The sequence below is a fragment of the uncultured Nocardioides sp. genome (assembly GCF_947489365.1).
In the GTDB taxonomy this organism is placed as follows: Bacteria; Actinomycetota; Actinomycetes; order Propionibacteriales; family Nocardioidaceae; genus Nocardioides.
Genome location: NZ_CANLDB010000003.1, coordinates 222,806 through 278,164 on the forward strand (window position 1 = coordinate 222,806; position 55,359 = coordinate 278,164).

The window sequence follows — 55,359 nt, forward strand, 5'->3', positions numbered from 1 at the left end:
GACAGCCCGCTGCTGCGCTGCGCGGCCTCGACCCGGGTCGGCACGAGCATCACCAACGACCCGAGGGCCGACCAGCCGTCCTTCTGGGGCTCGGTGAGCCACGGGTCGTCGGTCATGGACAGAGATTACTTCACAGATGAAGCGATCGGGTGTAGCGTTCATTTCATGAGTGAAATAACCACGTACGACGTCCCCGGCCTCCCCGTCACGGGCCTCTACCACCAGGTGTCGGTCGCGACCGGCTCCCGCCTCGTCTCCCTGGCCGGCCAGGTCTCCCAGGACGCCGACGGCACGCCCGTCGGCGTCGGCGACCTGGCCGCCCAGATCGAGCAGTGCTACGCCAACGTCGCCACCGCCCTCGCCGGGGCGGGCGGCTCGATCGAGGACGTCGTCGACCTCACGGCGTACGTCGTGGACTGGTCGGCCGACAAGGTGCCGGCGCTGGTCGAGGGCATGGCCCGGGGCGCGGCGCGGGTGGGCACCACCCACACCCCGCCCGCGACGCTGATCGGCGTCGCGAGCCTCTTCACCCCGGAGCAGCTCGTCGAGCTCAAGGTCACCGCCGTGCTGGCCTGAGCCCTCCCTCGCCGAGCGCCGCGACCTCGACCCACTCGCCGGCCGGGTCGTCGTCCTCGTCCGGCCACACCGGCCGCAGGCGCACCCGGTCGTCGTGGACCTCCAGGAGCAGGACGTCGGTCGGCTCGCCGCCGTCGCGGACGAGCAGCCACGGCTCCGCGAGCACGGCCATCCCGCGCTCGCGGAGCACGGCCTCGGCGGTCTCGTCGTCGCTCGGACCCGACAGCGCTGCGCCGAACGTCGTCGTCGGCACCCAGCCCTGCGGCGTCGGGACCACGCGACCCAGCAGCTCGCCGTCCTCGTCGCGGACGACGTCGCGCGGACCGGCGTCCTCGCCGGGGTCGACCATGACGCCCTTCGCCCGCAGGCCCGCGACGATGCGGGTGGTCATGGCGGCCAGCCAGTCCAGGCCGCGGGTCTCCTCCGCGGAGCCGGCGAGCCCGGAGGCGTCCACGCGCTGACCGGCCACCCAGGTCGCCACGACCCTCCCGGAGTCGGTGACGTCCCGGGTGGGGTCGCCCTCGACGAGCAGCAGGTCGGCGCGCAGCCCGGGGGCGACCCGGCCACGGTCGGCCAGGCCGAACACCTCGGCCGCGGCCGACGTGGCGCCTACCAGCGCCTCGAGCGGCGTCAGCCCGGCGTCGACGAGCCGGGCGAGCTCGCGGTGCAGGCTCAGGCCCGGCACGAGCCCCGGGTTGGGGCTGTCCGTGCCCGCCAGCACCGGCAGGCCCGCGCGGTGCAGGGCGAGCACGTTCGCCGTGCGCTCGGTGTCGTCGGGCGGACCGGGTGGCATCCACCGCGTCGCCTGCGCGCGCAGCAGGTCGCGCCAGGCCGGGGTGAGCAGGCCCCCGAGGACGGGGTCGGCCGCCAGCGGCAGGGGCCCCGCGGGCGTCGGCCAGGCGTCGAACAGCGACAGCGTCGCCACCACGCCGCGCAGCCGCTGCGCCAGCTCGCCGACCTGGTCGGGCGCCAACCGGTCGTACGGCGCGTGCGCGAGCACGTCCGCGCCGCACCGCGCCACGAGGACGGCGTCGGCGGCGGACGAGACGTGCGCGGCCACCACGAGGCCGCGGGCGTGGGCGGCGTCGCAGAGGGCGCGCAGGGTCGCCTCGTCGAGCGCGGGCAGGCCGTGGCGGCCCTCGAGGAGCACCTTGAGGTGGTGTGCCCCCTCCGCGACGCGGGCGGCGACGAACGCGTCGGCGTCCGCCGGTCCCGCGACCGTCGGGAACGGCCCGTAGGCCAGCGTGGGATGACCGCCGGGCGCGGTCGCGCCGACGCCGGAGGTCCGCAGGCTCGCGCGTCCCGGTCCGAGGTCGGCGCCCGCCAGGTCGTCGGGGCGGCTGAACATGTCGAGCACCGTGGTCACGCCGTACGCCGCCGACATGCGCAGCGAGCCCGGCACGAGGTGGACGTGGCAGTCGATCAGTCCTGGCAGGAGGGTCCGGCCGGCGCCCGGGACGGCCTCGCCCTCCGGCGGGCGGGCGCCGGGGGCGGTCACGTCCAGCACCTCCCCACCGTCGACGTGGACGTCGACGGCCGCCTGCCGTCGCACGCCGTCGAGCAGCCGGACGCCGGTGAACGTGATCCTGGTCATGGCGTCCACGCTGACGGCCCGCAGCGCCGGGGTCCACCGAGTTTCAGCAGGTCACGGGGCGGGCGGCGGTGGTCAGGGATTCACGGACCTCTCGGCCCGGCCCGTAGTCTGGACCCACGGCCCGCACCCGGGCTCCGGACACACGGCGTCTCGCCGGTCCGTCGAGCCTCGGTCCCGACGCGGGCACCACACCCACGACGGAAGCGATACCCCGTGTCCTCAGACTTCACCCAGCTCGGCGTGCCCGAGACCCTCTCCGCCGTGCTCGCCGAGCGCGGCATCACCAGCCCCACCCCGATCCAGGCCGCGACGCTGCCGGACTCCCTGGCCGGGCGCGACGTCCTCGGTCGCGGCCGCACCGGCTCCGGCAAGACCTACGCCTTCCTGCTGCCCCTCGTGGCGCGGCTGAGCGCCGAGAGCCGCCGGACCAAGCCGGGCCGGCCCCGCGCGCTGATCCTGGCCCCGACGCGCGAGCTCGTCGGCCAGATCAAGGAGGCCCTCGACCCGCTGGCGAGGACCGCCGGCCTCACCACGCAGACCGTCTTCGGCGGCGTGGGCCAGGGCCCGCAGGTCACCGGCCTGAAGCGCGGCGCGGACGTCGTCCTCGCCTGCCCCGGTCGCCTCGAGGACCTGATGAAGCAGGGCCACGTCTCGCTCGCCGACGTCTCCATCACCGTGCTCGACGAGGCGGACCACATGGCCGACCTCGGGTTCCTGCCCGCCGTGCGTCGCCTCCTGACGGCCACCGCCCGCGACGGCCAGCGCCTGCTGTTCTCCGCGACGCTCGACAACGCCATCGACGTGCTGGTGCAGAAGTTCCTGCGCAAGCCCGTCACCCACGAGGCCGACTCCGTGCAGGCCCCGGTCAGCCAGATGAGCCACCACGTGCTCCACCTCGGCAGCCGGGACTCCCGTGTCGACGTGCTGGCCGACCTCACCTCCGCCCCCGGGCGCACCGTGGTCTTCACCCGCACCAAGCACGGCGCCAAGGGCCTGGCCAAGCAGCTCAACAAGCGCGGCGTCCCCGCCGTCGAGCTGCACGGCAACCTGTCGCAGGGCGCCCGCACCCGCAACATGGATGCCTTCCACTCCGGCAAGGCCCAGACGCTCGTCGCGACCGACATCGCCGCCCGCGGCATCCACGTCGACGACGTCGCGCTGGTCATCCACGCCGACCCGCCGGTCGAGCACAAGGCGTACCTCCACCGCTCCGGCCGTACGGCGCGCGCCGGCGCCGCGGGCACCGTCATCACGCTGATGCTCGACGAGCAGGTCCGCGACGTCCGCGCGCTGACCCGCGCGGCCGGCATCACGCCGACCACGACCAAGGTCAACGACGCCCGCCACCCGGTGCTGGCCCAGCTCGCCCCCGGCGCGCGCGAGCTCGTCCACGGCGGCATCACCATCGAGGCCCCGGCGCAGCAGCGCCGCTCGAACGGCGAGGGCCCCGGCTCCTCCGGTGGCGGCGGCCGCAACCGTCGCCGTGGCGGCGGTGGCACCGGCTCCGGCGGGTCCTCCTCCGGTGGTGGGCGCAAGCCCGCCGGCCAGGGCTCGGGCGGCGGTCGCTCCGGCGGTCCCCGTCGTCGCTCCGGCGGCGGCGGCTCCGCCTCGGGCGGCTCGCACAGCCCCGCGTCCTTCAGCTCCGGGCGCCGCTGACGTTCCGCACTGCGCCTGCCCGGGCCTGATACTGACCCCGTGAGGGGCTGGCTGACCGGGCTCGTGGGCTGGTGCGCGGTGTTCGCCGTGCCGCACCTGTACTGGGCGGCCGGCGGTCGCGCGGGCCTCGGCGCGAGCGCCGCGGACGCCGACGCGGCGTTCGCCACGCCGTGGTTCGCGGCGTACAACGCCGCCACCGTCGTGCTCTGCCTCGCCGGGATCGGCCTCGGCGTCGTTGACTTGTCGGGCCTGTCCGGCCGCACCCGCCTCGCGGTGCGGTTCCGGCGCGTCCTGCTGGTCCTCGGCGTCCTGCTCGCCCTCCGCGGCGCGGTCGGCGTCACCGGCCTCGCCCTCGAGGCCGCCACGACCGGCGGCGTCTCCTCCCCGCCCGTGCTCGTCGCCGTCGAGGGCTGGTTCCTCCTCGGCGCCGTCGTCCTGCTCGGCCTGGCCCGGGCGGGGCGTCGGCCGCTGTAACGCGGTGTTACTGCCACTCCAGTTGGCCTGGGCGGGCTGTTGCGCGCCGTACGACCGCGGAAGTGCCAGGAGGCCGCGGTAGACGGGCTCGGCCGACTCAGCCGGCCAGCCGGCGCGGCGTCGTACGACGGATGCGCGCGGCCTGCTCGGCCAGGTGCGCGGGCAGCGTCTCCCCGAAGCGGGCGACGGTGACGGCGTGCTCGGCCGCGATCTGCTCCTTCGCCCGCTCACGGGCGCGGCCGCGGAGGTCGTCGGGCATCACGCGCGACATGCCCAGTCCCACGGAGCAGATGGCCGCCTGCCGCCGGCGCTCGTCGCGCAGGACGGACCGGGTGGGACGGTCGGCCAGGCCGCCGGCGGCGCGGCCGACGTACTTCGCCAGGCCGTCGACCTCGACGAGGTGGCAGCCGACGCGGAGGTCGACCCAGAAGACGTGACCACCGACGGCGACGGGCCAGCCGACGTCGATGTCGGTGAACCCCATCTCGACCAGCAGCAGCCGACCGAGGGACTCGGCCACGCTCTCGGCGCGGGGATCGCTCAGGGCGAGGGCGTGGCGCACGGTGTGCACGTGCGGCCACGACGACATCAGGTCGAGCTGGCCGGTCAGCGCCTCCATCGTCACCCCGCGGGACCGGACGTGGTCGACCGCGACCACGCCGGCGTCCAGGCCGTGCTCGCGGGCGACGTCGAGGGCGGTCCGCGCCGGCGACGTCAGCCGCAGCGGCCGCGCGGAGCGGACGTCGGTCAGGGCCGCGAGGCCCGAGTGGTGCTTGATGCCCGCCTCCGTTCGGGTGCCGCGCAGGCCGTCCCGGGTCAGGTGCGGCTGCGTGGCGTCGCCCGCGAGCAGCGGGACGGAGAGCCCGCGGGCGGCGGAGTCGTGGCTCATCACGTGGGGGACCCGGACCACGAGGTGTGCGGCGACGTCCCCGAGCACGAGCCGGTCGGGCCCGCTCGACGCCTCCCACAGCACGCGCTCGACGTACACCCCGGCGCGCACGACCACCCATGCTCCCCGCGGCCGGGTCAGCTGCCTCAGCTCGCTGTCGCGGTAGCCCGCGTCGTGGCACTGGCGGCGGGTGACCAGGCCGCGCTGGGTCGCGGCGAGGGCGCGGAGCTCGGGCTTCATGGCGGAGGTCCTGCCCGGGCGCGGGCCCGGTCACGCCACCGATCCCGGACCCTGTGGACAACTGCCGCGGTCCCCTGGCACTACCGCGGTCGTACGGCGTCAAACGGCCCGCCCACGCCTACTGGAGTGGCAGTAACACCGCGTTACATCGAGCGGGGGCCGGGCCGGGCGGTCGTCACAGCGAGGTACGGCGTGCCGAGGCCGCGAGGGCCACGACGGCGAGGACGCAGACGACGAGGAGGTCGGAGGTCCCGTCGCCGAGCCCCAGCCAGGGGTCGCGGATCGAGTCGGTGACCAGGGACAGCGGCGTCCACTCGCTGATGCTCGACAGGGTCTCGCTCATCGCCTCCGGCGGGGGACCGCCGCCGCCCAGCAGGAACGACGGCACGAACAGCATCAGCCCGACCGCCTGGGCCGCCCGCGCCGAGGGGAGCAGCGAGCCGAGCAGGGTGCCGAGCGCGAGGAAGAGCAGCATGCCGGCGCCGACCCCGGCCAGGGTCCGGGGCAGGTCCTCGACCGCGGGGACGCCGTACACCGGCTCCGCGACGAGCAGCAGCGCGCCGATGCCGAGCAGGCAGGTCACCGCGCCGACCACCAGCTGCGCGGCAGCGAAGGACCAGCGCGGGAACCCGGCGGCGGCGAAGCGCCGCAGCACCCCGCGCTCCCGGTACGCCGCGAGGTGCACCGGCACCATGACGAGGCCGGTGCTGCCGATGACGGTCGCGAGGTAGGCCGCGACGTACCACTGGCTCGGGTTCACCGGGAACACCTCGTCGGGCTCGGTGCCGAACGCCCCGCCGATGATCAGCATCGTCACCACGGGGAAGACGAACACGAACGTCAGCGTCATCGGCTCGCGCAGCAGCAGCCGCAGCTCGGTGACGACGAGGCGTCGGGTGACCGAGGGGACCCGGGTGGCGGCGGTGCTCATGGGGCGACTCCGGTCAGGGTGGGCGGGTCGGGCGCCGGGTCCGGGGACTCGAGCAGGCTGAGCAGCGCCGACTCGAGGTCGGGCACGTCGACGGTGAGGTCGGCGGGGACGCCGCCGGCCTCGGGGGCGCGGGCCACGAGCCAGGCGCCGACGTGGGCGATGCTGGCGCGGTCGCCCTCCACGCGGACCAACCCGTCGGCGGCGGTGGCACGGCGTACGCCGGGCAGGGTGCGCAGGACGTCGACCGCACCGGGTGGCCCGGTGAAGGTGGTCGTGGCGCCGGAGGCGTGGCGGGCGACGAGCGCTGCGGGCGACCCCGCGTCGAGCACGCGTCCGTCGCGCATCGCGACGACGTGGTCGCAGAGCGCCTCCGCCTCCGCCAGCTCGTGGGTGACGAGGAGGACGGTGGTGCCCTCCTCGCGCAGCTGCGCCACCGAGGCCCACACCTCGCGGCGGGCCGCGGGGTCCAGGCCCTGGGTCAGCTCGTCGAGGATCACGAGCCGGGGCCGGTTCAGCAGGGCCAGGACGAGGAACAGTCGTTGCTGCTCGCCGCCGCTCATGCCGGCGAAGGGGGTGCGCCGCTTGCCGGCGAGCCCGAACCGCTCGAGCAGCTCGTCGGGGTCCCGGGCGCCGGTCTCGGCGAAGAGTCGCACGGCCTCGCCCACGCGGAGCCGGTCGGGCAGCGCGGAGGACTGGAGCTGGCTGCCGACCACCCTCCGCAGCGCCTGGGCGTCACGACGGGGGTCGAGGCCGAGGACACGGATCTCGCCGGCGTCCGGACGCCGCAGGCCCTGGAGGCACTCGACGGTGGTGGTCTTGCCGGCGCCGTTGGCGCCGATCAGCCCGACGACCCGGCCCGCGGGGACGTCGAGGTCGAGGTCGTCGACGACCACGCGGTCGCCGTACGACTTGCGGAGGCCGCGGACGGTCACCGCCATCTCGGGCGCCGGCTCGTGCGCGGGGTGCGAGGTCATGGGTCCAGCCTGACCCCGGCCCGGGCACCTGGGCCGAGCGGTGCCGGGCCGGCTCAGTCGTCCTGGTCGTGCGGCTGCACGACCTGCAGCACCTGGAAGGTCCGCCGGTGCGCGCCGTCGGTGGCGCCGCGGGTCCGCTCGGCGTACCGCTCGACGACGGCGATCACCTCGCTCGCGAGCGCCCGCGCCTCGTCCTCGGTGAGGCGGACGGCGGCGTCCGAGACCGTGACCCCGCGCCGCTCGGACTCGTGCCTCCGCACGGCCCGTGCCACGGACTCGGTCAGCGTCGCCCCCAGCTGCCGTCGGTAGACGTCGCCCGCCGCCCGCCCCTCGGGGGTCCGCTCGAGGCGGGTCAGGTCGAGGTGGAGGCCCTCGTACGCCGCCGGCTTCCACACCCGGTCCCGCCCGTCGCGGGCCGCCTCCGGTGCCTCGACGACGAGCCCGTACTTCGCGAGCTGACGCAGGTGGAAGCTCGCCTGGTTGGCGGGGATGTCGAGGGCCTGCGCGACGTCGGCGGCGCGCAGCGGCCCGGCGGCGTGGAGCTCCGCGAGGACCCGGTTGCGCACCGGGTGCGAGACCGCGCGCAGGACGGCGGGGTCGACGACGGGCTGCTCGGGCACGGGGCGAGAGTAACGCACGTGTTGTTGCGCAAGACTGCTTGCGCAACAACACGTGCGGATCTACGGTGGAGGCCTCAGCCAGTCCACGAGGAGCCGCCATGACCCACCTGCCCGAGGAGCTCGCCCGAGCCCGTCGTGCCGTCCTGCTCGAGGCGGGCCGCGAGGCCCGTCGTACGCGGCGGGCCCGGTCGCGCCCGTCCCGCGGTGGTCGCGCGAGGCCCGGTCAGGACCAGGCGCTGTAGTCCACGACGGGACGCACCTCGACCGTGCCGTACAGCGGCACCGACGCCGCGACCGCCCGGGCGGCGTCCGCGTCGGCGACCTCGACGACGTAGTAGCCGCTCACGACCGGCCCGTCCGCGGTCGGGGCCGGCACGTCACGGTCGGCGGCGAGGTCGGGGCGCACGTGGCGATCGCCGGCCGGGGGCTCGAGGTCGCCGGAGTCGACGTACGTGCCGTCGGCCTTCAGGCGCGCCTCGAACTCGGTCCAGGCCCGGTAGTCGGCCTCGGTGCCGAGCCCCTCGGCGTACTGCCCGCCCTCGGGCACCGGCTCTGTCCAGAAGAGCAGCAGGAACTTCATGCCGTCCGAGGGTGTCAGTGGTTGCGCAGGGCGTCCACGAGGTCGTCCTTCGTCATCGACGACCGGCCCTCGACGTCGAGCTCGGCCGCACGCTCGCGCAGCTCGTCGACGGTCCACTCCTCGTACGACGGGTGCTTGCCGCCCCGCTTGCTCGGGTCGGGGCCGTCGCCCGCGTCGGAGCGGGCCTTCGCGTTGGAGATGCGGGCGGCCTTCTCCTTGCTGTTGCCCTGGTCCCGGAGCTCCTCGTACAGCTCGGGGTCCTTCAGCGAGGGGTTGTCGCGGTTCTCCTTCGACGCCTTCTTCTCAGCCATGCCGGGACGGTACCCAGCGGCCCTCCGCTCGACGGAGCCGCGCTGCTGGTCGTCCATCGCGGCCTGGTAGGCGTGGCCGAGCGCCGCCACCGACAGCGGGCGCAGCCGCTCGACGACCTGGCGCAGCATCTCCGGCGGCGCGCCCGAGTGCCGGTACGCCGGCCACACCTGGCGCCGGAACACCTCGTGCAGCTCCGCGGCGACCGCGCGCCCGTGCTCGACGTACACCTGGGCCGCCGCGCGGGCCGCCTCGGGCGGGAAGCCCAGCTCGAGCAGGTCCACGCCGATCGCGAGCTGGGACAGCGAGACCCGGTAGCCCTCGGTGTCGCCCTCGACCGGGTCGAGGATGCCGAGGGAGACGAGGACCTCGAGGTCCTCCGCGCTCAGCGGGCGCCCGGCGCGCTCCGTGATCTCGGCGCGCGTCAGGACGCCCGGCCCGGGGGTGACCCACGGCGCGAGCATCGTGCGCTGCAGGGCCAGCTCGTCGACGCTCGCCTCGGCGGGCACGCGGGCGAGGTAGTCCTCGATCGCGGCGAGGGTGAAGCCGTACTCCTGGAGGTCCGCGATCAGGCCCAGCCGGGCGACGTGCTGCGGGGTGTAGAAGCCCGACCGGCCCCGCCGGATCGGGGGCGGGACCAGCCCGCGGGTCGTGTAGAAGCGCACGGTCCGGACGCTCATCCCGACCCGTGCGGTGAGGTCGGCGAGGGTCAGGAGGGGGGCGCCGGGGAGGTCCGGACGGTCGGCGTCGGCCGGCCCGGCGTCGTACGGCGTGGTGCTGCTCACCTTTCAATCGTGACAGCACTGGTGTCATGATCGCGACATGACCCGCCCCACTCCCGGCTCGGGCGTGCCCGACGCCTTCGTCTACGACCACCTCCGCACCCCGCGCGGCAAGGGCAAGGCCTCCGGTGCGCTGCACGAGGTCAAGCCGATCGACCTCGTCGTCGGCCTGCTCGACGAGACCCGGAAGCGCAACCCCGGCCTCGACCCCGCCCTCGTCGACGACGTCGTCCTCGGCGTCGTGACCCCGGTCGGCGACCAGGGCAGCGACATCGCCAAGACCGCCGCGCTGGCCGCGGGCTACCCCGAGACCGTCGCGGGCGTGCAGCTCAACCGCTTCTGCGCCTCCGGCCTCGAGGCCGTCAACCAGGCCGCGCAGCGCATCCGCAGCGGCTTCGAGGACCTGATCCTCGCCGGCGGAGTGGAGTCCATGAGCCGCGTGCCGATGGCCTCCGACGGCGGCGCCTGGGCGATGGACCCGGCCACCGCGCTGACCACCGGCTTCGTGCCGCAGGGCATCGGCGCCGACCTCATCGCCACCCTCGGCGGCTGGTCGCGCGACGACGTCGACGCCTACGCCACCGAGTCCCACGCCCGCGCCGCCAAGGCGTGGGCCGACGGCCGCTTCTCGCGCTCCGTCGTCCCGGTCGCGGACCGCAACGGGCTGACCGTGCTCGACCACGACGAGCTCGTCCGCCCCGACACCACGCCGGAGACGCTGGCCGGGCTGCGCCCGAGCTTCGCGAAGATCGGCGCCGAGGCCGGCTTCGACGACGTGGCGCTCGAGAAGTACCACTGGGTCGAGCGCATCGACCACGTCCACCACGCCGGCAACTCGTCGGGCATCGTCGACGGCGCCGCGCTCATGCTCATCGGCTCCGAGTACGCCGGCGAGCAGGCCGGCCTGACCCCGCGCGCCCGGGTGCTCGCCACCGCCGTCTCCGGCGCGGACCCGACGATCATGCTCACCGGCCCCGCCCCCGCGGCCCGCAAGGCGCTCTCGCGCGCCGGCCTCGACGTCGCGGACATCGACCTGTGGGAGATCAACGAGGCGTTCGCCGCGGTCGCCATGCGGTTCATGGCCGACATGGGGATCAGCCACGAGATCACCAACGTCAACGGCGGCGCCATCGCCATGGGCCACCCCCTCGGCGCCACCGGCGCGATGATCCTCGGCACCCTCGTCGACGAGCTCGAGCGTCGCGACCTGCGGCGCGGCCTCGCCACGCTCTGCGTGGGTGGAGGCATGGGCATCGCCACCGTGGTCGAAAGAGTCTGATCGAGGAACGAGATCAGGCTCTTTCATCGGTGGTCGAGCAGCGACCGCGGCTGAGGAACGAAGCCGCGACGAGCGTGTCGAGACCCGGTGAGACGACAAGCAGCCGCCCCCACCGCCGCAACCACGACCGGTGGGACAACAAGCGAGAGCGCGGCGACGCGCCGTACGAGGAGAACCCATGACCACCGAAACAGCTCAGGAGACCGCGGTCCGCTACGACCGTGACTCCGAGGGCATCGTGACCCTCACGCTGGACGACCCGCACGCCAGCGCGAACACCATGAACGACCTGTACCGCAGCTCGATGACCGCGGCGGTCGACCGGCTGCACGCCGAGGTCGACGACGTCACGGGCGTCGTGATCGCGAGCGCGAAGAAGACCTTCTTCGCCGGCGGCAACCTCGGCCAGATGCAGGCCACCACCCCCGAGGACGCGCCGCAGCTGTTCGCGACCGTCGAGGAGGTCAAGGCCGCGCTGCGCCGCCTGGAGACCCTCGGCAAGCCCGTGGTGGCCGCGATCAACGGCGCCGCCCTCGGTGGCGGCCTCGAGATCGCGCTCGCCGCGCACCACCGCATCGCGTGGGACGACCCGAGCGTGCAGCTGGGCCTGCCCGAGGCGACCCTCGGCCTGCTGCCCGGCGGCGGTGGCGTCACCCGCCTCGTCCGGATGCTCGGCCTGCAGTCCGCCCTGATGGACGTGCTGCTGCCCGGCACCCGCTTCCGCCCGGCGCAGGCCCAGGAGAAGGGCCTGGTCGACGAGCTGGTCGCGTCCAAGGACGACCTGGTCCCCGCCGCGAAGGGGTGGATCCTCGACCACCGCTCGGACCCCGAGGCGGCGAGCAAGCCCTGGGACCGCGGCGGCTACCGCATGCCGGGCGGGACGCCGTCCACGCCGAAGCTCGCGCAGTTCCTGCCCGCGTTCCCGGCGCTGCTGCGCCAGCAGAGCAAGGGCGCGGTCTACCGCGCGCAGCGGGCGATCCTGTCCGCCGCCGTCGAGGGGGCGCAGGTCGACGTCGACACCGCGAGCCGCATCGAGTCGCGCTACCTGACCTCGCTCATCACCGGCCAGCAGTCGAAGAACATGATCCAGGCGTTCTTCTTCGACCTCCAGGCCATCAACGCGGGCTCGCTGCGCCCCGACGGCCACGAGCGGTTCCGGCCCACCAAGGTCGGCGTCCTCGGCGCCGGGATGATGGGCGCGGGCATCGCCTACGTGTGCGCGAAGGCCGGGATGCCCGTCGTCCTCAAGGACGTCGAGCAGGCCAACGCCGAGCGCGGCAAGGCCTACTCGGAGTCGATCCTCGACAAGGCCATCTCGCGCGGCCGGTCGACGGAGGACAAGAAGGCGGCGCTGCTCGACCTCATCACCCCCACCGCCGACCCCGCCGACCTCGCCGGCTGCGACCTCGTCATCGAGGCCGTCTTCGAGGACCCGGCGCTCAAGGCGAAGGTGTTCGCCGAGGTCGAGCCGCACCTCGCCGACGGCGCGGTGCTCTGCTCGAACACCTCGACGCTGCCGATCACCGAGCTCGCCGCCGGCGTCTCCCGCCCGGCGGACTTCATCGGCCTGCACTTCTTCAGCCCGGTCGACAAGATGCCGCTGGTCGAGATCATCCGCGGCAAGGAGACCTCGGACGCCGCCCTCGCCGCGGCGTACGACGTCGTCCAGGCCATCAAGAAGACCCCGATCGTCGTCAACGACTCCCGCGGCTTCTACACCAGCCGCGTGATCGGCACGATGGTCAACGAGGGCCTCGCGATGCTCGCCGAGGGCGTCATGCCGATGTCGATCGAGCGCGCCGCGATGCAGGCGGGCTACCCCGTCGGCCCGCTGCAGCTCTCCGACGAGCTCAACATGGAGCTGATGAAGAAGATCCGCGCAGCCACCGCCGCCGCGGCCGAGCGGGACGGGACGCCGTACGCCGCCCACGCGGGCGACGCGGTCGTGGACCGCATGCTGGAGCTCGAGCGGCCCTCGCGACTGAAGGGCGCCGGGTTCTACGAGTACGCCGACGGCAAGCGGTCCAACCTCTGGCCGGGCCTGGCCGACACGTTCGGCTCGCGGCTCGATGCCGTCCCGTTCACCGACGTGAAGGAGCGGATGCTCTTCGCCGAGGCGATCGAGACCGCGAAGTGCTTCGAGGAGGGCGTCGTCACCTCCGCGGCGGCCGCCAACATCGGCTCCATCATGGGCATCGGCTTCCCCGCCAACACCGGCGGCGCGGCGCAGTTCATGACCGGCTACGAGTCCGTGTCCGGCGAACGTGGCCTCGCCGCCTTCGTGACGCGGGCGGACGAGCTCGCCGCGGCGTACGGCGACCGGTTCCGCCCGACCGACCGGCTGCGGGAGATGGCTGCGGCCGGGGAGTCGTTCCCGGCGTAGCCCGCGTTCCGGGCACCTTCCCGGATTCCGGCCCACAAAGGGGCGCTCGCCGGGTCTACTGGACCGGTGAGCGCCCCGCCTGCCTCCCCGCCTGCCGTGGAGGTCCGTGACCTCGTCGTCCGCTTCGGGCCCGTGGTGGCCGTCGACGGGGTCCACCTGACGGCCGGGGCGGGGGCCAGCACCGCCCTGCTCGGCCGCAACGGTGCCGGCAAGTCCACGACGATGCGGGTCCTGGCCGGCGTGGTGCCGCCGACGTCCGGGACGGTCCGTGTCGCCGGCCTCGACGTCGTCGCCGACCCGCTCGCGGTGAAGCGCGCCATCGGCTACTGCCCCGACGTCGGCGGCCTGGTGCCGCGCGCGACGCCGTGGGAGCACCTGCAGCTCGCCGCCCGGCTGCGCCGGATGCGCGACTGGGAGCCCCGCGCCCGGGAGCTGCTGGAGCGCTTCGAGCTCGGCGCCGAGGCGCACCGCGTCACCGCGGGCTTCTCCCACGGCATGAGCCGGCGCCTGTCGGTGCTGCTCGCCGCCTTCCACGACCCGTCGGTGCTGCTGCTCGACGAGCCCTTCGACGGCGTCGACCCGGTCGGCGTCGAGGCGACCATGGACGTCGTCGCCGACGCCCGCGCCCGCGGGGCCGCCGTCCTGCTGTCGACCCACCTGCGCGAGCTCGCGGTCCAGGCCTGCGCCGAGGCCGTCGTCCTCCGTGGCGGGGCGCAGGTCGCGGTCATGGACGCCGCCGCGATGTCCGGCGAGGAGGGCGCCCGTGTCTACCGCGGTCTCCTCGACTGAGGTCTCCCGGCCGGGCCGCGGCCGGCGCCTCGACCGGCTCCCCGGCGGCTCGCACGTCGCCGACGTCGGCTCCCTGCTCGCGATGCGCGGCGGTCTCGCCCATGGCCGGGCGGCCCGCCGGCTGGGCCCGGTGCTGGTCGTCCTGACCGTCGCGGTCGTCGTCGTCCCCGCCTTCGTGGGGCCCGGGCTCGGGCAGGGGCGCGCGTTCGACGTCCTGCTCCTGCTCCCCAGCGGGTACGCCGCGTTCGGCGGCCTCGCCCTCGCCTCCGCGATCGCGTCCGGCGGCGGCCGCGAGCTGCTGCCGCGCGAGCAGGCGACGCCGTACCCGGTCAGTGCCGCCACCGACCACCTCGGCGCGCTGGTGCTGGCGCCGCTCAACATCGCCTGGATCCTGCAGGCCTGGCTGCTGCTCGGCGGCACGTCGTACGCCGTGGGGCCGGCCCACCTCGTCGCCGCGCAGAGCGTCGTCGTGGCCTGGCTGCTCGCCGCGACCGCCGTCGTCCAGGTCCTCGCGTGGCTCCTCGAGGCGCTGCGCCGGCGTCCGTACGGCGTCTGGGTCGTCCGTGCGCTCGGCCTGGTGCTCGTCGCGACGGTGGCCGCGCTCCAGGTCACCGGGACCACCCAGCAGGCGCTCGACGCGCTGCCGACCGAGGTCCTCGTCCGCGCGGGCGTGGCCGGGCCGGCGGGCTTCAGCGGTCTCTGGGTGGCCACGGTGGCGACGCTCCTCGTCGTCACCGTCCTGGCCGTGGTCGCCGGCGCGTGGGCCGCCGGAGTGGCCGCCCGTCGGGCGCCGCGGGAGGAGGTCCGCGCCGAGACCGGCAGCCGGACGCCGCGCCGGGCGCCCCGCACCGACGTGGGAGCCCTGCTGCGCCTCGACCGCGCCTCGGTGTGGCGCGCGGTGCCGATGCGCCGCGGCCTCGTCGTGCTCGCCGTGATGCCCGGGCTGATCGCCGTCCTCGGCGCGCTGCCCTGGGAGAGCGCGATCATCCTGCCCGGCCTGGTGGCCTCGGGCGGCGCGCTGCTCTTCGGGGTCAACGCGTGGTGCCTCGACGGGCGCGGAGGGCTGTGGCGCGAGTCGCTGCCGGTGGCACCGGGCCTGGTGTTCGGTGCGCGCGCCCTGGTCCTCGCCGAGGCGCTCCTGCTCGCCTCCGGCGGCACGCTCGTCATGGCCGCCCTGCGGGCCGGGGCCCCCACCTCCGCCGAGCTGGCCGCCGTGCTCGCCGTGTGGGTGGTGGTCGTCGCGCAGGCGGTGTCGGCGTCGATGACCTGGTCGGCGCGGTCGCCGTACGCCGTCGACCTGCGCAGCGCCCGCGCCACCCCCGCCCCGCCCGCGGTGATGGTCGTCTACTCGGCGAAGCTCGCGCTCACCACCACGCTGACCGGGCTGGTGTTCGCGGTGACGGCGCGCGCCCCGGACCCGACCGTGCCCCTGGTGACCGCCGGGGTGTTCCTGCTGTGGTCGGCGGTGCGGCTGCTGCGCGCGCGTGACGTGTGGGTCGACCCCGTCCGCCGTGCCGGGGTGGTCACGACCGTGGCGGCCTGACGGCCCACCCCCGCCGCGCGGGGAGCCTCAGCCGCGGGCCTGCTGGAGGCAGCGCTGCTCCTGCTGCTCCAGGCGGGTCACCGGCTGCGCGTCGCCCTGCCCGCGCAGGCGCTGGGTGATCGCGTCCTCGCGCAGGTCGTCGGAGATCTCGCGCAGGCAGTCGGCGTAGTCGTCGCGGGTCTCCGCGGACGCGTCGGGCAGGGCGGCCCGCACGTCGGTCGAGGCGGCGTCGTAGTCGAGGCAGGACACCCGCGCCTCGGCGTACGCCCGGGCCACCGGCTCGGACACCGACCGCTCGCCGTCGGCGGTCGCGCGGACGTTGCCGACGTTCGCGGTGTCGCCCTCGACGAGGCCGTCCTTGCGGAGCGCCTCGAGACCGGCCTCCCCGACCCACCGCTCGGCCGTGCAGTCGGCGAGGTCCTGGGCGTCGGTGTCGTCGTCCCCGTTCGACAGGGCCGTACGGACCTCGTCGGCGACGGTCTGCTCCGCCTCGTCGAGCCCGCAGCCGGCGAGCAGGAGGCAGGCGAGGAGGGGAGCCACCCCGAGGACAGCGCGGCGCCGACGGGACGACTTCACTGGACGCTCCAAGGGGATCTCGTGGCGATCTCGAGGGGGGGTGGGGACAGGGTCGCAGAGACCCGGTCGTGGTGGCTGCCGGGGTCGAGGCAAAGAATCCCCGGTTCGCCGACGGGGGAGGGCCCCCTCCCACGATGATGTGGCCATGGGCGTGATCCTCCTCGTGAAGCACGCCCAGGCGTCGCACGAGGGCCTCGCCGAGGGTGGACTGACCGCCCTGGGCCGCCAGCAGGCACGGCGCCTGGGCGGTGCCATGTCGGCCAACGGCGTCGACCCCGACATCGTCGCCACGGGCACGCTGCCGCGGCACCGCGAGACCGTGGACGCGATGACGTCCGGGGCCGTCGACACCCTCGAGGACGAGGGTTGGAACGGCGTCGACACCCTCCACGTGCTGTCCCGGTGCGAACCCGCGTTCGGCCGGGCCGACCCCACCCGCGAGGAGTTCCAGGCCTGGACCGAGCAGGCGTTCCTGCGGTGGGCCTCCGGCGCGCACGACGCGGACTACGACGAGTCGTTCGGCGACTTCGCCCGCCGGGTGGCGCACGCCAAGCTCGGCCTGATCGCCCGCATGGCCCCGGACGCCACCGCGGTCGTCGTCACCTGCGGCGGGCCCGTCAGCTGGGTGACCACGGCGCTGTGGGCCGGCTGGGGCCCCGAGCAGGGCTCCACCCACCTCGCCGCCGCCTGGAGCCGTCTGGCCGCGGTCGTCGTCGACTCGTCGGTCACCAAGGTGGCCCTCGCCCCCCGCGGCCTCAGCCTGGTCTCGTTCAACGACCACTCCCACCTCGAGCGCGCCTCCCTCACCTCCCCCTGACCGCGAGTCGGCCCGAACGCACGCTTCTCGAGGCGCGAGTCGGCTCGAACGCACGTCGTGAGAGGCGCGAGTCGGCCCGAACGCCCCCGCTCGCTCAGACCATGCGGCGCAGTACGCGCAGAGGGGCGTGGCGCATCACGACGGAGAGCGGTGCCCACGGCAGGCCGGGGACGTACGCCGACGCGCGGCGGGCCTCCATCGCCCGCACCATCGAGGCCACGCCGCGGCGGGTCGACGCCATCAGCGGCCCCGAGCCGCGTCCATCGGAACGGTCGTTCATCTCCGAGGCGATGTAGCCCGGGTAGAGCACGGTGACGTCGATGGGGGAGTCGAGCAGCTCGAGGCGGAGCCCCTCGGCGAGGTGCGCGATGCCGGCCTTCGTGGCGGCGTACGTCGTCATCGTGCGCGGCAGCCCGCGCAGCGCCGACATCGACGAGACCACCACCAGGTGGCCGCTGCCCTGGTCGCGGAAGACCTCCATCGCGGCCTCGACCTGCGCGAGCCCGGCGACGAAGTTGGTAACGGCGGTCTCGCGGTTGACGTCGTACCGACCGGTCCCGAGCGGCGCGCCCTTGCCGAGGCCCGCGTTGACCACGACCCGGTCCAGCGTGCCGAGCTCGTCGCGGAACGCCCGGACGACGGCGAACACGGCCTCGTCGTCGGTCACGTCCAACGCACGCACGGCGACCCGTCGGTCGGGGTGCCGCGCGAGGATCTCCTCGCGCAGCACCTCGAGCCGGTCGAGTCGCCGTGCGCACAACGCCAGGTCGTGGCCGCGGGCGGCCAGCTGTCGGGCGGTCTCGGCGCCGAGCCCTGAGCTGGCGCCGGTGATCAGGGTGGTCGTCACCCGATCGAGGATGTCAGCAGCGGGTCAGCCCTGCTTCGGCTGGTCGAGGACGACGGTGCTCAGGATCTTGTCGGCGAACGTCTGACGCTTCTGGTCCCACAGCGGCCAGAGGAAGCCGAGGTAGCAGGGGAGCGAGTCGAGGATGTGCGCGAGCTGGCGCACGAACGCCATGCCGCCGCCGATGGGCTGGCCCGTCTGCTCGGAGACGAGCTTGATGCCGAGCACGCCCTTGCCGACCGAGTAGCCGGTCTTGCCCTGCTTGAGGCAGGTGTTCCAGATGAAGATGCCGAGCATCGCGACCAGGCCGACGAGGTAGAGGATCAGGCCGACGGCGACCGCGCCGCCGCTGACGTTGCCCTGGGCGTCGGTCGAGGCGCCGGCGATCGCGGCGCCGATGAGGATCGGGATGTAGCCGAGGAAGATCAGCAGCGAGTCGATGAGGTAGGCGCCGACGCGCTTGCCCCAGTGGGCGTAGGCGCCCTGCGGGGCGCCGTACCCCTGGCCGTAGCCGCCGTAACCGCCGCCGTAGGGCTGCTGGCCGTAGCCCTGCTGGCCGTACTGGTCGGGCTGCTGGCCGCCGTACGCGCCCTGCTGGCCGTAGCCCTGCTGGCCGTACTGGTCGGGCTGCTGGCCGTACTGCCCGGGCTGCCCGGGCTGCTGCCCGTACTGGCCCGGCTGCTGGCCGTAGCCACCCTGCTGCTGGCCGTAGGGGTCGCCGGACTTGCCGTATCCCGGGTCCTGGGGGTCGTTGCCGTACTGCGACATGCGTGGGTCCTCTCGGGTGTGGTGCGGTGGACGAAGACTAGGTGCGATCGCGCGCATCGGGCATCCGTTCGCGGATGTCCTCGCTCATGCGCGTGATGGCGAGGAAGAGCTCGAGCGTCATGCGGACGAAGCAGAGGTAGACCACGAAGCCGATCGGACCGGCGACGAGGGCGAACACGATGAACAGCGGCGAGCCGGTCGCGATCGCGCTGGCGAGCCACCCGAGCAGGCCCAGCGCCAGCCCGACGATCGCGAGGACGTAGACGACCTTGACGATCCTGCCGGTGACGAACGTGGAGAAGGAGAAGTCGAGCAGGGCCCCCACCAGGCCCTTCGCCTCCGCGGCCGCCGCGCCGCCGCCGGACGACGAGGTGCTCCACGGACCGGCCTGGCCCGCCGACCGCTCGTAGCCCTGCTGGTACGGCTGCGCATAGCCCTGGTCGTACGACGCCTGCTGCGGGCCGTCCCACCCCTGCTGCTGCGGGGGCTGCTGCTGGTAGGGCTGCTGGTACGACGGCTGGGCCGGCTGCTGGTACGACGGTTCCTGGGCGGGCTGCTGCTGGGTCGTCTGCGGCGCCGGCTGGTCCCACGGGTCGGGCTCGGACGGGCCCCGCGTCGGCCGCTCCCAGGCAGGGGCGGGCTCGCCGGACGGCGTGCCGCCGCCCGGGACGCGGGTGCGGTCGCCATCGCCGGGCTGGCCGGGCTGGCCGGGCTCGCCGGACGGGGGAGGGGCGCCGTACTGGGACATCGGGACCTCGGGATCGGGGTGCGGGGTCAGGGCGGGCCGAGTCTCTCAGCCGCGGTCCGTCTCCTGCCCCCTCCCACGCGGCCCAAACCCGCGGGTTCGGGGTCGGCGGGGCAGCGGCTGGCGTGGGCGGACAGTCCGTGACGTTCTGCACCCTCCCGCGGCCCGGGGAGGTGCAGGACGTCACGGACTACCCGGATGGGCCGGGCCGTCAGATAAAGACAGTCTTGACTGTTTGTGCGGTCGGCAGTGACGATGCGGGGGTGTCCACGACCACCCGCACCCCCCAGGCGGAGCGCACCCGCGCCATGCGGCAGCGCCTGATGGAGGCGACGGTGGAGTGCCTCGTGGAGCGCGGCTGGTCCGGCACCTCGACGACGCTGGTCTCGCAGCGTGCCGGGGTCAGCCGCGGGGCCCAGCTGCACCACTTCCCGTCCAAGGCGGCCCTCGTCCTGGCCGCGGTGGAGCACGTCGCGAGCCTGCGCGGCGAGGAGCTCGCCGCGGCGGCGGAGTCGATGCCGTCGGGGAGCGGGCGGACCCGTGCGGTCCTCGGCATGCTCGCCGACCACGTCACCGGGCCGGTCTTCACCGCGGCGCTCGAGCTGTGGGTCGCCGCCCGTACCGATCCCACCCTGCTCGAGGCCGTCGCCCCTCTGGAGCAGCGGATGGGCCGCCAGCTGCACCGGACGACGGTGGAGCTGCTCGGCGCCGACGACGCCGACCCCGCGCAGCGCGAGCTCGTGCAGGCGACCCTCGACCTCGCCCGTGGCCTGGGCCTCGCGACCACCATCACCGACGACAGCGCACGCCGGGAGCGGGTGCTCGACCGCTGGGCGACCGTCCTCGACGCCGCGCTGCACCGACGCCAGGAGACGCCATGAGCGTGCTGGAGGAGGTCCTCGCCGACCTCGCCGCCGAGTCCGACGCCCTCGACGCGCGCGTGCACCGGCTCGCCGACGACGCCTCCGGCTGGCGCCGTACGACGCCCGCCGCGGGCTGGACCGTCGCCCACCAGGTCGCCCACCTGGCGTGGACCGACGAGGTCGCCACCCTCGCGGCGCGGGCCGCGACCGGCGAGAAGGACCCCTGGGACGAGGTCGTCCTCGGCGCCATGAACGACCCCGACGGCTTCGTCGACGCCGCCGCGGCCGACGGCGCCGCCGTGACCGCCGACGACCTCCGGGCCCGCTGGCTCGCTGCCCGCGAGGGCCTGGCGACGGCGCTGCGGGACCTCCCCGACGGCACCCGCATGCCCTGGTTCGGCCCCCCGATGTCGCCCACCTCGATGGCGACCGCGCGGTTCATGGAGACCTGGACGCACGCCCAGGACGTCCACGAGGCACTCGGCGCGCCGGTCGCCCCGACCGACCGGATCCGTCACGTCGCGCACCTCGGGGTCCGCACCCGCCGCTTCGCGTACGCCGCCCACGGGCTCGACGCCCCGGAGGCCGAGGTCCGCGTCGAGCTCGTCGCGCCGTCCGGGGAGGTCTGGACGTGGGGCCCCGAGGACGCCACGCAGCGCGTCACCGGCCCGGCGTACGACTTCTGCCTGCGGGTGACCCAGCGCCGTCCCCGCTCGGCGCTCGCCCTCGTCGCCGAGGGCCCGGACGCCGAGCGGTGGCTCGACGTCGCCCAGTGCTTCGCCGGTCCTCCGGGCGCCGGCAGCGGGGCCCGCCCGTGAGCGCGCCGGACCCGGGCGCGCTGGTCGTCGGCAACTGCTCCGGCTTCTACGGCGACCGCCTGTCGGCGATGCGGGAGATGCTCACCGGGGACCCGCGACCCGACGTCCTCACCGGCGACTACCTCGCCGAGCTCACCATGCTCATTCTCGGCCGCGACCAGCTGCGGGACGCGGGCCTCGGCTACGCCCGCACGTTCCTGCGTCAGGCCGAGGACTGCCTCGGCCTCCTCGTCGAGGGCGGAACCCGCCTCGTCGTCAACGCCGGCGGGCTCAACCCCGCCGGGCTGGCCGAGAAGGTCCGCGAGGCGGCGCGGGGGCTCGGCCTCGACGTCCCCGTCGCCCACGTCGAGGGCGACGACGTCCGCTCGCTCGGCGTCTCCGGCCACCCCTGGCCCGAGGGAGCGCTCACCGCCAACGCCTACCTCGGCGCCGCCCCGATCACCGCCGCCCTCGCCGGCGGCGCGCAGGTCGTCGTCACCGGTCGCTGCGCGGACGCCTCCCTCGTCGTCGGGCCCGCCGCGTGGCACCACGGCTGGGCGTACGACGACCCGGCCGCCCTCGACGCCCTCGCCGGCGCGACCGTCGCCGGGCACGTGCTCGAGTGCGGCACCCACGCCACCGGCGGCAACTTCTCCGGCTTCCTCGACCTGCCCCGCGACGCGACCCCGCTCGGCTTCCCGCTCGCCGAGGTCGCCGCCGACGGCTCCTGCGTGGTCACCAAGCAGGCCGGCACCGGCGGGGCCGTCACCGTCGACACCGTCACCGCGCAGCTCGTCTACGAGGTGCAGACCGAGCGCTACCTCACCCCCGACGTCACCGTCCGGCTCGACACGGTCGCGCTCGAGGCCGACGGGCCGGACCGGGTCCGGGTCTCCGGCACCGTCGGCGAGGCGCCGCCCGAGACCCTGAAGGTGTCCGTCTCCGTGCTCGGCGGGATGCGCAACCACGTCGACCTCGTCCTGACCGGGCTCGACCTGGACGCCAAGGAAGCCTGGGTCCGCGCGCAGCTCGAGCCCCGGCTGAGCGCCGCGTCGGTGACCTGGACCCGCTCCGCGGCCCCCGACCCCGACGCCGACACCCAGCAGGGCGCCTCGCGCACCCTGCGCTGCACCGTCCGGGACGCCGACAAGGGACCCGTCGACCGTGCCTTCACCGCCGCCGTGGTCGACCTGGCGCTCGGCTCGTACCCCGGCTTCGCGCCCGTCGCCCCTCCCGCGCCCGCCACGCCGTACGGCGTCCACCGCGCGGCGTACGTCGCACGCGGCGAGGTCGAGGCCGTGGTGGTGCACGACGACGGGGCGCGGGAGGTGGTGGTCGACGGAGGTGCTCGTCCCACCGGGTCTCGTGGCTCGGGCCCGGGGGGCCCTCGCACCTCGACCTCCGACGAGCCCGGAGGTCGAGGCGCGACGAGCCCTGGCGAGGAGCCACGAGACCCCGTGAGCGTCACCAAGGCCCCGCTCGGGACGTTCGTGCACGCCCGCTCCGGCGACAAGGGCGGCGACGCGAACCTCGGGCTGTGGGTGCGCCACGACGACCACCCGGCGTACGACGACCGCGTGGCGTGGCTGCTCGACGTGGCGACCCCGGCCTGGGTCACCGCGCTGCTGCCGGAGGCCGAGGGCCTCGCCGTCGAGGTCCACCCGCTGCCGAACCTCGGCGGCGTGAACGTCCTGCTGCCCGGCCTGCTCGGCGACGGCGTCGCCGCCTCCGCGCGCTTCGACCCGCAGGCCAAGGGCCTCGGCGAGTGGGCGCGCGGCCGTTCCGTCGACCTCCCGGAAGGACTCCTGTGACCGACCTGCACGCGATGGCCGCCGAGTTCACGCGGCGCGAGGTCGCGCCCCACCTCGACGACTGGGAGGCCGCCGGCCTCGTCCCGCGCGAGCTCCACGCCGCCGCGGCGAAGCAGGGCCTGCTCGGCATCTCGTTCGCCGAGGCTGTCGGCGGCCAGGGCGGCGACCTCGCCGACGTCGTCGCCGCGACCGAGGGGATGCTCGCCGAGGGCGCCTCCAGCGGCCTCCTGGCGGCGCTGTTCACCGGCGGGATCGCGCTGCCCCACCTCGCCGCGCACGGTTCCGCCGACCTCGTCGACCGCTTCGTCCGTCCCACCCTCGCCGGCGAGACGATCGGGTCGCTGGCGATCACCGAGCCGGACGGCGGCTCCGACGTCGCGCACCTCCGCACCCGGGCGGTCAGGGAGGGCGACGAGTACGTCGTCGACGGCGCGAAGACCTACATCACCAGCGCCGTCCGCGCCGACTTCCTCACCGTCGCGGTCCGCACCGGGCAGCCGGGGGCCGGCGGTGTCTCGCTGCTCGTCGTCGAGACCGACCGGCCCGGCGTCACGGTCACCGGCCCGCTGCCCAAGATGGGGTGGCACTGCTCGGACACCGGCGAGATCGCCTTCGAGTCGGTCCGCGTGCCCGTCGACCACCTCGTCGGTGCGGAGGGCAGCGGCTTCGCCCAGATCGCCGAGCAGTTCGTGACCGAGCGGATCGTCCTCGCCGTCCACGGCTACGGCGTCGCCGCACGCGCACTGGCCCTCACCGCCGCGTGGTGCCGCGACCGCGAGACGTTCGGGCGCCCGCTGAACGGCCGCCAGGTCGTGCGCCACCGGCTCGTGGAGATGCACCGCCAGGTCGAGGTCGCCCGCACCTACGTCCACCACGTCGTCGCGCGTCACCTGCAGGGCGACGACGTCGTCGCCGAGGCCTGCCTGGCCAAGCAGACGGCGGTGGAGTGCGCGGCGTACGTGACGGACGCCGCGGTCCAGCTGCACGGCGGCGCGGGCTACGTCCGCGGCGAGGTGGAGCGGCACTACCGCGACGCCCGCCTGCTCGGGATCGGCGGCGGGTCCACCGAGGTGCTGACCGACCTCGCAGCGGGCCTGCTCGGCTACGGAGGAGCGCGATGACCACCATGCAGGAGCAGCTCGAGGCCCTGGGGGCCGAGCACGCGAAGGCGGTCGCCGGCGGCGGGGAGAAGTACGTCGCCCGCCACCGCGCCCGCGGCAAGCTCACCGCCCGTGAGCGCATCGAGCTGCTCGTCGACGAGGGCTCGGCGTTCCTCGAGCTGTCGCCGCTCGCCGGGTGGGGCAGCGACTACACCGTCGGCGCCAGCGTCGTCACCGGCGTCGGCGTCGTCGAGGGCACCGAGGTGCTCGTCGTCGCCAACGACCCGACCGTCAAGGGCGGCGCGACCAACCCGTACACGCTGAAGAAGCTGCTCCGCGCCCACCAGGTCGCCGAGCGGAACGGGCTGCCGACCATCTCGCTGGTCGAGTCCGCGGGTGCCGACCTGCCGACCCAGAAGGACATCTTCGTCCCCGGCGGCCAGATCTTCCGCGACCTCACCCGCGCCAGTGCCCGCCGCGAGCCGACCGTCGCCGTGGTGTTCGGCAACGCCACCGCCGGCGGCGCCTACGTGCCCGGCATGAGCGACCACACGGTGATGGTCAAGGGCGCCGCGCAGGTCTTCCTCGGCGGGCCGCCGCTGGTGAAGATGGCCACCGGCGAGGAGGCCGCGGAGGAGTCGCTGGGCGGCGCCGAGATGCACGCCCGCACCTCCGGACTCGCCGACCACCTCGCCGCCGACGAGCACGACGCGATCCGGATCGCGCGCCGAATCGTCGCCCGCTGGGGCCGCCGCAAGCCGGTGGCGCCGCCGTCGTACGCCTGGGCCGAGCCGGACGCCGACGCCGAGGAGCTGCTCGACCTCGCCCCCACCGACCTCACCGAGCCGTTCGACCCCCGCGACGTCGTCGCCCGCGTCTGCGACGGCGTCAGCGCCGAGAACCCGGTCGTCTTCGACGAGTTCAAGCCCCTGTACGGCGCCTCGCTCGTCTGCGGGTGGGCGCGCCTGCACGGCCGGCCGGTCGGGATCCTCGCCAACGCGCAGGGCGTGCTGTTCAGCGAGGAGGCGCAGAAGGCGACGCAGTTCGTGCAGCTCGCGAACGCCTCCGGCACGCCGCTGCTGTTCTGGCACCACACCACCGGCTTCATGGTCGGCACCGACTACGAGCAGGGCGGGATCGTCAAGCACGGCGCGATGATGATCAACGCCATCTCCAACTCGACGGTGCCGCACCTGACCGTGCTCATGGGGGCGTCGTACGGCGCGGGCAACTACGCTATGAACGGTCGCGCCTACGACCCCCGCTTCCTCTTCGCGTGGCCCAACGCGAAGTCCGCGGTGATGGGCCCCAAGCAGCTCGCCGGGGTGCTGTCGATCGTGTCCCGCGCCGCCGCCGAGGCCAAGGGCGCGCCGTACGACGAGGAGGGCGACGCCGGCATGCGCGCGATGGTCGAGCAGATGGTGGAGGAGCAGAGCCTGCCCTTCGTCCTCTCAGGGCTGCTGTACGACGACGGGGTGATCGACCCGCGCGACACCCGCACGGTGCTCGGCATCGCGCTGTCGGTTGTCGAGAACCGCGCCTGGACCGGCGCCACGACGTACGGGGTGTTCAGGCCGTGACCGGACGCATGATCACACGACTCCTGGTGGCCAACCGCGGTGAGATCGCCTCGCGGGTCTTCCGCACCTGCCGCGAGCGCGGCATCGGCACCGTCGCCGTGTTCTCCGACGCCGACGCCGACCTGGCGTACGTCGCCGAGGCCGACGCCGCTGTCCGCCTCCCGGGCACGACACCGGCCGAGACCTACCTGCGCGCCGACCTCCTCGTCGACGCGGCCCGTCGTACGGGGGCGGACGCGGTGCACCCCGGCTACGGGTTCCTCGCCGAGAACGCCACCTTCGCCCGGGCCGTCGAGGCCGCCGGGCTGACGTGGGTGGGCCCGCCGCCGGAGGCGATCGACCTCATGGGCTCGAAGGTCGCGGCGAAGGAGCACGCCGCCTCCGTCGGCGTCCCGGTGCTGAGCGTCGAGGACCCGACCGAGGCCGACCTGCCGCTCCTCGTGAAGGCCAGCGCCGGCGGCGGCGGCCGCGGGATGCGCGTCGTCCGCGACCTCGCCTCCCTCGACGCCGAGCTGGCCGCCGCCCGCGAGGAGGCCGCCTCGGCGTTCGGGGACGGCACCGTCTTCGTCGAGCCGTACGTCGAGCACGGCCGCCACGTCGAGGTCCAGGTGTGGGCCGACGCGCAGGGAGGTGTGTCGGTCCTGGGCGACCGCGACTGCTCCCTGCAGCGCCGCCACCAGAAGGTCGTCGAGGAGGCCCCCGCCCCCGGCCTGCGCCCCGAGACGCGCGACGCGATGCACGCCGCCGCCCGGGCGCTGGTGGAGCCGCTCGGCTACCGCGGCGCGGGCACCGTCGAGCTGCTGATGGACGCCACCACCCAGCGCTTCTGGTTCCTCGAGATGAACACCCGCCTCCAGGTCGAGCACCCCGTCACTGAGGAGGTCACCGGCCTCGACCTCGTCGGGCTGCAGCTCGACGCCTGCGAGCAGGACGGCCCCGTCGAGATCCGCGTCGGCGAGCGTGGCCACGCGATCGAGGTGCGGCTGTACGCCGAGGACGACCGTCACCAGCCGACGGCGGGTCGGCTGACGGCCTTCGACCTCCCGGAGGGCGTGCGGGCCGAGACGACGTACGCCGCGGGCGACGAGGTCACGCCGTACTACGACGGGATGCTCGCGAAGGTCGTCGCGCACGCCGCCACCCGCGACCAGGCCGCGCGCCGGCTCGCCGGCGCACTGGCGCGGGCCCGGGTCCACGGCGTGACGACGAACCGCGACCAGCTCGTGCGGCTGCTGCGCGAGCCCGACTTCCTGGCCGGGCGCGTCGACACCGCGTTCCTGCCCGAGCACCCGGCCACCGCCGCGGCCGAGGACCGGGACGCCGTGGTGGCCGCGGCTCTCGCGGTCGTCGCGTCGACCCGGGCGCGGTCGACGGTGCAGACCGGGGTCCCCGCGGGGTGGCGCAGCGTGACGAGCGCCGCGCAGACGGTCGCCTTCGACGGCCACGACGCCGTCGAGTGGTGGGGCACCCGCGGCGGTGTCGAGGTCGCGGACTTCGCCGTGGTCGCGTCCTCACCGACGGCGGTGACGCTCGAGCGGGACGGCGTGCGGACGACGTACACGACGACGGTGCGGGGACTGCCCGGCGCCGAGACGGTGGACGTCGACGCGCCCACCGGGCACCTTCACCTCGTCCGGACACCGCGCTTCACCGACCCCGCCCTCGCGCAGGCGGCGGGGTCGCTGACCGCACCGATGCCGGGCACCGTCGTCCGGCTCGTGGCGGAGCAGGGGTCGCGGGTGAGCGCGGGGGAGACGATCCTGGTGCTCGAGGCGATGAAGATGCAGCACACCGTGACCGCGCCGGCCGACGGCGTGGTCACCGAGGTCGCGGTCGCGGCCGGTCAGCAGGTCGCCGCCGGGGAGGTCCTGGCGGTTGTGGGAACCGACGCGGAGGTCGTGGCATGAGCACGTTCGAGGAGACCGAGGAGCGCCGCGAGCTGAGGAAGGCCGTCGCGGGGCTGGCGTCCCGCTACGGCCGGGAGTGGTTCACCGAGAAGGCCCGCAGCGGCGAGAAGACGACCGAGCTGTGGCTCGACGTCGCCAAGCACGGTTACCTCGGCGTCAACGTCGGCGAGGAGTACGGCGGGGGCGGCGGCGGGATCGGCGACATCGCCGCGGTCTGCGAGGAGCTTGCCGCGGCGGGCTGCCCGCTGCTGCTCATGGTGGTCTCGCCGGCGATCTGCGGCACCGTCATCGAGCGGTTCGGCACGGCGGAGCAGAAGCAGCGCTGGCTGCCCGGCATCGCCGACGGCACCGGCACGATGGCGTTCGCGATCACCGAGCCCGACGCCGGCACCAACACCCACGCGATCACGACCTCGGCGACGAAGGACGGGGACTCCTACGTCCTGAACGGCCGCAAGGTCTGGATCTCCGGCGTCGACGAGGCCGAGAACGTGCTCGTCGTGGCCCGCATGAAGGACTCCGCGACGGGCCGGCTCAAGCCGGTGCTGTTCGTCGTCCCCACCGACGCGCCGGGCTTCGAGGCGACCGTGATCCCGATGGAGATCGTCAGCCCGGAGAAGCAGTTCAGCGTCTTCCTGGACGACGTCCGCCTCGGCGCCGACGCCGTCGTCGGGAGCGAGGACGGCGGCCTGCTCCAGCTCTTCGCCGGGCTCAACCCGGAGCGGATCATGGCCGCGGCGTACTCCCTCGGCCTCGCCCGCCACGCCCTCGACCGGGCCGTCGCCTACGCCAAGGACCGCTCGGTCTTCGGGGTCCCGATCGGCACCCACCAGGCGATCCAGCACCCGCTGGCCGAGTCCTACATGGAGATCGAGTCGGCCCGGCTGATGAACCAGAAGGCCGCCGCGCTGTGCGACGCCGGCGAGGACGAGAAGGCCGGGGAGGCGGCGAACATCGCGAAGTACTGTGCCGCCGAGGCCGCTTGCCGCGCCGTCGACCGGGCCGTCCAGACCCACGGCGGCGCCGGCATCTCGTCCGAGCACGGCATCGCCGGGCTCCTCGTCGCCACCCGCGCCTCGCGGATCGCCCCCGTGACACGCGAGATGGTCCTCAACTACGTCGCGATGCACTCGCTGGGGCTGCCGAAGTCCTACTGAGCCCCGCTCCGCTGGTCGAGCAGCACGCGAGCGCAGCGAGCGCGCGTCGTCGAGACCCCTGGTGGGTCGGCGCCAGTGTGTCGTTCCTGATCCGTCCTGTGCGTCAGGAACGACACAGAGGCCTCAGCCGACCGGCTCGACCAAGCTGTCGGCGGAGTAGAACCCGCGGTAGTCGCCCCGCGGCACGTCGTACCCGAGGAGGTCGCCGTCCCGGGTGACCGGCCGCGCCCGGACCTCGGCGACCGCCTCCTCGTCGCACCCGACGACCATGGCGGTCCCGGGGTCGCCGCGGCGGCCCGTGGGGTCCGCGCCGACCGGGTCCAACTCCTCCCCGGCGACGCGGAGGCGGGCGTGGCAGTCGCCCTCGAGCGCGACGGGCGCCTCCGCGGCGCAGCCCGTCACGACCAGGGCGGCCGTGACGAGGAGCGATGCGGAGGCGTGGCGCACGACGGTGGGACGCACGCCCGGTGCGGTCGGTTCCGTCAGGGCGTGCGCTCGTCACTGGACACGTCCGACGGCGCCACGCCGTACGCCGCCAGACCGAGTCGCACGCCGGCCGCGACGAGACCCACCTGCAGCAGCACGAGGCCGGGGACGGACGTCACCAGGCCCAGCACGAGGAAGATCGTGGCGTTGTTGTCGCCGGACGTCTGATCGGCCCCCGCGAGGTACGCCAGGCCGAGGAGCACCGCACCCAGGGCGAGGAGCGCGCCGCCCCACCCGAGCATCCCCCGGTGTCGGGAGTCGGCCGCCTCGTGGGGTGTCGTCGTCGCCATGCCGGGAGGGTAGCCCCGCGCACCGTTCGGAAGAACGAGATCGGAGCCCGGATGGGCCCGGATTCGCGCTGTCCCGGCCCTTCGGTCTCGTTCTTCCCTACGGGCCGGCGCTCAGTCCCGCCCGGGCTTGCCCATCGAGGCGAGCCGGGCGGCGTTGCGCTCGGTGTCGTACATGACGATCTCGCGGTGCGACTGCACGAAGTCGCTGAAGGTCGAGAAGCCGATGGCGCGCTCGCTGAAGTCGGGCGCGAGGCGCAGCATCAGCGTCTTGACCATCGACAGGGGCACCCAGTCGTCGGTCCGCTGCTCGTGCCCGAGCTTGAGCGCGCGCAGCAGGAGCTTGCGGGCGGTGCGGGCCGGGTCGTCGGCGCGTCGGCCGCGGGCCGAGCCCTGGGCGGGGGTGTCCTCGGTGGGCGGCTCCTCCGCGACGGCCTTCTTCGCGCCGCGGCGACGCTTGGTGACCTCGGGCTTGGCGGGCTCCGCCGACTCCGAGGCGGCCTGCTCGGCCTCGGTCCCGACCTCGGGCTCGGCGGCGGTCCCGGTGTCCTCCACGTCGTCGTCCTCGTCGTCGTCGAGGGTGACGAGGGCGTCGTACTGGCGGAACTCGTCGCAGGCCAGCTCCCAGTAGCGGCCCACCGACCCGGCCACGCCCACCCCGATGACGCGACGGTCGAGGCGACGGGCCTTCTGCGCGAGCGGGACGTAGTCCGAGTCGCCCGCCGCGACGAGGAGGTGGGTGAGGTACGGGAACCGCTCGAGGTCCTCCAGCGCGTCGACGGCGAGCCGGATGTCGGCGCCGTTCTTGGACCCGGACATCGGGAACATCTGCACCAGGTCGACGGAGCGGCGGGTCAGGGCGCGGCCGTACGCCGCGAACGCGGGCACGGTCCAGTCGCAGTAGGCGCGGCAGATGGTCACGACGCCCATGGACGCCGCGTAGTCGATGATCGCGTCGAGGTCGAGGCGCGCCGACTCCAGCTTGTCGACGATCGCGGGGGTGGCGCGCTTGCGGGCGTCGTCCTTGCGCCACGCGCCCTCGCCGTGGGTGGCGTCGTACAGGCTGATGACCAGGTTCTCGAAGTCCACGTACACCGCGACGCGGCCGGGCAGCTCCTCGCTCGCAGTGCTCATGCCGTCGAGTCTCGCAGAGGCAGCGCGCCGGCCCGGGCGGGCGGCCGTCAGTCGAGGAACAGGCGCTTGGTGCCGAGGAACGGGAACGGCTGGCGGACCCTGCCGTCGCGGCGGGCGTCGTCGGCGTAGGTCAGGACGAACGGCTCGACCACGCCGAGGCTCAGTGCGCCGGTGCGGACCCATCGCGGCCGGCCGAGGCACTGCCGGGGGATCGAGACCGTGATCCGGTCCGCGGCAGGGAGGACGGCGCCCCGCAGGGACGGGCACGGGACCACGGCGTCGCGCTCCGGCTCGATCAGCTCGACCGTCTTCGTGCCGTCCTCGCTGCGCTGGACGAACGCGAGGAAGCCCCGCCCGTCGGACGTGCCGACGCTGACGTTCGTGCCGACCGCGGAGGTGGTGTCGAGGTCGGCGAGGACGACCTGCAGCGCGACGACGCCGTCGGCGTGCCGGCTGCGCAGCTGCAGGACGTCGGCCGACGGCCGCGGGGCCTGTCGTCCCTCGATCTCCGAGACGTCGCCGCGGGGGTCGGCCTTCACCTCGGTGTCGGCAGCGGCGGGACCGGCGGCGGCCACCGGGAGGACCAGGGCCGCCGAGCAGGCGACGGCGGCGAGCGCGCGGGCGAGGGGGCTGGGCATGGGCGTCTCCTGGGAGGTGGCCGGACGCGCCCGAGGCGTGCGGTGGACGACGCCCAGCATGCTGCGACGGGACGGGGTTGTCACCCGTCGTCCTGGGCGACGGGCCACCGGCGCGTGCCCGCCGTGGTTTGGGACGTCTCCTGTGACGGAAGAGGTGCCCGTGACCGCCGTCACCGGGCGTCGGCAGACAGCGCAGGAGAACCGTCATGAGCACCAGGTCCACCCGATCACTCCTCGCCGGCGTCGCCGTCGGCCTTCTCGGCAGCGGGCTCGCCGCCACCGCCCCGGCGGCGACGGCGGCCGCCGACGACGCGGCGCGCGACGCGTCCCGGCTGCCCACGCTCGGCGAGGTCGCCGAGCTGTATCCCTACCTCGAGCGGGACGGTCGTCGCGTGGTCCAGGACGGACCGCGCCAGGGCGCCGTGGTCTCGCCGAACCCGGTCGACGTCGTCGAGGGGGGCGGCGACGGCTGCACCTTCGACGGGGTCTCGGGACGGGCGGAGTCCGGCCGGCGCGCGACGTACGCCGGCGACCCGTCCTCCGCGTACGCCTCCCCGTCGGTGCTGGCGCAGCGCTTCGACTCGGACGCCGACGCGCGCGAGGCCTTCGGGCGGCTCGCCCGGCGGGTCCGGGTCTGCGAGGGCACGTGGGAGGGGCGCGACGAGACCAGCCGTGTGACGCGGCGCGAGGTGGCGACGCCCCGCTTCGGGGAGGCGCGGATCGGCTACCGCGAGCTCCACGAGGGTGACGCCCGGCTGCGGGTCGTCGTCCTGCGGGGCGACCTCCTGCTCAGCACCGAGCGTCGACGCCGTGGAGCGGACGTGCAGGTCCCGCAACGCCCGCTCGAGAAGCTGACCTGGCTCGCGCTGCGGACCCTCTGAGCTCTCGGGCGCGACCTCGGCGAGGAGGACGATGTGGTGCACGGGTTTAACGGGACCGTCGTGACGGAAGGGATCCGAGTGACCGGGGTCACCCGACCCCGGCGTCACACCACGGGGGTTCCACCATGTCCAGACGTCCGTTGCTCGCCGGCCTCGCCGCCGGCCTGATGATGACCGGGGCGGCACTCGCCGCCCCGGCCTCCGCCGAGGAGCCGACCGCCGAGGCGGCCTCGCGACTGCCGTTCCAGAAGGAGGTCGCGCAGGTCTTCTCCGAGGCCGCCGGCGGCGATCGGGTCTCGCAGCCGGGGACCGGCATCCGCGGCCCGAGCAGCGGCACCGCCTCGGTCTACTCCGAACCCTGCCTCGGTGAGGAGGTCCGGGCCGAGGGCGACGCGGGCCGGGCCGCGCAGTACCGACCCGGTCCCGAGGCCGAGCCGCGGCCGGTGACCCCGGTCGTCCAGGAACGCACCTTCGCCTCGCCCGCCGCGGCCCGCGCCGCGCTGGGCGAGCTGAGGGCGGCGGTCCGCGAGTGCCGTGGAGAGACGGCCCGGACCCGCACGGAGACGTACACCTGGTTTCAGCGCTCCGTGCCCCTGTACGGCGAGGACCGCCTGGGCTGGAGCCTCCGGTCGACGTACTCGGGTGGGGGCAAGGTGTTCGACCTGCACTACCTCGTCCTGCGGGGCGACACCGTGGTGCACGTCGTGACGACGAAGCGGGGCGAGCTGCCCGACGCGACGCGGACCCAGCGGCTGACCCGTCTGGCGCTCGACACGCTGTGAGGGCGGGTCACCGGTAGTCCCTGACGTTCCGACCCGGATATCGCGCGAATCCGGGTCCGAACGTCAGGGAGTACCTCGCCGGCCCCGACGAGGGCTCAGAAGTCCCGCACCCGCGGCAGGGTGTGGTCGCCGCCGGGGCGGACCATGAGGATCTGGTCAACGCCCATGCGCCCGTCGCGGAAGGCCATCCGGCCGCCGACGAGGTAGAGGCGCCACACGCGGACGACCTCCTCGCCGACGAGTTCGGTCAGGCGGGCGGCGTTCTTCTCGAACGTCTCGAGCCAGCCGTCGACGGTCCACACGTAGTGCTCGCGCATCGCGTGCACGTCGCGGACCTCGAGGCCGCCCTCCTCCAGCAGCGCGACGGTCTCGCCGACCGGGCGCATGTGCATGTCGGGGGCGATGAACGACTCGATGAACGGGCCGCCGCCGGGGTGGCCTTTGCGGCCGCCGGCCCGGGACATCTGCTGCACCAGCACGCGCCCGCCGGGCTTGACGGCGTCCCGCAGCACCCGGGCGTACGTCGGGTAGTTGCCCTGCCCGACGTGCTCGCCCATCTCGATGCTGGCGGCGGCGTCGAAGTGGCCGACGGCACCCTGGACCTCGGGGATCTCGCGGTAGTCCTGCAGCCGGATCTCGACGCGGTCACCGAGGCCGCGCTCGGCGATCCGGGCGTCGATGAACTTCTTCTGCTCCGCCGCGATCGTCACGCCGACGACCTTCGCGCCGAAGTGCTCGGCCGCGTGCAGCGACAGCGAGCCCCAGCCGCAGCCGACGTCGAGGAAGCGCATGCCCGGCTCGAGGCCGATCTTGCGGCAGACGAGGTCGAGCTTGTCGCGCTGGGCGTCCTCGAGCGAGTACGACGGGTCGTCGCCGGGCTTGGTGAAGTAGCCCGAGGAGTACGCCATCTGCGGCTCGAGGATCAGCGAGTAGAACTCGTTCGACAGGTCGTAGTGGTGGCTGATCGCGCGGCGGTCCCGCAGCCGGGAGTGCAGGCGGCCGGTGATCTGCGCCTGCGAGGCGGGGGCGACCGGGGGCCGGCCCAGCACGCCGAGGTCGCGGGCGGTGCGCGCCGCGTGGAGCAGGGTGGACGGCGAGGGCCGGACGCCGGACAGGCCGCGCTCGGCGGCGACCGCCCACACGTGGGTCAGCGCGTCGTCGAGGTCGTGGTGCACCTCGATCTCCCCGGTGACGTAGGCCTGCGCGGCGCCGAGCTCACCCGGGTGCCACAGCAGCCGCCGCAGCGCGTCGGGGGTGCGGATCTCCACCAGCGGGGCACCCACGGGGCCGGTCTCACTGCCGTCCCAGGCGCGCAGCCGGACGGGGAGCTCGCCGCCGACGAACGGCGTGAGGGCCTCCGCGAGGCGGTCGGCGACCGGTCGTGTCGTCTCGTCGGTCATGCGACGTCCTCCCGGGTGAAGACCAGCTGGTTGACGTCGATGTATCCCGAGGCGAAGCCCGCCCGGGAGTACTCGAGGTAGAAGTGCCACATCCGCCGGAACGTCTCGTCGAAGCCGAGCTCGGCGAACCGCTCGGCGGCGTCCGCGCTGGCGAGGTCCCACTGCCGCAGGGTCTCGGCGTAGTGCTGTCCCATCGACAGCCGGCCGGTCATCCGCAGCGAGGTGTCGGCGCGGGTGATCTCGTCGAGCACCTGCACGGACGGCAGGAAGCCGCCGGGGAAGATGTACTTGTTGATCCACGTGTAGGTGCGCTTCGTGGCGAGCATCCGGTCGTGCGGCATCGTGATGGCCTGGATCCCGACCCTGCCCCCGGGCGCAAGCACGCGGTCGATGGTCCGGAAGTACGTCGACCAGTACTCGTGGCCGACCGCCTCGATCATCTCGACGCTCACGACGGCGTCGTACGTGCCCTGAACGGCGCGGTAGTCGCACAGCTCGACGGTGACCGCCTCGGAGTGGCCCGCGTCGTCGATGCGTCGCTGCGCGAGGGCCTGCTGCTCGCTCGACAGCGTGACGGAGTGGACGGTCGCACCGCGCGCCGCGGCGCGGATCGCGAGCTCGCCCCAGCCGGTGCCGATCTCCAGCACCCGGGTGCCCGGGCCGACGCCGGTGACGTCGAGGAGCCGCTCGATCTTGCGGACCTGGCCGGCCTCGAGGTCGTCACCGGGCTGCGGCGCGGCCGCTCGCTCGAGGCTCCCCACGTGGTCGCGGGCCGCCTCGAGGTCGGCGTCGAACAGCGCGGACGAGTAGCTGAGCGTCGGGTCGAGGAACGCCGCGAACAGGTCGTTCGACAGGTCGTAGTGGTGCGCGATGTTGCCGCGGGTCTGCCGCTCGGTGTTGCGGTGCAGCGCCGGCGGGCGTCGTACGACGGCGGCACGGGCACGCTGCAGGGGCTCGGGGACCAGGCGCGGCAGGTCCGCCGAGAGGACGGACAGGAAGCCGCCCAGGTCGCCGGCGGGGCCCTCGTCCCACGCCCCGGTCAGGTACGCCTCGCCGAAGCCGATGAGCGCGTCGCGGCCGAACCGGGCGAAGAACTCGTCGGGGCGGTGGATCGTCATCTCCGGCCCGCCGCGGCCGAGGGTCGAGCCCGGACCGTCGGCGCCGCGGACGGTGACGTCCAGCCGCGAGACCGCCGAGACGAACAGACGCTTCGCGATCACGGCGGAGACCCTCGTGCGGACCCCGCTCGGCGTCCGGTCCAGGCCCGGCCACGTGGCGGGGTCGGGACGGGGGACGGGGTGCGTGGACGAGTGGGGGTGCGGTGTCATCTCGGTGGTCACGAGACGCCCTCCTGGCGGGGGTGGTCGGGGCGGGGGCGGACCGGCAGGCGACGCAGCCACAGGGCGATGCCGTGCACCCGGATCAGCACGGAGTGTCGCAGCGTGACGCCGGCGACGCGCCACGGGGCGACGGGCTCGGCGGTGCCGGTGAGGGTCGCGGAGAAGTCCTCACCCTCGGGGGAGGTGAGGGAGACCGCGACGTGCAGGTCGGTCTCGGTCGGGGTGGGCACGGCGATCTCGTAGCGACCGGTCGTCCCGTGGAACGGCGAGACGTACAGCTGCTTGTCGGTGCTGGCGCGACCCTGTGCGTCCGGGTGGACGAGGTAGGCGTGGCGCTCGCCGTACGTGTTGTGGACCTCGACGACGACGGCGCGCTGGTCGCCGTCCGGGCCGAAGCACCAGAACACCGAGATCGGGTTGAAGCAGTAGCCGAACGCCCGCGGGTTGGCGGCCATGACGATCCGCCCGCCGGTCACGTCCACGCCCTGCTGGGCGCAGAAGGCCTCGACGTTCTCGCGGATGCCCCGCTCGGGGTGCGCCGGGTCGTTCAGGTGGTCGCGGGCCTCGAAGGTCCCGAGCACGGGGCCGAGGACGCCGCGGCGCGGCAGGTGGTCGAGGTCGACCACCCAGGTGTGGGAGCGGTGGGCGAACGACCGGCGCCACGGGGTGCGACGGGTGTGCCGGATGGTCGTGGAGTAGGTGCGCGGTGACGTCGACGGCGTCGCGGGCCGGGGGCGGGTCGCGGAGCGCTCCCACGGCACGCCGAGCCGGGCGGCGGCCTCGACGCCGGAGCGTGCGCCGTCCTCGTGGAAGCCCCAGCCGTGGTACGCGCCGGCGAAGACGAGCCGGTCGGAGTCGCACTCGTCGAGGCGGGCCTGGGCGGCCACCGACTCGGGCGTGTACAGCGGGTGCTCGTACTCCATCGTGTCGATGACCGTGGCCGGGTCGACGAGGTCGGAGCCGCCGAGGGTGACCAGGAAGCGGCGGTCGGTGACGCCGTACGCCTCGTCGAGGCGCATGAGCCGGGTCAGGTCGTAGGTCACGGTGACCGCGTCGCCGCCGGTGGCGCCGCCGGTCTCGGGGCGGCGCAGGTAGTTCCAGGACGCCCGGGCGCGCGGGAGGCGCGGCAGCAGGGAGTCGTCGGTGTGCAGCTGCGCGGTGTTCGACGAGTAGGTGATCGCCCCGAGCAGCTCGCGCTGCGCGGGCGTCGGGGTGTCGAGCATCGCGAGGGCCTGGTGGGGGTGGGTCGCGACGACCACGGCGTCGTACGTCGTCCGCTCGCCGTTGCCGTCGGTGACCTGCACGCCGTCGGCGGTCTCGGCGACGCCGGTGACCTTCACGCCGGTGCGGACCTCGTCGAGGTGCTCGGCCACCGCGGCGACGTACGTCGCGGAGCCGCCGACCACGGTGCGCCACGGCGGCGAGCCGAAGACCTGCAGCATCCCGTGGTGGGCGAGGAAGCGGAACAGGTAGCGGGCGGGGTACTCCAGCGCGTGGGAGTCATCGGTGGACCAGACGGCGGCGACCAGGGGCTCCATGAAGAGCGCGCGGAAGTGCTCGTCGAAGCCGCCGTCGTCGAGGAACTCCTCGAGGGTGCGGAGGTCGGCGTCCGCGTCGGAGGTGGCGCGCAGCAGCGCACGGGCCTGGCGGTGAAACCGCGGGATCTGCACGAGCATCCGCAGGAACGCCGGGTCCAGCGCGTTGCGCCAGGTGGCGAACACGCCGCCCAGACCGAGGGCGCCGGCCCACTCGACCTTCCGCGGCTCGTCGCGGATGGACATCGACATCTCCGACAGGCGCGTCGTGATCCCGAGCTCGCCGTACAGGCGGAGCAGGTTCGGGTAGGTGCGCTCGTTGTGGACGATGAAGCCGGTGTCGACCGGCACCGTGACGGTGGTGCCGTCGGGGCGTCGTACGTCGACGGGGTGCGTGTCGGCGTGACCGCCGAGGCGGCTGTCGGCCTCGAGGAGGGTGACGTGGCAGGTCCGCGACAGCACGTAGGCCGCGGTCAGGCCGGCCACCCCGCTGCCGACGACGGCGACGCGCCGCCCCTGCGCGGGGTGGACTGCGTTCACGCGGCCGGCCCGAAGTCGAACTCGGCGATCGGCTCCGACGTCGGCTGCTCCGACCCGCCCTCGGGCTCGACGGTGATGCCGACGCCGTCGGCGCCCCGGGCCTCGCCGTCCAGGCGGACGGTCTGGTCCTCGGCGACCGGCATCAGGCCGGCGGAGACGTACTCGCCGCCCCGCTCGAACCAGAGCTGGTAGACGGAGCCGTCCTCCGGGGGAGGCATGTTCTCGGTCTGGATCACCGCGGAGTTCACGGAGTCGGAGTGGACGACCCTCGCGCTGATGTCCTTGCCCAGGTCGACCGAGGTCGAGCGGGCGTCGTCGGCCTGCAGCACCTGCTGCGAGGGGCTGAGGTCCTCGGCGGCCCACGGCTGGGCGACACCGAGCCCGACGGCGAGCAGCACGGCCGCGGCGGCGCTGGCGATCGTCGCCCAGCGGCGGCGACCGCGGCGGGCGGCGAGCTCGTCGACCGCGGGCTCGTCCTCGTCGGCCGCGACCGTCTGCACGGGCAGCGGGGGCAGGGGCCGGACGTTGCTGATCTGCGACAGCACGTTGCGGCGCAGGCCGGCGGGGGGAGTGGTGGCGGAGGTCGCGGCGAGCATGCTCGCGGCCTCGCGGAGGGTGGCGACCTCGTCCTGGCAGTCCGGGCAGGCCGCCAGGTGCCGCTCGAACAGGTCCCGCTCGGGCTCGTCGAGGGCGTCGACGGCGTACGCACCGACGAGGGCGTGGCTGAGCTCGGTCGTACCGGCGAGGTCGTGGGCCTGATCGCCGTGGTTCTCGGTCACTGGCCGACTCCCATCGCGTCTCGTAGGCGGATCAGGCCGTCCCTGATCCGGGTCTTGGCGGTGCCCAACGGCAGGTGGAGCAGCTGGGCGACCTCGGTGTGGGTGTAGCCGCCGAGGTAGGCGAGCTCGACCGCCTCTCGCTGCACGTCGGTCAGTGTCGCGAGGGCCGAGCGCACCCGGTGGGCCTCGAGCGAGGCGTGGGCGGCTTCGGCGGTGCTGTCGTGCTCGGTGGTGCTGTTGCGGTGGTGGTAGGTGAGGTCGCGGCGGGTGCTGGCCTCCGCGGCCCGGACCCGGTCCACCGCCTTGCGGTGCACGATCGTCATGAGCCACGACAGCGCGCTGCCCTTGGCCGGGTCGTAGCGGCTCGCGGTGCGCCAGGTGTCCAGGAAGGCCTCCTGGGTGACCTCCTGGGCCTGGGCCGGGTCGCGCACCACCCGCAGCGCGAGTCCGTGGACCCGCGCTGCGGTGGCGTCGTACAGCTCGGCGAAGGCCTGCTCGTCACCCCGGCTGGAGCGCTGCAGGAGCTCGGCGAGCGCCTCCGGCCCACCCGGTGCGGGTGAGCCGGAGGACACGGGTTCGATGGACCTCACGGTCGCATCATCCCTGACGTGGTGTCGTCGTGTGTCGGTTCGGGCCTGGATCAGCCGTTGCCGCCGCCGTTGCCGGACATCTCCGGCATCAGCACGCTGTCGATCACGTAGACGTTGGCGTTGGCGGTCTGCACGTTGCCGCAGACCACGTTCGCCTCCTCGCCACCGTTGGCGGCGGGGATGGTGAAGTCCTCGCCCTCGCCCTCGATGGTCACGGTGTCCTCGGCGACGGTGGTCTGGTCACCGGCGAGCTGCGAGGGGTCGAGACGCTCGGCGATGACGTGGTGGGTGAGCACCGTGGTCAGGGCCGGCTTGTCGCCGAGCAGAGCGTTGAGGTCGGCCTCGGGGATTTTCTCGAAGGCCGAGTTGGCCGGGGCGAAGACCGTGGCGGCCTCGAGACCGTTGAGGGTCTGGACCAGGTCGGCCTCGGTCACCGCGGTGACGAGGGTCGACAGGAGCGGGTTGTTGCTCGCGGCGGTGGCGACGGGGTCGTCGGCCATGCCCTCCGCGGAGCCCTCGCCCTGCTTGGGGACGTCGGCGCAGGCGGCGCCGAAGTACATGGGCTCCTCGGCGGCCTCGGACTCGCTGGACTCGGGCTCGCTCGGCGAGGCCTCGTCGCTGGAGGCGCTGCTCTCGGTGTCCGAGGCGTCGGTGCCGGTGTCGGAGGAGTCCTCGCTCGAGCACGCGGCGAGGCCGAGGGAGAGGGACAGGGCCAGGGCCGCGACGCCGCCGGTCCGCTTCAGGATCGTGCGCTGCATGGTGAGGCCTTTCGTCGTCGATCCGCATCGTGCGGACCGTTGTTCGGGGAATGACGGAGGTAGTTCGTCACCCCTGCTCAGGTGGATGGGCCGACCTGGAATTTTTTTGGAGCCGGGGGGCGAGCTCGGAGATCGAGGTGCGAGGCCGTCGGCGTGGTTCGGAGATCGAGGTGCGAGGCCGGCCACGGCCGAGCCACGAGATCCGGTGACGGTCCGTGGGTGCGTCGCGGGGTCTCGTGGCTCGTCGCTGGCGCTCCTCGCACCTCGACCTTCGGTGGCCCCCCAGCGCCGAGTCGGCCTGAGCGTGTCGCCGTACGACGACGAGTCGGCCCGAACTGGTGCGTTCGGGCCGACTCGGGCCGTGTGGGGCGTGCGTTGGGGCCGACTCGGCTCACTCCACGGTGACGGTGATCTCCTGGATGCCGCTGGAGCCGTTGGGGAAGGGCTCGGCCATGGCGGGGGTCTGGACCTCGCCGTCGTCGGTGATGGCGCGGACGCCGAGCAGGCGGAGGCCCGGCTCGTCGGCGTTCCAGCGGTAGAACCACTGGCGCCAGTAGTCGACCCCGGCGTCGGGGCCGAGCTCGGCGTCCGTCCAGGCCCCGCCGTCGATGCGGACCTGGACCTTCGCGATGCCCTTCGTCTGCGCCCACGCGACGCCGGCGACCATGACCTCGCCGGCGGGGTTCTTCGACAGCGGCTCGGGGGTGTCGATGCGGCTGGAGATCTTGATGGGGCCCTCGATCGCCCAGTCGCGCTCGGTCCAGTACGCCTCGACCTCGTCGTACGTCGTGAGCGTCATCTTGGTGATCCACTTGCAGGCCCCGACGTAGCCGTAGATGCCGGGCGTCACCAAGCGGGCGGGGAAGCCGCGGTCGCGGGGCAGGGGCTCGCCGTTCATGCCGATCACGAGCAGGGTGTCGCGCCCGTCCAGGGCGACCTCGAGGGGAGTGCTCATGGTGAAGCCGTCGGTGGAGGTCGACAGGATCTGGTCGGCCGACGTGCTGTCGATGCCGGCGCGGTCGAGGAGGTCCTTGATCGGGATGCCCTGCCAGCGGGCGGAGCCGACGTACGGGCCGCCGACGTAGTTCGAGACGCAGGTGAGGGTGATGTCCTTCTCGACCGTGTCCATCTCGAGCAGCTCGGCGTAGGTGAAGGAGACCTCCTGGTCGACGTCACCGTCGATGGTGAGCGTCCACGACGACTCGTCGACGACGGGCACGGAGAGGTTGATGTCGACGCGGTAGAAGTCCTCGGCCGGGGTCACGAACGGCGAGATGCCGTCGATGCGGCTCTCCAGCCCGGCGGGCAGGGCCTTCGGCGAGGACGTCGGTCGCGGCAGCGCGATGTCGGTGAGGCGGGTGCGGGCGGTGGTGATGGCCTGCCCGGCGGCGGCCATGCCGACGGCGACCAGGGCGACGGCCCCGGACCCGATCAGGACGCCGCGGCGCGAGGCCTTGGCCCGGATGGGGGTGGAGTCGGCGGTCGCGGCCTCCGACGGCTCGGGCACGGTCGTCCGGCGCAGCCGCCCGGCGACCCACCCCAGGACACCCGCCCCCACGAGGGCGGTGACCAGGGCGGGGACGACGTCGAGCAGCCCGGCGGTGGGCCGGAGCGCGGCCGCGGCGCCCGCGATCGCGACCAGCGCGAGCAGCAGCGTCATCCCGGCGGCGAGGCTGCGGCGGGCCAGCAGCCCGGCGACCGCGGCGAGCAGCAGCGCGCCGACGATCACGCTGCCGACGAGGATCACCTTGTCGGCCGACCCGAAGGTCGCGATCGCCCACTCCTTGACCGGTGTGGGGGTCAGGTCGATGACGGTGGAGCCGATGGCCAGCACTGGCGAGCTCGCGGGGTTCAGCAGCGCCGCGGTGAGGTGACCGGCGGCGGTGCCGGCCAGGGCGGCCAGCAGGCCGGCCCCGGCGTAGGACGTCGTCCGAGCGGACGGCAGGAGCTTCATGCCGGTGGTTCGACGCGGCGGTGGTCAGCGGATCGGATCCGGCAGGATGCGACGGGTGAGCACCGACACGTCGCCGTCGCCGGCGCAGGAGCCCCTGGTCCGCGTCACCCACCGCAGCGCCGCCGAGGTCGGGGCCGTCGCGGGCGTCGAGGGCCTGCCGGACGACGTCCGCCTCGCCGTCGTGACGCTGGACTCCCCGGCCAACCGCAACGCCCTGTCGCGTCGCCTCGTCGCCGAGCTGCTGGCCGCGCTCGACGAGGCCGACCGCGACCCGACCGTCCGGGCGGTGCAGCTGCGCGCCACCGGGCGGGTGTTCTGCTCGGGCGCCGACCTCTCCGAGGCCGTCGAGGGCGGCATGGAGCAGGGCGCGCGCGGCATGGTGGACATGCAGCGGGCCGTCCTCGCGATGGCGACCCCGGTCGTGGTGGCGGTCCAGGGCCCGGTCCGCGCCGGGGGCATCGGCCTCGTCGGCGCCTGCGACGTCGCGATCGCCGCGCGCGCCGCGACGTTCGCGCTCACCGAGGTCCGTCTCGGGCTGGCGCCGGCCGTCATCTCGCTGGTGCTGCTGCACCGGATGACCCCGCGCGGGGCGCAGCGGACCTTCCTCGACGGCGAGGTGTTCGACGGTGACGCCGCTGCGGCGTACGGGCTCGTGTCGCAGGCCGTGGACGCCGACGACCTCGACGCGGCCGCCGACCGCGCCTGCGCGTCGCTGCTCCTCGGCAGCGCCCAGGGCCAGCGCGAGACCAAGCGGCTGCTCAACCGCGAAGTGCTCGCCGACCTCGACGCCCGCCGCGAGGAGGTCGCCGCGACGTCCGCCCGACTCTTCGGTTCACCCGAGGCCAAGGAGGCGATGACGGCGTTCCTGAGGCGGAAGGCTTAGAGTTCTCCGTCCGTGTTTGTCTCATGGCGGGTCCCCATGGGGGTGTGGTGTCGGAGGAGCAGGTGGCCGGAGAGGTCGCCGAGGAGCAGGCGTTCGTCGATCGGGTCCACGCCCGGCTGGTGGACTCCGCTGCAGCCGCGCGCGAGCTCGCGCGCGAGGGGCACGACCGCGCCCGCCTGGGCCACGAGGGCGGCCTCGTCGAGCGTGACGCGATGGTGCACCACGCGGCCCGTCGTATCGCCGAGCTGGACGCCGCCCACGAGGGCCTGGTGTTCGGCCGCCTCGACCTGAGGTCGGACACGCCCGCCGGCGAGGGCGGCCCCCGGTACGTCGGCCGCATCGGCCTGCGCGACGAGCACCGCGACTCGCTGCTCGTCGACTGGCGCGCCCCCGCGGCCGCGGTGTTCTACCAGGCCACGGCCGCCGAGCCGTCGGGCGTCGTACGACGTCGCGTGCTGCGCAGCTCCGGGCGGACCGTCGAGGGTGTCGAGGACGAGCTGCTCGACCCGACCGCCCCCGGCGCCGAGGAGCTGCCGGTCATCGGCGAGGGCGCCCTGATGGCGCAGCTCTCCCGCGCCCGCGACCGCTCCATGCACTCGATCGTCGCCACCATCCAGGCCGAGCAGGACCGCGCCATCCGCGCGCCCGTCAAGGGCGTCGTGTCGATCGCCGGCGGCCCCGGCACCGGCAAGACGGTCGTCGCGCTGCACCGGGCGGCGTACCTGCTCTACTCCGACCGCCGCCGCTACGAGACCGGTGGCGTGCTCGTGGTCGGGCCGTCCGGGGTGTTCATGCGCTACATCGAGCGGGTGCTGCCCAGCCTCGGCGAGACCGCCGTCGCGCTGCGCTCGCTCGGCGAGGTGGTGGACGGCGTCCGCGCCGAGCGCCACGACGAGCCCACCGTCGCCGAGGTCAAGGGCTCCGCGCGGATGGCGGAGGTGCTCCAGCGGCTGGCGCGGCGCCAGGCACCCGGCAGCCCCGAGGAGTTCTCGCTCTACTACTACGACAACCGGCTGCGGCTCGACCGCGGCACGCTGGGCCGGGTCCGCCGCCAGCTCATGGGCCAGGGCAACCGGAACCGGCAGCTGTCCCGCGTCGCGGGCGCCCTGATCGAGGCGCTGTGGCGCCAGGTCCGCAGCGACCGCGGTCGCGACCGCGGCCGCCCGCAGTTCGTGGACGACCTGCTCTCCGACGACCGGTTCGTCGACTTCGCCGCCTCCTGGTGGCCGCCGCTGTCGGCCCCGGACGTGCTCGCGTGGCTCCGCGACCCCGAGCTGCTGGCCTCCGTGGCCTCGGGCCTGCTCGGCGACGAGGAGCAGCGCCTGCTCGTGAAGTCGTGGTCCTCGACCGGCGCGGCGCTGAGCATCGAGGACGTCCCGCTGCTCGACGAGCTCCGCTACGTCCTCGGCGACGTCCCCGCGCCCAAGGAGGAGGCCGACGACCTGCTCACCGCGGCCGAGGGCGGCATCGACCTGGTCGAGCTGACCACCGCCTCCGACCGCGAGTACGCCCCGTCCGGCCGCGCCTGGTCGCCCCCGACCGGCTCCATCGAGGACGACGCCTTCGCCCACGTCCTCGTCGACGAGGCCCAGGACCTCTCCCCGATGCAGTGGCGCATGGTCGGTCGCCGTGGCCGCACCGCGACCTGGACGGTCGTCGGGGACCCGGCGCAGTCGTCGTGGCCGGTGCGGGCCGAGGCGGACGCCGCCCGCGCGACGGCGCTGGAGAAGAAGGTCGTCCACTCCTTCCACCTCTCGACGAACTACCGCAACTCGGCCGAGATCTACGCCCACGCCGCGGCGTACGCCGAGCGGGTGGGCCTGGACGCCGACCTGCCGACCGCGGTCCGCTCGACCGGGGTCGACCCGGTGGTGCTCACCGGCGTCGACGACCTGCACGCGACGACGCGGGAGGTCGTCGCCGACCTCGCGGCACGGGTCGACGGCACGGTCGGGATCGTCGTCCCCTCCGCGCGGCACTCCGACGTCAACCGCTGGCTCGCCGGCTGGACCGAGCTCGCCGAGGACGCCCCCGGCGCTCGCCAGGCCGCCGAGACCGGCCGGACGTCGTCCGACGACCGGGTCTCCGTCCTCACCGGGCTGGAGACGAAGGGCCTGGAGTTCGACGCCATCGCCGTCGTCGCGCCCGAGGAGATCGAGACGGAGTCGCCCACCGGCCGGGCGACGCTGTACGTCGTCCTCACCCGCGCGACGCAGCTGCTGACGACGATCTCCGACTAGCTCCTGTCGCGGCCGCCGCGCAGCGACGCGGGGGTCGCGCCCTCGGGCACGTCGATCTCGTCGAACCAGCCGGACCGCACGGTCCCGCGCGGGGTGTCGGCGTCCGGGAAGAACGGCTTGATGTCGAGCAGCGGCGTCCCGTCGACCACGTCGACGCCCCGGAACCGGACGGTGGCGCCCTCGACCGCGACCACCTCGACGAGGCTCAGGCCGACCGGGGCGGGACGGCGGGGCCCGCGCATCGCGAAGACCCCCATCGGCGGCCCGTCGGGGCGCAGGTAGGGCCGCTGACGGAGCCCGTCGTCGCTCGGCGGGCACGGCTCGCTGCGGTGCAGCCAGGTCACCAGCCACGCGTGGGTGAAGTCGGCCAGGCCGTCGAGGCCCGCCTCCCACGCCGGGTCGAGGACGGCGACGCCCTCCTCGGCGAGGTTGGCCTGCGCCTGCACCGGGGTGTCGGACGTCCGCGCGCGGGTCGTGCGGAGCACCCCGATCGGCGTCAGGACGGCGGGGGTGACCGGCTCCGGAGGGGTGCGCACGCCCGCCACGCTAGGCCGTTCAGGAACCCCCGTAGAAGGGGTGGGTGACCTCGTCGCGGCGGCGGACGAGGTCGAGGGCCGCCACGGGGGAGCGGCCCTCGACGCACTCGGCGAGGGCGCGGCTCGTCGCCGTCCGCGCGCTGCGGCGCACGGCGGTCTCGTCGGCCGCGGCCGGGTCGATCCACAGCGACACCAGGACGACGTGCTCCTGGTCGGCGGCGAGGCCGCCGTCGGCGACGACGTCGAGCACCCCCTGGGAGATGCCGACCTGCGCCGCTCCCGCGACCAGCGTGACGCCGAGGTCGCCGGCCGGCTCGGTCTTGGTGAGGATCACCGTCGGCGGGTTCACCGTCTCGTACGACGCCTGGTCGGGCCCGAGCGAGGCCAGGATCGGCGTGAAGCCGGGGCTCGGCGAGGTGAAGGCCGTGGTGATCGCGGCCGCGGTCGAGCTGCCGCGGCGGGCGAGGAGCACGTTGACGTGGACGCCGTCGGGCGCCGACCCGCCCCACCCCTGGGCGAGCCGGCCGTCGAGGTCGTCCTGCGGGACCCCGCTCATGCGGGCAGCAGCGCCGGCGCGGGGCCGGCCAGCGCGGCGGGCGCCTCGACCGGCAGCGGACCGGCGAGCTCCGGGTCGATCACCAGGATCCCCTTGCCGAGCGTCCCGGAGCGCAGCGCGTCGAAGGCCTCGTTCACCTCGTCGAGCCGGAACGCCCGCGTGACCATCCGGTCCAGCGGCAGCAGCCCGCTGCGGTGCAGGCCGAGGACGGCGGGGATGTCGAGGCCCGGGCGCGACGAGCCGTACAGGCTGCCCACGACGGTCTTCTCCGAGCGCACCAGGCGGGCGCCGGGCAGGACCGGGTCGACCCCGGGCGCGGGGACGCCGACGCAGACGATCGTGCCGCCCTCGACGACGGCGTCGAACGCGGTGGCCACCACCCCCTCGCTGCCGGTGGCGTCGATCGCGTAGTCGGCGCCGTCGCCGCCGGTCAGCGCGCGGACCTGCTCGGCGAGCACCGGCGACGGCGTGAGCGTGTGGGTGGCGCCGAACGTCGTCGCGGCGGCCCGCTTGGACTCGACGGGGTCGACCACGATGACCTGCGCGGCGCCGCTGATCCGGGCGCCGGCGACGGCGGCGAGACCGACGCCGCCCCCGCCGAACACGACGACCGAGCTGCCGGGCGTGACGCGGGCCTGGTTGACGACGGCGCCGTACCCGGTGAGGACGGCGCAGCCGACGATGCTGGCCAGCGCGAGGGGGACCTCGGCGGGGATCGGGACGGCGCTCGCTGCCGGGACGACGGTGTGGGTCGCGAAGGTCGACAGGAACGAGTAGTGGTGCACCGGCATGCCGCGGTCGTGGAGGCGCACGGAGCCGTCGAGCATCGTGCCCGCGAGCAGCGCGGGGGCGGCGGCGGTGCAGAGCACGGGCCGGCCGCGCTGGCAGTGGCGGCAGGTGCCGCAGCTCGGCATCCACGACAGGGCGACGTGGTCGCCGACCCGGACGTGGGTGACGCCCGCGCCGACGGACTCGACGACGCCGGCGCCCTCGTGGCCGAGCACGGTGGGCGTGGGGGAGGGGATGCGCCCGGACTGCGTGTGGGCGTCGGAGGCGCACACGCCGGAGACGGCGAGACGGACGCGGACCTCGTCCGGTCCGGGCTCGTCGAGGGTGAGCGTCGTGATCTCGAAGGGCTGGCCCACTCCTCGCAGGAGGGCGGCGGTGATCTCCATGACAGCAGCGTGGAGCCACGACATACCTGAGCGAAAGCGAGTTGTCGTGACGCTGTGGTTCAGCGTGGCTGATCTAGGATCGGCGTGTGGCGATGGACCCGAACCGGCTGCTCGTGCTCCGCGCCGTCGCCCGGACCGGCGGGGTCAAGCCGGCCGCCCGCGCGCTGCACCTGACGCCGTCCGGGGTCTCGCAGCACCTGTCGAAGCTCGAGGCCGAGGCGGGCGTGGCGCTGGTCGACCGCACCCGCCGCGGCGGTGGTCGGTCGCTCGTCCTCACGCCGGCCGGCCGGGCGCTCGCCGACCAGGCCGAGCAGCTCGCCGCCGCCCTCGCGAGCGCGCAGCGGCGCGTCGACCTCTACAAGGAGCAGCAGGGCGGCACGGTCCGCATCGGCGGGTACGCCAGCGTGCTCAACCAGGTCGTCGCCCACACCGTGGTCTCTCTCGCCCTGACCGACGCCGACGTCGACCCGCGCATCTTCGAGGTCGACGAGGAGGAGGGTCTGCGGCAGCTGGCGAAGGGCGAGCTCGACCTGCTGATCAGCGAGCGGCCCCAGCCCGACGATCCGCCGCGCCCGCGGACCCTGGTCGAGACCGACCTGATGCGCGACCCGTTCCGGATCGTGGTGCCCGCGTCCTGGTCGGCGGACGTCGGCGCGGACGACATCCTCGGCGGGCCGTGGGTGCTGTCGTCCGGGCACAGCCCGTCGCGACAAGCGCTCGAGCGGGTCGCCACCGCGCACGGCGTCTCGCTCGACGTCCGCCACACCGCCGTGCAGAGCGGCACGATGCTGGCGCTCATCGCCGCCGGCCTGGGGGCCGGGATCATCCCGCAGCTGACGCTGACTCACCTCGAGCACGGCCAGGTGCGCGTCCACCCGGGACCGCTGGACCCCGGCAGCCGGACGATCACCGTCCTGCACCACCGCGACCGCCTGCAGGCCGCCCCGGAGCGGGCGCTGGTCGAGCTACGGCGTCAGGCCTCGACCGAGGAGCAGGTCATCCACGCGGGCTCGCCGTCGACCGAGTCGTCGTAGGGTCCCCGCTCGGCTCCGGCTCCTCGGGTGCGTCCGGCTCCCACCGCAGCAGGTCGCCGGGCTGGCAGTCGAGCGCCGCGCACAGCGCCTCCAGCGTGGCGAACCGGACGGCCTTGGCGCGGCCGTTCTTGAGGACGGCGAGGTTCGCGGGCGTGATCCCCACCCGTTCGGCGAGCACCCCGACGGCCATCTTGCGGCGGGCGAGCATGACGTCGACGTCGACGACGATCGGCATCAGATGACGCCGTCCAGCTCGTCCTGCAGCGCACGGGTCTCGGCGTCGCGGGCCACGGCCTGCGCGAGCAGCATCCGCTGCACGAGGACGACGAGCGCGACCCCGGCCAGGACGACGGAGGCGCCGAGGACCAGCCCCACCAGGCCGGGCGCGACCGCGTCGTCCGGCTGGGTGCGGTTGCTGACGACCCCCACCACGGCCAGGACCGCGACCAGGGCGGCCAGGACGCCGATCGCGGCGACCACGCGGTCGACGTACCGCAGCGCGGCGGCGGTGAAGACCGTCCCCCGGCGCACCATCGTCAGCAGCCGCCAGACGTGGACGCCGACGACCTGCAGGCAGGCGACGGCGAGGAACAGCGTCGTGAGGACGACGGGCCCCTGCCACACGAGCGGGCCGTCGACCACGAGCAGGAAGCCGCCGAGGAGCGTGCCGCCCTGCGCCACGAGCGAGCCGGCGAGGCACACCCCGATCACGACCCGCAGGGCCAGGACCACCCGTCCGAGGATCGTGCCCGCCATGTCTCCTCCGTCAGTCGATCGTTTTCTATCGAAAGACGATAGGTCGCGGCCGGAGCGCAGTCAACCGTCCGGCGGGCCTAGGCTCGCGGCATGACTCAGCACGCCACCGCCCGGGACGCGATCGACGCCGTCCAGGGGCACGAGGCGTGGGCGATCATCCGGCGCTCGACCCGTCTGGGGGACCGCGACACCGTCGGCGTCCTCGGGGGCACGCGCACCGAGGTCGCCTCGATCCTCGACATCCCGCTCGAGTCGGGGGTGCCCACCGACGGCCACGTCGCCGACCGGCTCGTCGCGGTGCCGTTCCGCCAGGTCGCCGAGCGGGGCTTCGCCGCCCACGACGACGGGACCCCGCTGGTCGTGGTCGACGTCGAGGTCGAGCAGGAGTTCAGCGTCGAGGAGGTCGTCGCCGCCATCGACCCTGTGGCCCTGGACTTCGACTCCGTCGGCGGGTTCGACGTCGACGACACGGCGTACGCCGAGACCGTGCGCCGCATCATCGACGACGAGATCGGCCAGGGCGAGGGCGCGAACCTCGTGATCGGCCGGCACTACCGCGCCCGCGTCGCCGACTGGGACGCCGCCCGCGCGCTGTCGGTCTTCCGCACGCTGCTCGAGCGCGAGCGCGGGGCGTACTGGACGTTCGTGTTCTTCACGGGCGACCGCTACCTGATCGGGGCCAGCCCGGAGCGGCACGTGTCGGTCCACGGCGGCGACGTCCGGATGAACCCGATCAGCGGCACCTTCCGCCTGCCCACCGACGGCGCGCCGGACCTCAAGCGGCAGCTGCTGGACTTCCTCGCCGACCCCAAGGAGATCTTCGAGCTCTTCATGGTGGTCGACGAGGAGCTGAAGATGATGTGCGACGTCTGCTCCGAGGGCGGGCAGGTGCTCGGGCCGTTCCTCAAGCCGATGAGCCGGCTGGTGCACACCGAGTACCTCCTCGCCGGGCGCACCGACCGCGACCCGCGCGAGGTCCTGCGGGACACGATGTACGCCGCCACCGTCACCGGCAGCCCCGTCGAGAACGCCTGCCGCCTCATCGCGACCCACGAGACCGAGGGCCGCGGCTACTACGGCGCCGCGCTGGCGATCCTCGGCCGCGACGAGGAGGGCGGGGCCGTGCTCGACAGCCCGATCGTCATCCGCACCGCCGACGTCGGGCTCGACGGCACCCTGAAGGTGACCGCCGGCGCGACGCTCGTCCGCGACTCCGACCCGGCGTACGAGGTGGCCGAGACGCACGCGAAGGCCTCCGGGATCCTCTCGGCGTTCGGGCTCGTGCCGTCCGCGCCGCCGAGCGCGGTGGACGTCGCCGAGCTGGTCGCCGACGAGGACGTCCTGCTCGCGCTCAACTCCCGCAACCAGCGGCTCTCCCGCTTCTGGCTGACCGACCAGGCCGGCGACGCCGACGTGCTCGAGCCGCCGTTGGCGGGACGGTCCGCGGTCGTGCTCGACGGCGAGGACGACTTCGTCAAGATGCTCCGCCACGTGCTCGCGGTGCTCGGGATGACGACGTCGGTGGTGCGGCACTCCGACTACGCCCCCGGCGTGCTGGACGGCGCCGACCTCGTGGTCGTCGGCCCCGGCCCGGGCGACCCGCGCGACGGCGACGACCCGAAGATGCGGAACCTGCGCGCCGCCGTCGACGAGCTCCTGGCCGCGGAGCGCCCGTTCCTCGCGGTGTGCCTCGGCCACCAGGCGCTGTGCCACGCGCTGGGCCTCGACCTGGAGTACAAGGACATCGTCTTCCAGGGCACCCAGTCGCCGGTGGCGCTCGACCGCCGCGTCGAGCGGGTGGGCTTCTACAACACGTTCGTCGCCCGCGTCGGCGACGAACGCCCGGCCCCGCCGGACGGCGTCCGCGTCGACGCCGACCCCGCGACCGGCGACGTGCACCGGGTGCGGGGGCCGCACTACGCCGGCATCCAGTTCCACGCCGAGTCGATCCTCACCGAGAACGGCTACCAGCTGCTCGCGGACCTGGTCGGGGACCTGCTGTCCTGAGACCCCGGGACCCCCACGACCGACGGGGCCCAGCTGTCCGGTCCATCGCTCACAGAGAACCCTCAGGCTGATGGGCCACACTCGACAGATGGTGAGCGTGACGGTCGATCGTGAGTGGTCGGCCGCGCCCAGCGCCGGGCCAGGGACGAGACTCGTCGCCTGGCTGCGTCCCGCTCCGTCGTTCCTGGCCGTCGGTGCCGCCTCGAGCGCGCTGTACGGCGGGCTGTACCTCGTGCTGCGCGAGGTCGCGACCTCGCAGTGGGCCAACGGCGTGGCCCTGGTGCTCTCGACGCTGGTGAGCACGGCCGGCAACCGGCGGCTGACCTTCCACAGCACGGCGGCGTCGACCGTCGTCCCCCACCACGCCCTCGGCCTCGGGCTCGTCGTCGCCGGGTTCGGCCTGACCTCCGGCGGGCTCGGACTGCTCGCCGCCCTCGACCCGTCGGCGACCCGGACCGCGGAGCTCGTCGTCCTCGCGGTCGCCAACGCGCTGGTCGGCGTCCTGCGGTTCACGTCCTTCAGCCTCGTGATGCGTCGGGATGTCGAGAGCGGCGTCCCCGCTCCGTCCCTGTCGTGACAGCACGCGACGAGAGGAGACAGCCATGACCGGCACGTCGACAGGCACCGAGATCCTGGGCATCGCCCGCATCACCTTCACCGAGGGTGGGGCGGAGGAGTTCGAGCGGCTCTCCGAGCGCTGCATGGAGATCGTGCGGACGCAGGACACCGGCACGCTGCAGTACGACGTCTACCTCGACGAGGCCAGGACCCGGGCGGTGGTCGTCGAGCGGTACCGGGACTCCGCCGCGCTGCTCGAGCACCTCGAGCACATCGGCCCCGAGCTCATGGCCGCCGTCGTGGCCTGCGGGGAGATGGAGGGCGAGACGCTGGGCGTCCCCAGCCCCGAGCTGCGGGCCGCGATGGGCGAGAACGCGGTCGGCGTCCTGCTGCCCCACCTCTCGCTGTAGCCATCACGCCGGCGGCTCGATCAGCTCCGCGCCCCGCCGTACGGCGGCGAGGGTCTGCGGGTCGCCGCTCCACGTGAAGGCGTCGAGCGCGGTGTCGGTGAGCTTCACGAGGTGCTCGTCGCCGTGGCGTACGGCGAGGTCCATGACCTCCTCCGGCCCGGCGTCCGGCTCCGGCGCGGCGACGGGGGCCTCGGGCAGGTACGCCGCCCGCACGGCTGCTGTCGCGCGCCAGGCGGTGGCCGAGGACTCCACCCACAGCTCCTCGGGCAGCGACGGCAGCGTCCGCAGCACGGCGTTCGGCGCCGTGGCCGCGTGCACGAGCATCACGGGGCTCCCGTGGGCGCGCTCGGCGTAGTCGGTCACCGCCGAGGTGACCAGCGACCGCAGGAACCCGGCGGCGGTCTCCGTGGTGGGCGGCGCCATCGCGCCCTGGGCCTCGATCCACCCCGGCAGGTCCCCGAGCCGCGCGAGGCGGGTGTTGACGTCGCCGTGCTGCTGCTCGGGCGGCAGGCCGGGGACACCGCGCAGCCCGTTCGCGGGCCCCAGCCTGCCGGTCAGGGGGACGGCCGGCACGGGCTGCCACCGGGCCGCCCAGTAGCCGAGCGCCTGGGCGAGCTCGCCGAGGTGCTCGTCGGTCCGTGCTCTTCCAGCACGCGGACGACGTGGCCCACCCGGATGACCCCGTGCGTGGCACCCGCCGCGATGCCGGGCAGCAGACGCGGCCACCACAGGCCGAGGACCTCACGCCATCCCGCCTCCGCGAGCCGCTCGTCGAAGAAGACCGGCCAGTCACCGAGGCGGCCCGGGTCCCCGAGCGCCGTGCGCCAGTCGGCCTCCGTGATCCGCTGCCGGGGCTCCGGGGCGTCCTCGAGGCGCGCCCGGTAGCGGTCGATCCACCGACCGACCGCCGCCTCGTGCCCGTGGCGGACCATCGCCTCCACGGCCATCGGCCCGTGGTTGCTGAGCCACCCCTCGAACTCCGGGCCGGTCCGACCGAACCGCTCGTACGCCTCCCGCAGGACCTCGCCGTCGCTCATGCCGCCATCCCACGACCTCGAGCGCGGTGGAGGTCAAGGACCGACGTGCAGTAGTGGCCCAGAGGCGTGAGATGGCGCCGCTCCGGTCGCTTCTGCACGTCCGTCCTCGCAGCGATCGCCGCGAGCGGCGTGACCCAGCCGGCGCGCCGCGAACCGCGCAGCCGGCGTGGATCTCCGGGGAGAACCGCACCTGCGTCGTTGCACATCTGGGTCCGGGGCCGGTGTGTCGGCCAGCGCCCGACCGTCCGGCACAGTGCGCGGAAGGGTCCGGAGGTCGAGGTTGGCAGCAGCCAGTCGCGCAGGACCGCACGTCGCGGGCTCGAGGGGGTTTGCCGACGAGCCGGGAACCGTATCCGACCGGATGTGCCGCAGTGACGCGGAACACGGGATCGACGGACTCCCGGTCGCGGCAAGGGATAGAGGACCTCGCCGGGAGGACCGCGCACCCGGCCAACATCGGCGACACCGAAGGCGAGCCCGCGGGGCGTTCAGCACCGAGCTCCGCGAGCAGATGGGCCGCCCGCCGGCTCGTGCTGCTGTTGCAGTGCTTGTATCGCTGGACGAAGGCTCGGCACAATGCTGGATGGACACGGCTTGGGTGGGCGTCATCGGGTCACTGGGCGGGACTGTTGTCGGACTATGCGGCGGTCTGGTCGCCCAGCGGATCTCCTATCACCGGGAGGCCCTCGAACGCCTCAGCGTGGCCCGACGTGACAGCTACTTGCGCTGGCTTACCGCGGTGCATGGCGTGTTCGAGGTCATCGCGTCGGCGCATAGGGCGCTGCGTCGCGATGAGCTCGCCGAGGGAGATGCGCGTCGTGAGATCTCCGGGATGACGGTCGCCGACGCTCAGATCCGTCTGGAGGAGCTCCGACTGGTCGCGGGTGACGAGGTCGCGTCGGCCGCGGCGCGGATCTGGAGACACATGCGTCGAGATCGCGTTGCCCTCGGCCACGATCTGTCCGCTGAAGCCTGGCGCGCCTGGCGCGACTCCTACTGGAATCTCCGTAGAGCATTCCTCGATGCTGCCCGAGTCGAGACGGGCCTCGGCCCCCTTGACTGGTCGGCGTCCGCGGTTGTCGAGGCGCAGGGAAAGAATCGGTTCTGATGTGTCAGCCTGACGCAGGAGGGTGGCCGCGGGCTGCGGTCTTCGCGATCGCCCTCCGCGACCCCGTGCCCTTCGCGGACGGCACCACCTTCACATGGCAGCTCGCCTCACCCAGTGCGCGGGTGAATGGCCCGACGGTTTCTCTCCAATGCCTCGACGGGACTCTGGTCGAGGTCGGGCCTCAGTCGACGGTCGTGTCCCTCACAGTGAGTCAGCTGCACCGCCGTGCGCCTGACGAGACCCACAGCCTCGTCGACGACGCCATGCTCGTCCTGACCTCATCCGCCGCCGGTGTGGCTCACAGCGACCCAGATCGGCCGACCACCGAGACCCTGAGGACAGTCGTCGCGGCCACGACCTTGGTGGAGTCCGAGTGGGACTTTTTGTCCCGGAAGCGAGCGGATGCCGGGTATCCGGACGTGGTGGGTCGCTGTCTGGACCTTCTGTACCGGCAGGTGCGAGCCGTGCGGCTGGTCGAGCAGTCCGCCATTCCGGAGCTCACCTACGAGCGGATCGTGCCGGTGATCCCCTATCTCTGGCGAGAGGCCCGGTCCGGTCGCGCCATCGGTGAGCCCGGCCTGCTCGTCCTGGACCACGCGAACATCCACGAGGGACGGCCTACCCAGTTCTCCCCCGAGGCCATGGACCAGTACACGCAGCAATTGGAACGCCTCAACGTCGGCGACACCCTGGCCTTGTATCGCGAGAGGAGGCTTGAGGCCCGGCTGGCGTTATCGCGCGATGGACAGCCGGCGGAGGCTGCCGTTCAGGCAGCGATCGCCGCAGAGGTGCTTCTCGACGGGGTCCTCGGGATGATTCTGTTCGAGGACAAGATTCTTGGTCGGGAGCAGTCGAACGAGCCCGCGGTCGCGGCCTTCTCGACGAACCTGTCGCGCCGGATCCGCGGATGCTTCCACCCCCGGTTGGGCGGACGATGGACCTTCTCCACTGGTGGACCGATTGCTGCTTGGAACGAGGCTACGGCGGGCCTGCGCAATCGTGTGGTCCATCGCGGTTACAGGCCGACTCGCGACGAGGCGGAGGCATCAGTCCGGGCGCTGAACGAGCTAGAAGGCTTCGTGTGCAACCGCCTGGCGGACCGATCTTTGACGTACCCGCGGTCCGCGCTGGCAGTGCTCGGGCGGCGTGGCTTGGAGAGTCGCGGTCACTGGCACCGGTCGCGGTTCTCGACGGAGTCGATCGGTCCGGTCATGGACTTCCTCAGCTCCTACCGCGCCTGGCGTGACCTCATCGATGAAGAGGTGGAGGCCCTCGGCCGGTCGCGGTGAGGACTGGAGGCGCGCGCTCGTGAACCGATTCCCACGCCGGGGAGTCGGCCTCAGGCTCAGCATCGTCGGTGGAAGGTGACGG

General features: G+C 74.2%; 57 protein-coding genes (2 of these 57 only partly in view). 26 read left to right on the forward strand and 31 right to left on the reverse strand.

Annotated features, from left to right (window positions below; all coding sequences use genetic code 11):
* Nucleotides 1–116, reverse strand: partial view of a MarR family transcriptional regulator gene (locus tag Q0858_RS10140; RefSeq protein WP_299053531.1) — the 5' portion only. Its footprint begins 340 nt before the window's first position; the window shows 116 of its 456 coding nt (coding positions 1–116); its start codon is at nt 114–116; the stop codon falls past the left edge of the window.
* 49 nt (nt 117–165) lie between these two features.
* Here Q0858_RS10140 and Q0858_RS10145 point away from each other — a divergent pair, with 49 nt between their 5' ends.
* Nucleotides 166–576 carry a RidA family protein gene (locus Q0858_RS10145; RefSeq protein ID WP_299053533.1) on the forward strand — a complete coding sequence of 137 codons (411 nt, stop codon included), beginning with the start codon at nt 166–168 and terminating at the stop codon, nt 574–576.
* Here the strand turns inward: Q0858_RS10145 and Q0858_RS10150 are convergent.
* Complete coding sequence (locus Q0858_RS10150) at nt 557–2,170, reverse strand: amidohydrolase family protein (RefSeq protein WP_299053535.1); 1,614 nt, start codon at nt 2,168–2,170, stop codon at nt 557–559. The genes Q0858_RS10145 and Q0858_RS10150 overlap by 20 nt on opposite strands.
* A 213-nt stretch (nt 2,171–2,383) precedes the next feature.
* On the opposite strand from Q0858_RS10150, the gene Q0858_RS10155 reads away from it, so the two are divergent.
* Together Q0858_RS10155 and Q0858_RS10160 are read left to right on the forward strand one after the other, a co-directional pair.
* Nucleotides 2,384–3,826 carry a DEAD/DEAH box helicase gene (locus Q0858_RS10155; RefSeq protein ID WP_299053537.1) on the forward strand — a complete coding sequence of 481 codons (1,443 nt, stop codon included), beginning with the start codon at nt 2,384–2,386 and terminating at the stop codon, nt 3,824–3,826.
* 39 nt (nt 3,827–3,865) lie between these two features.
* Nucleotides 3,866–4,300 carry a hypothetical protein gene (locus Q0858_RS10160; protein WP_299053538.1) on the forward strand — a complete coding sequence of 145 codons (435 nt, stop codon included), beginning with the start codon at nt 3,866–3,868 and terminating at the stop codon, nt 4,298–4,300.
* Between the two features lie 97 nt (nt 4,301–4,397).
* Here Q0858_RS10160 and Q0858_RS10165 read toward each other — a convergent pair whose 3' ends face one another.
* The 4 genes from Q0858_RS10165 to Q0858_RS10180 all read right to left on the reverse strand — a co-directional run bounded on the left by Q0858_RS10165 (nt 4,398) and on the right by Q0858_RS10180 (nt 7,954).
* On the reverse strand, nt 4,398–5,429 hold the full coding sequence (locus Q0858_RS10165; RefSeq protein ID WP_299053540.1) for a hypothetical protein: 1,032 nt from the start codon (nt 5,427–5,429) through the stop codon (nt 4,398–4,400).
* Nucleotides 5,430–5,604: 175 nt separating this feature from the next.
* Nucleotides 5,605–6,360, reverse strand: coding sequence for an ABC transporter permease (locus tag Q0858_RS10170; protein WP_299053543.1), 756 nt, complete (start codon nt 6,358–6,360; stop codon nt 5,605–5,607).
* Nucleotides 6,357–7,334 carry an ABC transporter ATP-binding protein gene (locus Q0858_RS10175; RefSeq protein ID WP_299053545.1) on the reverse strand — a complete coding sequence of 326 codons (978 nt, stop codon included), beginning with the start codon at nt 7,332–7,334 and terminating at the stop codon, nt 6,357–6,359. Before Q0858_RS10175 ends, Q0858_RS10170 begins: the two co-directional genes overlap by 4 nt.
* 53 nt (nt 7,335–7,387) lie before the next feature.
* On the reverse strand, nt 7,388–7,954 hold the full coding sequence (locus tag Q0858_RS10180; protein ID WP_299053548.1) for a helix-turn-helix domain-containing protein: 567 nt from the start codon (nt 7,952–7,954) through the stop codon (nt 7,388–7,390).
* 98 nt (nt 7,955–8,052) lie between these two features.
* Between Q0858_RS10180 and Q0858_RS10185 the strand changes: the two genes are divergently transcribed.
* Nucleotides 8,053–8,196 (forward strand): hypothetical protein, encoded by a 144-nt coding sequence (locus tag Q0858_RS10185; RefSeq protein ID WP_299053550.1) that lies wholly within the window; start codon nt 8,053–8,055, stop codon nt 8,194–8,196.
* Here Q0858_RS10185 and Q0858_RS10190 read toward each other — a convergent pair.
* Together Q0858_RS10190 and Q0858_RS10195 are read right to left on the reverse strand one after the other, a co-directional pair.
* Entirely contained in the window at nt 8,178–8,534 is a 357-nt protein-coding gene (locus Q0858_RS10190) for a YciI family protein (protein ID WP_299053552.1), read from the reverse strand. The two genes, Q0858_RS10185 and Q0858_RS10190, sit on opposite strands and share 19 nt — an antisense overlap.
* A 14-nt stretch (nt 8,535–8,548) precedes the next feature.
* Entirely contained in the window at nt 8,549–9,628 is a 1,080-nt protein-coding gene (locus Q0858_RS10195; RefSeq protein WP_299053554.1) for a MerR family transcriptional regulator, read from the reverse strand.
* A gap of 37 nt (nt 9,629–9,665) precedes the next feature.
* Here Q0858_RS10195 and Q0858_RS10200 point away from each other — a divergent pair, with 37 nt between their 5' ends.
* The 4 genes from Q0858_RS10200 (at nt 9,666) to Q0858_RS10215 (ending at nt 15,619) form a co-directional block, all read left to right on the forward strand.
* Nucleotides 9,666–10,904, forward strand: a complete 1,239-nt coding sequence (locus Q0858_RS10200; RefSeq protein WP_299053556.1) for an acetyl-CoA C-acetyltransferase — start codon at nt 9,666–9,668, stop codon at nt 10,902–10,904.
* 178 nt (nt 10,905–11,082) lie between these two features.
* A complete protein-coding gene (locus tag Q0858_RS10205) occupies nt 11,083–13,287 on the forward strand; it encodes a 3-hydroxyacyl-CoA dehydrogenase NAD-binding domain-containing protein (protein WP_299053559.1) in 2,205 nt (734 codons plus the stop codon).
* 66 nt (nt 13,288–13,353) lie between these two features.
* Nucleotides 13,354–14,076 (forward strand): ABC transporter ATP-binding protein, encoded by a 723-nt coding sequence (locus Q0858_RS10210; protein ID WP_299053561.1) that lies wholly within the window; start codon nt 13,354–13,356, stop codon nt 14,074–14,076.
* On the forward strand, nt 14,051–15,619 hold the full coding sequence (locus tag Q0858_RS10215) for a hypothetical protein (RefSeq protein ID WP_299053563.1): 1,569 nt from the start codon (nt 14,051–14,053) through the stop codon (nt 15,617–15,619). Before Q0858_RS10210 ends, Q0858_RS10215 begins: the two co-directional genes overlap by 26 nt.
* 27 nt (nt 15,620–15,646) lie before the next feature.
* Here the strand turns inward: Q0858_RS10215 and Q0858_RS10220 are convergent, their stop codons facing one another.
* Nucleotides 15,647–16,195: a hypothetical protein gene (locus Q0858_RS10220; RefSeq protein ID WP_299053565.1), complete on the reverse strand. Its 549-nt coding sequence runs from the start codon at nt 16,193–16,195 to the stop codon at nt 15,647–15,649.
* Between the two features lie 145 nt (nt 16,196–16,340).
* On the opposite strand from Q0858_RS10220, the gene Q0858_RS10225 reads away from it, so the two are divergent.
* Nucleotides 16,341–17,012, forward strand: coding sequence for a histidine phosphatase family protein (locus Q0858_RS10225; protein WP_299053567.1), 672 nt, complete (start codon nt 16,341–16,343; stop codon nt 17,010–17,012).
* Nucleotides 17,013–17,106: 94 nt separating this feature from the next.
* On the opposite strand, the gene Q0858_RS10230 is transcribed toward Q0858_RS10225, so the two are convergent.
* From Q0858_RS10230 to Q0858_RS10240, 3 genes are read right to left on the reverse strand one after another with little or no spacing between them, the layout of a single operon-like run.
* The gene (locus Q0858_RS10230; protein ID WP_299053569.1) at nt 17,107–17,859 is read right to left on the reverse strand and encodes an SDR family oxidoreductase; all 753 of its coding nucleotides are present in this window, start codon (nt 17,857–17,859) and stop codon (nt 17,107–17,109) included.
* Nucleotides 17,860–17,883: 24 nt separating this feature from the next.
* A complete protein-coding gene (locus Q0858_RS10235) occupies nt 17,884–18,624 on the reverse strand; it encodes an RDD family protein (protein ID WP_299053570.1) in 741 nt (246 codons plus the stop codon).
* A gap of 37 nt (nt 18,625–18,661) precedes the next feature.
* Entirely contained in the window at nt 18,662–19,372 is a 711-nt protein-coding gene (locus Q0858_RS10240) for a DUF4282 domain-containing protein (RefSeq protein WP_299053572.1), read from the reverse strand.
* 260 nt (nt 19,373–19,632) lie between these two features.
* Between Q0858_RS10240 and Q0858_RS10245 the strand changes: the two genes are divergently transcribed.
* From Q0858_RS10245 to Q0858_RS10275, 7 genes are read left to right on the forward strand one after another with little or no spacing between them, the layout of a single operon-like run.
* Complete coding sequence (locus Q0858_RS10245; protein WP_299053574.1) at nt 19,633–20,250, forward strand: TetR/AcrR family transcriptional regulator; 618 nt, start codon at nt 19,633–19,635, stop codon at nt 20,248–20,250.
* Nucleotides 20,247–21,050, forward strand: coding sequence for a TIGR03084 family metal-binding protein (locus Q0858_RS10250; protein WP_299053576.1), 804 nt, complete (start codon nt 20,247–20,249; stop codon nt 21,048–21,050). The genes Q0858_RS10245 and Q0858_RS10250 overlap by 4 nt, the downstream gene beginning before the upstream one ends.
* Nucleotides 21,047–22,840, forward strand: a complete 1,794-nt coding sequence (locus Q0858_RS10255; RefSeq protein WP_299053578.1) for an acyclic terpene utilization AtuA family protein — start codon at nt 21,047–21,049, stop codon at nt 22,838–22,840. The genes Q0858_RS10250 and Q0858_RS10255 overlap by 4 nt, the downstream gene beginning before the upstream one ends.
* Nucleotides 22,837–23,961: an acyl-CoA dehydrogenase family protein gene (locus tag Q0858_RS10260; protein ID WP_366916007.1), complete on the forward strand. Its 1,125-nt coding sequence runs from the start codon at nt 22,837–22,839 to the stop codon at nt 23,959–23,961. Before Q0858_RS10255 ends, Q0858_RS10260 begins: the two co-directional genes overlap by 4 nt.
* A 5-nt stretch (nt 23,962–23,966) precedes the next feature.
* Nucleotides 23,967–25,520, forward strand: a complete 1,554-nt coding sequence (locus tag Q0858_RS10265) for an acyl-CoA carboxylase subunit beta (protein ID WP_299054535.1) — start codon at nt 23,967–23,969, stop codon at nt 25,518–25,520.
* 8 nt (nt 25,521–25,528) lie between these two features.
* Nucleotides 25,529–27,427 (forward strand): biotin carboxylase N-terminal domain-containing protein, encoded by a 1,899-nt coding sequence (locus Q0858_RS10270; protein ID WP_299053580.1) that lies wholly within the window; start codon nt 25,529–25,531, stop codon nt 27,425–27,427.
* On the forward strand, nt 27,424–28,584 hold the full coding sequence (locus tag Q0858_RS10275) for an acyl-CoA dehydrogenase family protein (protein WP_299053582.1): 1,161 nt from the start codon (nt 27,424–27,426) through the stop codon (nt 28,582–28,584). Before Q0858_RS10270 ends, Q0858_RS10275 begins: the two co-directional genes overlap by 4 nt.
* 123 nt (nt 28,585–28,707) lie before the next feature.
* On the opposite strand, the gene Q0858_RS10280 is transcribed toward Q0858_RS10275, so the two are convergent.
* From Q0858_RS10280 to Q0858_RS10295, 4 genes are all read right to left on the reverse strand, one after another.
* A complete protein-coding gene (locus Q0858_RS10280) occupies nt 28,708–29,046 on the reverse strand; it encodes a hypothetical protein (protein WP_299053585.1) in 339 nt (112 codons plus the stop codon).
* Nucleotides 29,047–29,066: 20 nt separating this feature from the next.
* Nucleotides 29,067–29,360: a hypothetical protein gene (locus tag Q0858_RS10285; RefSeq protein WP_299053588.1), complete on the reverse strand. Its 294-nt coding sequence runs from the start codon at nt 29,358–29,360 to the stop codon at nt 29,067–29,069.
* 111 nt (nt 29,361–29,471) lie between these two features.
* Complete coding sequence (locus tag Q0858_RS10290) at nt 29,472–30,491, reverse strand: NYN domain-containing protein (protein ID WP_299053589.1); 1,020 nt, start codon at nt 30,489–30,491, stop codon at nt 29,472–29,474.
* Nucleotides 30,492–30,538: 47 nt separating this feature from the next.
* Complete coding sequence (locus tag Q0858_RS10295; RefSeq protein WP_299053592.1) at nt 30,539–31,129, reverse strand: hypothetical protein; 591 nt, start codon at nt 31,127–31,129, stop codon at nt 30,539–30,541.
* A 206-nt stretch (nt 31,130–31,335) separates the two neighbouring features.
* Here Q0858_RS10295 and Q0858_RS10300 point away from each other — a divergent pair, with 206 nt between their 5' ends.
* Nucleotides 31,336–32,010 (forward strand): hypothetical protein, encoded by a 675-nt coding sequence (locus Q0858_RS10300; protein ID WP_299053595.1) that lies wholly within the window; start codon nt 31,336–31,338, stop codon nt 32,008–32,010.
* 125 nt (nt 32,011–32,135) lie between these two features.
* Entirely contained in the window at nt 32,136–32,792 is a 657-nt protein-coding gene (locus Q0858_RS10305; protein WP_299053598.1) for a hypothetical protein, read from the forward strand.
* A 95-nt stretch (nt 32,793–32,887) separates the two neighbouring features.
* On the opposite strand, the gene Q0858_RS10310 is transcribed toward Q0858_RS10305, so the two are convergent.
* The 7 genes from Q0858_RS10310 to Q0858_RS10340 form a co-directional block, all read right to left on the reverse strand.
* Nucleotides 32,888–34,192, reverse strand: coding sequence for a cyclopropane-fatty-acyl-phospholipid synthase family protein (locus Q0858_RS10310; RefSeq protein ID WP_299053601.1), 1,305 nt, complete (start codon nt 34,190–34,192; stop codon nt 32,888–32,890).
* The gene (locus Q0858_RS10315; protein WP_299053604.1) at nt 34,189–35,412 is read right to left on the reverse strand and encodes a cyclopropane-fatty-acyl-phospholipid synthase family protein; all 1,224 of its coding nucleotides are present in this window, start codon (nt 35,410–35,412) and stop codon (nt 34,189–34,191) included. Before Q0858_RS10315 ends, Q0858_RS10310 begins: the two co-directional genes overlap by 4 nt.
* Nucleotides 35,413–35,528: 116 nt before the next feature.
* Entirely contained in the window at nt 35,529–37,607 is a 2,079-nt protein-coding gene (locus Q0858_RS10320) for an FAD-dependent oxidoreductase (protein ID WP_299053607.1), read from the reverse strand.
* Nucleotides 37,604–38,386 (reverse strand): anti-sigma factor, encoded by a 783-nt coding sequence (locus tag Q0858_RS10325; protein ID WP_299053610.1) that lies wholly within the window; start codon nt 38,384–38,386, stop codon nt 37,604–37,606. The genes Q0858_RS10320 and Q0858_RS10325 overlap by 4 nt, the downstream gene beginning before the upstream one ends.
* Entirely contained in the window at nt 38,383–38,976 is a 594-nt protein-coding gene (gene sigK / locus Q0858_RS10330; protein ID WP_299053613.1) for an ECF RNA polymerase sigma factor SigK, read from the reverse strand. Before sigK ends, Q0858_RS10325 begins: the two co-directional genes overlap by 4 nt.
* 50 nt (nt 38,977–39,026) lie before the next feature.
* A complete protein-coding gene (locus Q0858_RS10335; protein ID WP_299053616.1) occupies nt 39,027–39,734 on the reverse strand; it encodes a fasciclin domain-containing protein in 708 nt (235 codons plus the stop codon).
* 391 nt (nt 39,735–40,125) lie between these two features.
* Nucleotides 40,126–41,688, reverse strand: a complete 1,563-nt coding sequence (locus Q0858_RS10340) for a molybdopterin-dependent oxidoreductase (protein ID WP_299053618.1) — start codon at nt 41,686–41,688, stop codon at nt 40,126–40,128.
* 55 nt (nt 41,689–41,743) lie between these two features.
* On the opposite strand from Q0858_RS10340, the gene Q0858_RS10345 reads away from it, so the two are divergent.
* The gene (locus Q0858_RS10345; RefSeq protein ID WP_299053621.1) at nt 41,744–42,571 is read left to right on the forward strand and encodes an enoyl-CoA hydratase-related protein; all 828 of its coding nucleotides are present in this window, start codon (nt 41,744–41,746) and stop codon (nt 42,569–42,571) included.
* Nucleotides 42,572–42,618: 47 nt separating this feature from the next.
* Nucleotides 42,619–44,811 carry a UvrD-helicase domain-containing protein gene (locus Q0858_RS10350; protein WP_299053624.1) on the forward strand — a complete coding sequence of 731 codons (2,193 nt, stop codon included), beginning with the start codon at nt 42,619–42,621 and terminating at the stop codon, nt 44,809–44,811.
* Here Q0858_RS10350 and tsaA read toward each other — a convergent pair.
* From tsaA to Q0858_RS10365, 3 genes are read right to left on the reverse strand one after another with little or no spacing between them, the layout of a single operon-like run.
* Nucleotides 44,808–45,347 (reverse strand): tRNA (N6-threonylcarbamoyladenosine(37)-N6)-methyltransferase TrmO, encoded by a 540-nt coding sequence (gene tsaA, locus Q0858_RS10355; protein WP_299053627.1) that lies wholly within the window; start codon nt 45,345–45,347, stop codon nt 44,808–44,810. The two genes, Q0858_RS10350 and tsaA, sit on opposite strands and share 4 nt — an antisense overlap.
* 19 nt (nt 45,348–45,366) lie before the next feature.
* Nucleotides 45,367–45,903 (reverse strand): formaldehyde-activating enzyme, encoded by a 537-nt coding sequence (locus Q0858_RS10360; RefSeq protein ID WP_299053630.1) that lies wholly within the window; start codon nt 45,901–45,903, stop codon nt 45,367–45,369.
* Nucleotides 45,900–47,078 carry a zinc-binding dehydrogenase gene (locus Q0858_RS10365; RefSeq protein ID WP_299053632.1) on the reverse strand — a complete coding sequence of 393 codons (1,179 nt, stop codon included), beginning with the start codon at nt 47,076–47,078 and terminating at the stop codon, nt 45,900–45,902. Before Q0858_RS10365 ends, Q0858_RS10360 begins: the two co-directional genes overlap by 4 nt.
* Before the next feature lie 92 nt (nt 47,079–47,170).
* On the opposite strand from Q0858_RS10365, the gene Q0858_RS10370 reads away from it, so the two are divergent.
* A complete protein-coding gene (locus Q0858_RS10370; RefSeq protein ID WP_299054537.1) occupies nt 47,171–48,112 on the forward strand; it encodes a LysR family transcriptional regulator in 942 nt (313 codons plus the stop codon).
* Here Q0858_RS10370 and Q0858_RS10375 read toward each other — a convergent pair.
* Nucleotides 48,075–48,347, reverse strand: a complete 273-nt coding sequence (locus Q0858_RS10375; RefSeq protein WP_299053635.1) for a helix-turn-helix transcriptional regulator — start codon at nt 48,345–48,347, stop codon at nt 48,075–48,077. The genes Q0858_RS10370 and Q0858_RS10375 overlap by 38 nt on opposite strands.
* On the reverse strand, nt 48,347–48,868 hold the full coding sequence (locus Q0858_RS10380; RefSeq protein ID WP_299053638.1) for a DUF2975 domain-containing protein: 522 nt from the start codon (nt 48,866–48,868) through the stop codon (nt 48,347–48,349). Before Q0858_RS10380 ends, Q0858_RS10375 begins: the two co-directional genes overlap by 1 nt.
* A gap of 90 nt (nt 48,869–48,958) precedes the next feature.
* On the opposite strand from Q0858_RS10380, the gene Q0858_RS10385 reads away from it, so the two are divergent.
* From Q0858_RS10385 to Q0858_RS10395, 3 genes are all read left to right on the forward strand, one after another.
* Nucleotides 48,959–50,875: an anthranilate synthase family protein gene (locus Q0858_RS10385; RefSeq protein WP_299053640.1), complete on the forward strand. Its 1,917-nt coding sequence runs from the start codon at nt 48,959–48,961 to the stop codon at nt 50,873–50,875.
* 88 nt (nt 50,876–50,963) lie between these two features.
* A complete protein-coding gene (locus tag Q0858_RS10390; RefSeq protein WP_299053642.1) occupies nt 50,964–51,452 on the forward strand; it encodes a GtrA family protein in 489 nt (162 codons plus the stop codon).
* Nucleotides 51,453–51,477: 25 nt separating this feature from the next.
* The gene (locus Q0858_RS10395; protein WP_299053643.1) at nt 51,478–51,843 is read left to right on the forward strand and encodes an antibiotic biosynthesis monooxygenase family protein; all 366 of its coding nucleotides are present in this window, start codon (nt 51,478–51,480) and stop codon (nt 51,841–51,843) included.
* 3 nt (nt 51,844–51,846) lie between these two features.
* On the opposite strand, the gene Q0858_RS10400 is transcribed toward Q0858_RS10395, so the two are convergent.
* Together Q0858_RS10400 and Q0858_RS10405 are read right to left on the reverse strand one after the other, a co-directional pair.
* Nucleotides 51,847–52,416 carry a hypothetical protein gene (locus tag Q0858_RS10400; protein ID WP_299053645.1) on the reverse strand — a complete coding sequence of 190 codons (570 nt, stop codon included), beginning with the start codon at nt 52,414–52,416 and terminating at the stop codon, nt 51,847–51,849.
* Nucleotides 52,398–52,880: a questin oxidase family protein gene (locus Q0858_RS10405; RefSeq protein WP_299053647.1), complete on the reverse strand. Its 483-nt coding sequence runs from the start codon at nt 52,878–52,880 to the stop codon at nt 52,398–52,400. The genes Q0858_RS10400 and Q0858_RS10405 overlap by 19 nt, the downstream gene beginning before the upstream one ends.
* Before the next feature lie 598 nt (nt 52,881–53,478).
* Here Q0858_RS10405 and Q0858_RS10410 point away from each other — a divergent pair.
* Together Q0858_RS10410 and Q0858_RS10415 are read left to right on the forward strand one after the other, a co-directional pair.
* Nucleotides 53,479–53,988 (forward strand): hypothetical protein, encoded by a 510-nt coding sequence (locus Q0858_RS10410; RefSeq protein WP_299053650.1) that lies wholly within the window; start codon nt 53,479–53,481, stop codon nt 53,986–53,988.
* 206 nt (nt 53,989–54,194) lie between these two features.
* The gene (locus tag Q0858_RS10415) at nt 54,195–55,277 is read left to right on the forward strand and encodes a hypothetical protein (RefSeq protein WP_299053652.1); all 1,083 of its coding nucleotides are present in this window, start codon (nt 54,195–54,197) and stop codon (nt 55,275–55,277) included.
* A gap of 56 nt (nt 55,278–55,333) precedes the next feature.
* Here the strand turns inward: Q0858_RS10415 and Q0858_RS10420 are convergent, their stop codons facing one another.
* On the reverse strand, nt 55,334–55,359 hold the end of the coding sequence (locus Q0858_RS10420) for an HNH endonuclease signature motif containing protein (protein WP_299053654.1). The gene runs 1,324 nt beyond the window's last position; 26 of the gene's 1,350 nt are visible here — the last part of the coding sequence; its start codon lies off the right edge, out of view; its stop codon occupies nt 55,334–55,336.

Coding starts and splice junctions, on each gene's coding strand:
- Q0858_RS10265 (WP_299054535.1), top strand. CDS start 23,967: ATGCAGGAGCAGCTCGAGGCCCTGGGGGCCGAGCACGCGAAGGCGGTC.
- Q0858_RS10340 (WP_299053618.1), bottom strand. CDS start 41,688: ATGAAGCTCCTGCCGTCCGCTCGGACGACGTCCTACGCCGGGGCCGGC.
- Q0858_RS10405 (WP_299053647.1), bottom strand. CDS start 52,880: ATGAGCGACGGCGAGGTCCTGCGGGAGGCGTACGAGCGGTTCGGTCGG.
- Q0858_RS10380 (WP_299053638.1), bottom strand. CDS start 48,868: ATGGCGGGCACGATCCTCGGACGGGTGGTCCTGGCCCTGCGGGTCGTG.
- Q0858_RS10300 (WP_299053595.1), top strand. CDS start 31,336: ATGAGCACCAGGTCCACCCGATCACTCCTCGCCGGCGTCGCCGTCGGC.
- Q0858_RS10185 (WP_299053550.1), top strand. CDS start 8,053: ATGACCCACCTGCCCGAGGAGCTCGCCCGAGCCCGTCGTGCCGTCCTG.
- Q0858_RS10360 (WP_299053630.1), bottom strand. CDS start 45,903: ATGAGCGGGGTCCCGCAGGACGACCTCGACGGCCGGCTCGCCCAGGGG.
- Q0858_RS10145 (WP_299053533.1), top strand. CDS start 166: ATGAGTGAAATAACCACGTACGACGTCCCCGGCCTCCCCGTCACGGGC.
- Q0858_RS10370 (WP_299054537.1), top strand. CDS start 47,171: ATGGACCCGAACCGGCTGCTCGTGCTCCGCGCCGTCGCCCGGACCGGC.
- Q0858_RS10165 (WP_299053540.1), bottom strand. CDS start 5,429: ATGAAGCCCGAGCTCCGCGCCCTCGCCGCGACCCAGCGCGGCCTGGTC.
- Q0858_RS10285 (WP_299053588.1), bottom strand. CDS start 29,360: ATGGCGACGACGACACCCCACGAGGCGGCCGACTCCCGACACCGGGGG.
- Q0858_RS10205 (WP_299053559.1), top strand. CDS start 11,083: ATGACCACCGAAACAGCTCAGGAGACCGCGGTCCGCTACGACCGTGAC.
- Q0858_RS10235 (WP_299053570.1), bottom strand. CDS start 18,624: ATGTCGCAGTACGGCAACGACCCCCAGGACCCGGGATACGGCAAGTCC.
- Q0858_RS10190 (WP_299053552.1), bottom strand. CDS start 8,534: ATGAAGTTCCTGCTGCTCTTCTGGACAGAGCCGGTGCCCGAGGGCGGG.
- Q0858_RS10240 (WP_299053572.1), bottom strand. CDS start 19,372: ATGTCCCAGTACGGCGCCCCTCCCCCGTCCGGCGAGCCCGGCCAGCCC.
- Q0858_RS10390 (WP_299053642.1), top strand. CDS start 50,964: ATGGTGAGCGTGACGGTCGATCGTGAGTGGTCGGCCGCGCCCAGCGCC.
- Q0858_RS10290 (WP_299053589.1), bottom strand. CDS start 30,491: ATGAGCACTGCGAGCGAGGAGCTGCCCGGCCGCGTCGCGGTGTACGTG.
- Q0858_RS10250 (WP_299053576.1), top strand. CDS start 20,247: ATGAGCGTGCTGGAGGAGGTCCTCGCCGACCTCGCCGCCGAGTCCGAC.
- Q0858_RS10375 (WP_299053635.1), bottom strand. CDS start 48,347: ATGCCGATCGTCGTCGACGTCGACGTCATGCTCGCCCGCCGCAAGATG.
- Q0858_RS10150 (WP_299053535.1), bottom strand. CDS start 2,170: ATGACCAGGATCACGTTCACCGGCGTCCGGCTGCTCGACGGCGTGCGA.
- Q0858_RS10365 (WP_299053632.1), bottom strand. CDS start 47,078: ATGGAGATCACCGCCGCCCTCCTGCGAGGAGTGGGCCAGCCCTTCGAG.
- Q0858_RS10295 (WP_299053592.1), bottom strand. CDS start 31,129: ATGCCCAGCCCCCTCGCCCGCGCGCTCGCCGCCGTCGCCTGCTCGGCG.
- Q0858_RS10200 (WP_299053556.1), top strand. CDS start 9,666: ATGACCCGCCCCACTCCCGGCTCGGGCGTGCCCGACGCCTTCGTCTAC.
- Q0858_RS10175 (WP_299053545.1), bottom strand. CDS start 7,334: ATGACCTCGCACCCCGCGCACGAGCCGGCGCCCGAGATGGCGGTGACC.
- Q0858_RS10335 (WP_299053616.1), bottom strand. CDS start 39,734: ATGCAGCGCACGATCCTGAAGCGGACCGGCGGCGTCGCGGCCCTGGCC.
- Q0858_RS10305 (WP_299053598.1), top strand. CDS start 32,136: ATGTCCAGACGTCCGTTGCTCGCCGGCCTCGCCGCCGGCCTGATGATG.
- Q0858_RS10225 (WP_299053567.1), top strand. CDS start 16,341: ATGGGCGTGATCCTCCTCGTGAAGCACGCCCAGGCGTCGCACGAGGGC.
- Q0858_RS10310 (WP_299053601.1), bottom strand. CDS start 34,192: ATGACCGACGAGACGACACGACCGGTCGCCGACCGCCTCGCGGAGGCC.
- Q0858_RS10270 (WP_299053580.1), top strand. CDS start 25,529: ATGATCACACGACTCCTGGTGGCCAACCGCGGTGAGATCGCCTCGCGG.
- Q0858_RS10385 (WP_299053640.1), top strand. CDS start 48,959: ATGACTCAGCACGCCACCGCCCGGGACGCGATCGACGCCGTCCAGGGG.
- Q0858_RS10170 (WP_299053543.1), bottom strand. CDS start 6,360: ATGAGCACCGCCGCCACCCGGGTCCCCTCGGTCACCCGACGCCTCGTC.
- Q0858_RS10395 (WP_299053643.1), top strand. CDS start 51,478: ATGACCGGCACGTCGACAGGCACCGAGATCCTGGGCATCGCCCGCATC.
- Q0858_RS10275 (WP_299053582.1), top strand. CDS start 27,424: ATGAGCACGTTCGAGGAGACCGAGGAGCGCCGCGAGCTGAGGAAGGCC.